General features: G+C 62.8%; 48 protein-coding genes and 1 tRNA gene (2 of these 49 cut by a window edge). 26 read left to right on the top strand and 23 right to left on the bottom strand.

The features are described 5' to 3' along the window. Positions 1-2638: the 3' portion of a molybdopterin-dependent oxidoreductase gene (locus tag ACIQTW_RS07150; RefSeq protein WP_402935359.1), read on the top strand. Its footprint begins 182 nt before the window's first position; only the last 2638 of its 2820 coding nucleotides appear in the window; the start codon falls outside the window, past its left edge; the stop codon is at positions 2636-2638. An 83-nt stretch (positions 2639-2721) separates the two neighbouring features. Here ACIQTW_RS07150 and ACIQTW_RS07145 read toward each other — a convergent pair whose 3' ends face one another. Together ACIQTW_RS07145 and nboR are read right to left on the bottom strand one after the other, a co-directional pair. Continuing rightward, positions 2722-3189, bottom strand: coding sequence for a GNAT family N-acetyltransferase (locus ACIQTW_RS07145; protein WP_402935356.1), 468 nt, complete (start codon positions 3187-3189; stop codon positions 2722-2724). 39 nt (positions 3190-3228) lie between these two features. Next, positions 3229-3867, bottom strand: a complete 639-nt coding sequence (gene nboR / locus ACIQTW_RS07140; protein WP_402935353.1) for a nicotine blue oxidoreductase — start codon at positions 3865-3867, stop codon at positions 3229-3231. A gap of 161 nt (positions 3868-4028) precedes the next feature. Between nboR and ACIQTW_RS07135 the strand changes: the two genes are divergently transcribed. Further along, on the top strand, positions 4029-4220 hold the full coding sequence (locus ACIQTW_RS07135) for a DUF1508 domain-containing protein (RefSeq protein ID WP_044569301.1): 192 nt from the start codon (positions 4029-4031) through the stop codon (positions 4218-4220). An 82-nt stretch (positions 4221-4302) separates the two neighbouring features. On the opposite strand, the gene aceE is transcribed toward ACIQTW_RS07135, so the two are convergent. Continuing rightward, positions 4303-7077: a pyruvate dehydrogenase (acetyl-transferring), homodimeric type gene (aceE, locus tag ACIQTW_RS07130; protein WP_402935349.1), complete on the bottom strand. Its 2775-nt coding sequence runs from the start codon at positions 7075-7077 to the stop codon at positions 4303-4305. 290 nt (positions 7078-7367) lie between these two features. On the opposite strand from aceE, the gene ACIQTW_RS07125 reads away from it, so the two are divergent. The 4 genes from ACIQTW_RS07125 to ACIQTW_RS07110 all read left to right on the top strand — a co-directional run bounded on the left by ACIQTW_RS07125 (position 7368) and on the right by ACIQTW_RS07110 (position 12268). Beyond that, complete coding sequence (locus ACIQTW_RS07125; RefSeq protein WP_402935346.1) at positions 7368-8933, top strand: NCS1 family nucleobase:cation symporter-1; 1566 nt, start codon at positions 7368-7370, stop codon at positions 8931-8933. A gap of 14 nt (positions 8934-8947) precedes the next feature. Next, the gene (locus tag ACIQTW_RS07120; RefSeq protein ID WP_402935343.1) at positions 8948-9712 is read left to right on the top strand and encodes an aspartate/glutamate racemase family protein; all 765 of its coding nucleotides are present in this window, start codon (positions 8948-8950) and stop codon (positions 9710-9712) included. Positions 9713-9746: 34 nt separating this feature from the next. Then, a complete protein-coding gene (locus ACIQTW_RS07115) occupies positions 9747-10514 on the top strand; it encodes an SDR family oxidoreductase (protein ID WP_402935340.1) in 768 nt (255 codons plus the stop codon). Between the two features lie 266 nt (positions 10515-10780). Then, the gene (locus ACIQTW_RS07110; RefSeq protein WP_402935337.1) at positions 10781-12268 is read left to right on the top strand and encodes a cation:dicarboxylate symporter family transporter; all 1488 of its coding nucleotides are present in this window, start codon (positions 10781-10783) and stop codon (positions 12266-12268) included. 64 nt (positions 12269-12332) lie between these two features. Here ACIQTW_RS07110 and ACIQTW_RS07105 read toward each other — a convergent pair whose 3' ends face one another. Then, on the bottom strand, positions 12333-12737 hold the full coding sequence (locus tag ACIQTW_RS07105; protein WP_402935334.1) for a sterol carrier family protein: 405 nt from the start codon (positions 12735-12737) through the stop codon (positions 12333-12335). Between the two features lie 21 nt (positions 12738-12758). Beyond that, entirely contained in the window at positions 12759-13775 is a 1017-nt protein-coding gene (locus ACIQTW_RS07100) for an asparaginase (protein ID WP_402935331.1), read from the bottom strand. 111 nt (positions 13776-13886) lie between these two features. On the opposite strand from ACIQTW_RS07100, the gene purD reads away from it, so the two are divergent. Together purD and ACIQTW_RS07090 are read left to right on the top strand one after the other, a co-directional pair. Beyond that, positions 13887-15245 (top strand): phosphoribosylamine--glycine ligase, encoded by a 1359-nt coding sequence (gene purD / locus ACIQTW_RS07095; RefSeq protein WP_402935328.1) that lies wholly within the window; start codon positions 13887-13889, stop codon positions 15243-15245. A gap of 2 nt (positions 15246-15247) precedes the next feature. Then, on the top strand, positions 15248-16186 hold the full coding sequence (locus ACIQTW_RS07090) for a phosphoribosylaminoimidazolesuccinocarboxamide synthase (RefSeq protein ID WP_402935326.1): 939 nt from the start codon (positions 15248-15250) through the stop codon (positions 16184-16186). A gap of 75 nt (positions 16187-16261) precedes the next feature. On the opposite strand, the gene ACIQTW_RS07085 is transcribed toward ACIQTW_RS07090, so the two are convergent. Beyond that, the gene (locus tag ACIQTW_RS07085) at positions 16262-17527 is read right to left on the bottom strand and encodes a helix-turn-helix transcriptional regulator (RefSeq protein WP_011776003.1); all 1266 of its coding nucleotides are present in this window, start codon (positions 17525-17527) and stop codon (positions 16262-16264) included. Positions 17528-17653: 126 nt separating this feature from the next. Here ACIQTW_RS07085 and ACIQTW_RS07080 point away from each other — a divergent pair, with 126 nt between their 5' ends. After that, complete coding sequence (locus ACIQTW_RS07080; protein WP_179017078.1) at positions 17654-17878, top strand: hypothetical protein; 225 nt, start codon at positions 17654-17656, stop codon at positions 17876-17878. Positions 17879-18023: 145 nt separating this feature from the next. Here the strand turns inward: ACIQTW_RS07080 and ACIQTW_RS07075 are convergent. From ACIQTW_RS07075 to ACIQTW_RS07055, 5 genes are all read right to left on the bottom strand, one after another. Next, positions 18024-18100: transfer RNA gene (locus ACIQTW_RS07075), tRNA-Pro, on the bottom strand. A 99-nt stretch (positions 18101-18199) separates the two neighbouring features. Continuing rightward, positions 18200-20032, bottom strand: coding sequence for an ABC transporter ATP-binding protein (locus ACIQTW_RS07070; protein WP_402935321.1), 1833 nt, complete (start codon positions 20030-20032; stop codon positions 18200-18202). After that, positions 20029-21828 (bottom strand): ABC transporter ATP-binding protein, encoded by a 1800-nt coding sequence (locus tag ACIQTW_RS07065; RefSeq protein WP_402935318.1) that lies wholly within the window; start codon positions 21826-21828, stop codon positions 20029-20031. Before ACIQTW_RS07065 ends, ACIQTW_RS07070 begins: the two co-directional genes overlap by 4 nt. Before the next feature lie 171 nt (positions 21829-21999). Continuing rightward, positions 22000-22947: a metallophosphoesterase gene (locus ACIQTW_RS07060; protein WP_402935315.1), complete on the bottom strand. Its 948-nt coding sequence runs from the start codon at positions 22945-22947 to the stop codon at positions 22000-22002. Between the two features lie 2 nt (positions 22948-22949). Further along, on the bottom strand, positions 22950-25283 hold the full coding sequence (locus ACIQTW_RS07055) for a transglycosylase domain-containing protein (protein WP_402935313.1): 2334 nt from the start codon (positions 25281-25283) through the stop codon (positions 22950-22952). Here ACIQTW_RS07055 and ACIQTW_RS07050 point away from each other — a divergent pair. Genes ACIQTW_RS07050 through ACIQTW_RS07040 form a run of 3 tightly spaced genes read left to right on the top strand, consistent with a single transcriptional unit; the run spans position 25282 to position 26905 of the window. Beyond that, entirely contained in the window at positions 25282-25437 is a 156-nt protein-coding gene (locus ACIQTW_RS07050; protein WP_011775990.1) for a DUF4177 domain-containing protein, read from the top strand. The two genes, ACIQTW_RS07055 and ACIQTW_RS07050, sit on opposite strands and share 2 nt — an antisense overlap. 2 nt (positions 25438-25439) lie before the next feature. Continuing rightward, the gene (locus tag ACIQTW_RS07045) at positions 25440-25976 is read left to right on the top strand and encodes a RidA family protein (protein ID WP_091470391.1); all 537 of its coding nucleotides are present in this window, start codon (positions 25440-25442) and stop codon (positions 25974-25976) included. Between the two features lie 17 nt (positions 25977-25993). Continuing rightward, positions 25994-26905 (top strand): NUDIX hydrolase, encoded by a 912-nt coding sequence (locus ACIQTW_RS07040; protein WP_402935309.1) that lies wholly within the window; start codon positions 25994-25996, stop codon positions 26903-26905. Positions 26906-27026: 121 nt separating this feature from the next. On the opposite strand, the gene aroQ is transcribed toward ACIQTW_RS07040, so the two are convergent. Together aroQ and ACIQTW_RS07030 are read right to left on the bottom strand one after the other, a co-directional pair. Further along, positions 27027-27491 (bottom strand): type II 3-dehydroquinate dehydratase, encoded by a 465-nt coding sequence (aroQ, locus tag ACIQTW_RS07035; protein WP_011775985.1) that lies wholly within the window; start codon positions 27489-27491, stop codon positions 27027-27029. A gap of 113 nt (positions 27492-27604) precedes the next feature. Continuing rightward, positions 27605-28789, bottom strand: a complete 1185-nt coding sequence (locus ACIQTW_RS07030; protein WP_402935305.1) for a MarP family serine protease — start codon at positions 28787-28789, stop codon at positions 27605-27607. Between the two features lie 234 nt (positions 28790-29023). Here ACIQTW_RS07030 and ACIQTW_RS07025 point away from each other — a divergent pair, with 234 nt between their 5' ends. Continuing rightward, entirely contained in the window at positions 29024-29701 is a 678-nt protein-coding gene (locus ACIQTW_RS07025; RefSeq protein WP_011775987.1) for a Crp/Fnr family transcriptional regulator, read from the top strand. Between the two features lie 158 nt (positions 29702-29859). Here ACIQTW_RS07025 and ACIQTW_RS07020 read toward each other — a convergent pair whose 3' ends face one another. The 4 genes from ACIQTW_RS07020 to ACIQTW_RS07005 all read right to left on the bottom strand — a co-directional run bounded on the left by ACIQTW_RS07020 (position 29860) and on the right by ACIQTW_RS07005 (position 35462). Continuing rightward, entirely contained in the window at positions 29860-32031 is a 2172-nt protein-coding gene (locus tag ACIQTW_RS07020) for an alpha-galactosidase (protein ID WP_402935301.1), read from the bottom strand. Between the two features lie 106 nt (positions 32032-32137). After that, positions 32138-33493: an ABC transporter substrate-binding protein gene (locus ACIQTW_RS07015; RefSeq protein ID WP_402935298.1), complete on the bottom strand. Its 1356-nt coding sequence runs from the start codon at positions 33491-33493 to the stop codon at positions 32138-32140. Positions 33494-33566: 73 nt separating this feature from the next. Further along, the gene (locus ACIQTW_RS07010) at positions 33567-34493 is read right to left on the bottom strand and encodes a carbohydrate ABC transporter permease (RefSeq protein ID WP_402935295.1); all 927 of its coding nucleotides are present in this window, start codon (positions 34491-34493) and stop codon (positions 33567-33569) included. Between the two features lie 9 nt (positions 34494-34502). Further along, positions 34503-35462 (bottom strand): carbohydrate ABC transporter permease, encoded by a 960-nt coding sequence (locus ACIQTW_RS07005; protein WP_402935292.1) that lies wholly within the window; start codon positions 35460-35462, stop codon positions 34503-34505. A gap of 212 nt (positions 35463-35674) precedes the next feature. On the opposite strand from ACIQTW_RS07005, the gene ACIQTW_RS07000 reads away from it, so the two are divergent. Then, entirely contained in the window at positions 35675-36874 is a 1200-nt protein-coding gene (locus ACIQTW_RS07000; RefSeq protein ID WP_402935289.1) for a Gfo/Idh/MocA family protein, read from the top strand. Positions 36875-36888: 14 nt separating this feature from the next. Beyond that, a complete protein-coding gene (locus ACIQTW_RS06995) occupies positions 36889-37908 on the top strand; it encodes a LacI family DNA-binding transcriptional regulator (protein ID WP_402935286.1) in 1020 nt (339 codons plus the stop codon). Between the two features lie 109 nt (positions 37909-38017). Here the strand turns inward: ACIQTW_RS06995 and ACIQTW_RS06990 are convergent, their stop codons facing one another. Beyond that, positions 38018-39373, bottom strand: coding sequence for an FtsX-like permease family protein (locus ACIQTW_RS06990; RefSeq protein ID WP_402936258.1), 1356 nt, complete (start codon positions 39371-39373; stop codon positions 38018-38020). A gap of 7 nt (positions 39374-39380) precedes the next feature. Beyond that, complete coding sequence (locus ACIQTW_RS06985; protein WP_402935283.1) at positions 39381-40130, bottom strand: ABC transporter ATP-binding protein; 750 nt, start codon at positions 40128-40130, stop codon at positions 39381-39383. Positions 40131-40353: 223 nt separating this feature from the next. Between ACIQTW_RS06985 and ACIQTW_RS06980 the strand changes: the two genes are divergently transcribed. The 5 genes from ACIQTW_RS06980 to ACIQTW_RS06960 are packed head-to-tail and all read left to right on the top strand — an operon-like array spanning position 40354 to position 45831. Further along, a complete protein-coding gene (locus ACIQTW_RS06980; protein ID WP_402935280.1) occupies positions 40354-40758 on the top strand; it encodes a hypothetical protein in 405 nt (134 codons plus the stop codon). Next, the gene (locus ACIQTW_RS06975) at positions 40758-42410 is read left to right on the top strand and encodes a sensor histidine kinase (protein WP_402935277.1); all 1653 of its coding nucleotides are present in this window, start codon (positions 40758-40760) and stop codon (positions 42408-42410) included. Before ACIQTW_RS06980 ends, ACIQTW_RS06975 begins: the two co-directional genes overlap by 1 nt. Further along, on the top strand, positions 42407-43066 hold the full coding sequence (locus tag ACIQTW_RS06970; protein WP_402935274.1) for a response regulator transcription factor: 660 nt from the start codon (positions 42407-42409) through the stop codon (positions 43064-43066). The genes ACIQTW_RS06975 and ACIQTW_RS06970 overlap by 4 nt, the downstream gene beginning before the upstream one ends. Next, complete coding sequence (locus ACIQTW_RS06965; RefSeq protein WP_402935271.1) at positions 43063-44583, top strand: SLC13 family permease; 1521 nt, start codon at positions 43063-43065, stop codon at positions 44581-44583. Before ACIQTW_RS06970 ends, ACIQTW_RS06965 begins: the two co-directional genes overlap by 4 nt. 42 nt (positions 44584-44625) lie before the next feature. After that, complete coding sequence (locus ACIQTW_RS06960) at positions 44626-45831, top strand: glycerate kinase (protein WP_402935268.1); 1206 nt, start codon at positions 44626-44628, stop codon at positions 45829-45831. Positions 45832-45835: 4 nt separating this feature from the next. On the opposite strand, the gene ACIQTW_RS06955 is transcribed toward ACIQTW_RS06960, so the two are convergent. Both ACIQTW_RS06955 and acs read right to left on the bottom strand, forming a co-directional pair. Then, complete coding sequence (locus tag ACIQTW_RS06955; RefSeq protein WP_402935265.1) at positions 45836-46624, bottom strand: DeoR/GlpR family DNA-binding transcription regulator; 789 nt, start codon at positions 46622-46624, stop codon at positions 45836-45838. A 192-nt stretch (positions 46625-46816) separates the two neighbouring features. Further along, positions 46817-48862, bottom strand: a complete 2046-nt coding sequence (gene acs, locus ACIQTW_RS06950) for an acetate--CoA ligase (protein ID WP_402936256.1) — start codon at positions 48860-48862, stop codon at positions 46817-46819. Between the two features lie 470 nt (positions 48863-49332). On the opposite strand from acs, the gene ACIQTW_RS06945 reads away from it, so the two are divergent. Genes ACIQTW_RS06945 through ACIQTW_RS06935 form a run of 3 tightly spaced genes read left to right on the top strand, consistent with a single transcriptional unit; the run spans position 49333 to position 52294 of the window. After that, a complete protein-coding gene (locus ACIQTW_RS06945) occupies positions 49333-50814 on the top strand; it encodes a hypothetical protein (protein ID WP_402935262.1) in 1482 nt (493 codons plus the stop codon). 11 nt (positions 50815-50825) lie between these two features. Beyond that, positions 50826-51620: an endonuclease III gene (nth, locus tag ACIQTW_RS06940; RefSeq protein ID WP_402935259.1), complete on the top strand. Its 795-nt coding sequence runs from the start codon at positions 50826-50828 to the stop codon at positions 51618-51620. After that, positions 51617-52294 carry an NUDIX hydrolase gene (locus tag ACIQTW_RS06935; RefSeq protein WP_402935256.1) on the top strand — a complete coding sequence of 226 codons (678 nt, stop codon included), beginning with the start codon at positions 51617-51619 and terminating at the stop codon, positions 52292-52294. Before nth ends, ACIQTW_RS06935 begins: the two co-directional genes overlap by 4 nt. A 37-nt stretch (positions 52295-52331) precedes the next feature. Here the strand turns inward: ACIQTW_RS06935 and ACIQTW_RS06930 are convergent, their stop codons facing one another. After that, positions 52332-52532 (bottom strand): YegP family protein, encoded by a 201-nt coding sequence (locus tag ACIQTW_RS06930; RefSeq protein WP_402935253.1) that lies wholly within the window; start codon positions 52530-52532, stop codon positions 52332-52334. Between the two features lie 187 nt (positions 52533-52719). Next, positions 52720-54411, bottom strand: coding sequence for a bifunctional 3'-5' exonuclease/DNA polymerase (locus ACIQTW_RS06925; protein WP_402935250.1), 1692 nt, complete (start codon positions 54409-54411; stop codon positions 52720-52722). A gap of 137 nt (positions 54412-54548) precedes the next feature. Here ACIQTW_RS06925 and ssd point away from each other — a divergent pair, with 137 nt between their 5' ends. The 3 genes in view from ssd to ACIQTW_RS06910 are tightly spaced (each overlapping or abutting the next) and all read left to right on the top strand, a layout consistent with a single transcriptional unit that may run on beyond the window. Then, positions 54549-55706: a septum site-determining protein Ssd gene (gene ssd, locus ACIQTW_RS06920; RefSeq protein ID WP_402935247.1), complete on the top strand. Its 1158-nt coding sequence runs from the start codon at positions 54549-54551 to the stop codon at positions 55704-55706. After that, the gene (locus ACIQTW_RS06915; protein WP_402935244.1) at positions 55703-56950 is read left to right on the top strand and encodes a TadA family conjugal transfer-associated ATPase; all 1248 of its coding nucleotides are present in this window, start codon (positions 55703-55705) and stop codon (positions 56948-56950) included. Before ssd ends, ACIQTW_RS06915 begins: the two co-directional genes overlap by 4 nt. Then, on the top strand, positions 56947-57077 hold the 5' portion of the coding sequence (locus tag ACIQTW_RS06910) for a hypothetical protein (RefSeq protein ID WP_402935241.1). 664 nt of this gene lie beyond the right edge of the window; only the first 131 of its 795 coding nucleotides appear in the window; it begins with the start codon at positions 56947-56949; its stop codon lies beyond the right edge, outside the window. The genes ACIQTW_RS06915 and ACIQTW_RS06910 overlap by 4 nt, the downstream gene beginning before the upstream one ends.

The following is a 57077-nucleotide window of genomic DNA, read 5'->3' as shown; positions in this document are numbered from 1 at the left end:
CCGCGCCGAAGGCAAAGCGGTGACCACCATCGAGGGCCTGTCCAAGGACGGCGAACTACACCCTGTGCAGGAGCAGTTCCTCGAGGCCCAGGGCTTCCAATGCGGCTTCTGTACCGCGGGCATGATGATGACGGCCGCGACGTTCGACGACGAGCAACGCGCCAACCTGCCCCGCAACCTCAAGGGCAACCTTTGCCGCTGCACCGGCTACCGCTCCATCGCGGACGCGGTCTGCGGTCACAGCAACGGCCACGCTGGTGAACACCAGCACGACGCCGGAGCTGACGTTTCGGGGGCGCAGACTCCCGCCGCTGTCCCAGCCACACCCGGCCAGCTCGGGGACAACGTTCCCGCCCCCGCCGGTCAAGCCGTGGTGACAGGAACCGCCCGGTACGCCTTGGATGTGCCGGCTGAACAACTTCAAGGCCTGCTGCACATGAAGCTCCTGCGTTCCCCGTATCCGCATGCCCGGATCGTGTCCATCGACAAAGCTCCGGCTTTGGCTGTTCCTGGCGTCGTCGCGGTTTTCACCCACGAAGACGCACCACAGCTGCTGTTTTCCAGTGCCCAACACGAGAACTACACCGACGACCCGGACGATTCACGCGTTCTGGACAACGTTGTGCGGTTCATTGGGCAGCGGGTTGCCGCTGTCGTTGCCGAATCCGTGGGTGCAGCCGAGGCCGGTGCCCGGGCATTGGCCGTGCAGTACGAACTCCTGGAGCCGGTGTTCACTCCGCAGGAGGCCATCCTCCCCGGAGCCCCGGCCATTCATGGGGAAAAGGACGGCATCTTCTCGCGGATTTCCCGCCCGCTCCAGAACGTGGTGGCAGAGGTCCATGCCGAACTGGGCAGCGTGGCTGACGGCTTTGCGGCTGCTGACTTCATTCACGAGCACACGTACAAGACGCAGCGCGTGCAGCACGTGGCGATGGAAACCCACGCGTCCATTGCCTGGCTGGATGACGACGGCCGCTTGATGATCCGTTCCTCCACGCAGGTGCCATTCCTGGTGAAGCGGACGCTGAGCCGGGTATTCAACCTGCCTCCTGAGACTATCCGGGTAGTGGCCGGACGGGTTGGCGGTGGCTTCGGCGGAAAGCAGGAAGTCCTCACTGAAGACCTGGTTGCCCTCGCGGCCCTTGCACTGCGGAAGCCCGTGCAGCTGGAATTCACCCGCACCGAGCAGTTCACGGCAACTACCACCCGGCACCCCTTCACCATCCATCTCAAGGCCGGAGCCAGCCGCGATGGTTCGCTCACCGCGCTGCAGTTGAACGTCCTCACCAACACCGGCGCCTACGGAAATCACGCTCCCGGCGTCATGTTCCACGGTTGCGGAGAATCGTTGGCCGTCTACAAGTGCGTGAACAAGAAAGTGGACGCCCACGCCGTCTACACCAACACGGTCCCCGCGGGTGCTTTCCGGGGTTATGGGCTGAGCCAGATGATCTTCGCAATCGAGTCGGCCATTGACGAACTCGCCATCGGGATAGGCATGGATCCGCTTGAGTTCCGGCTCAAGAACATGGTCCGGCCCGGCGATCACATGCTTTCCACAACACCGGAGCCCGAAGAAGACGTCCACTACGGAAGCTACGGCCTGGACCAGTGCGTGTCCTTGGTGCGGGACGCTCTGGACCGCGGCAAGGAACGCTACCGGGCAGCCGGCTTGGATGACTTGGGTCCGGATTGGGTGGTCGGGGAAGGCTCAGCCCTTTCCATGATCGACACCGTCCCGCCCCGCGGCCACTTCGCCCACACCCGGGTGAGCCTGGAAGCGAACGGAAGGTTCGCCGTCGACGTCGGTACTGCGGAATTCGGGAACGGCACCACAACCGTCCATGCACAGTTGGCTGCCACGGCCTTGGCTACCACGGCGTCCAAAGTGACGGTGCGGCAGTCCGATACCGACCTCTTGGAGCACGACACCGGCGCGTTCGGTTCGGCCGGAACCGTGGTGGCCGGCAAGGCGACATTGGGTGCCGCGCTGGAACTGGCCACGCGGATTCAAACGGTTGCCGCTTCGCTCAGAGGTGTTCCGTTGGGAGATTGCCGCTTGGTGGACGGCGCCGTTGAGTGCGGTGACCGTACGGTGCCCTTAACGGAAATCGTCGACGCCGCCCGGCTGCAAGGCGTTCGGCTCGCCACGGATGGCAACTGGGGCGGGACGCCGCGGTCGGTCGCGTTCAACGTTCACGGTTTCAGGGTTGCTGTTAATACGGGAACCGGTGAGCTGCGGATCCTGCAGAGTGTCCAGGCCGCCGATGCCGGTGTGGTGGTGAACCCGCGGCAGTGTCGCGGTCAGATCGAGGGCGGCATTGCGCAGGCCCTGGGTGCGGTGCTTTACGAGGAAGTGAAAGTGGACGACGCCGGGCGCGTCACCACGGACATCCTGCGGCAGTACCACATTCCTTCGTTCGCGGACGTGCCACGGAGCGAGGTCTATTTCGCCACTACCAACGACTCCACAGGACCTCTCGGCGCCAAGTCCATGAGCGAGAGCCCGTTCAACCCCGTGGCTCCCGCCTTGGCCAACGCGATCCGCAATGCCACCGGGATCCGCTTCGGCGAGCTGCCCATCGCGCGGGACAGGATCTACCTGGCCCTCCGCGACCGCACCACTGCCCCCGTCTAACCCAACTAACCCCTGTCCCGTGCCAACCCAACTAGGTGACAGCAAACGTCGGTATGAGCCCTCATTGAGACGTTTGCTGCTACCTACTTGGGGGAGACGGCGAGCTCCATGAACACACTGTTCGGGTCCAGGGTGTAATCCCCGAACGGCGGGCACTCCGTGAATCCGTGCCGGGCATACAAACGACGCGCGGGGGCGAAGTAGTCCTCGGTTCCCGTTTCCAGGCTCACGCGCTTGTAACCCAATCGGGCAGCTTCAGCCACGATGTGTTCCAGCATCCGGGTGGCCACTCCACGTCCACGGGCAATGGAAGTGGTGCGCATTGACTTGATCTCGGCGTGCCCGGGGGACAGCTCTTTCAGCGCTCCGCACCCCAGCAGCGCGCCGTCCTCCCGGGCTGTCCAGAACGTAATCGACTCATGCTTCAGCGCCGAGTGGTCCAGCGCATGAACACTTTCCGCAGGAGAAGTGGCGAACATATCGGCCAGGTGCTCGCTGAGGAGCAGGTGGACATCGGGGCGTGCGGGATCATCAGTCGCGATGCGGATCATGCACCTAAATTTACCCGCCGCTACCAGTCCAACCCGCCGCTACCCGTCCAACAGATGCAGCTGGTCCTTCGTGTCCAGGTCCTCACCGGAGCAGAGGTCGCTGCAATCCACCAAGTCCACGAGCCCAGGATGCGCCTTCAGGAATGAACGCGCACCCGTGTCGCCATTAGCAGCCGCGGCCGCTTCGGAGCGGAGTCCGACGTCGAAAATCACCGGGTGCCGACGCTTCAGGTGGCCGGACTCGTCCGGGTAGGCGGCTGCGGTGACCCTGCCGGGACGGTGACTACCCAGCAACCTGCTCACCGCCGTCGGCGTTAGTCCTGGCTGGTCCACCAGCGCCACCATGATGCTGTTCCCCGCCGCAGCCGCATCAATGCCGGCTCGGAATGATCCGGCCATTCCCTTGGCCCAATTCTCGTTCTCGACCACCACGTGCGTGCCAAGATCGGTGCTGCGCCGGACAAGATCGGCCTCAGCGCCGAGCACCACCACAACCTCGCGGCACCCGCCGTCGAACAGTGTGTCCGCGAGTACCTCCACCAAAGTCCTGCCTCGGAAGGGGAGCAGCGCCTTGGGGCCGCGACCAAGTCGCGTTCCTGCCCCTGCAGCGAGGAGCACGCCCGTGGTGGGGGCCGTGCCGGTGTCAGTCATATCCTCACGATACGCGCGGGGCTGCATGCGGTCTCTAGCTCCTTGGGTTCTTTCCAAGAGATCTACCAATATCGGTTGTAAATTACCGATCAGTAGGGCTTTTGGCGGTCTGAAATGGCCGATATGGTCGATGAGGGAGTTATGAAGTCAGCTCGGATACGCAACGTCGCGTGAAAGAACAGGGGAAAATGGCTGGCAGTTTTGAAATTCTCAAAGCAGGAACCAACTCATTCCGGTTCCGGCTAACCGCGGAGGATGGAACCGTTGTGGCAGTGTCGCCACAGTTTCCGAATCTGAAGGCGGTAGTGGCTGGTATCAACGCCGTTCGCGAGAATGCGGCAACCGGCTTCGTGGTCGATAGAAGGAACCTGGGCACCTAGGCCCGGTTCAACCAAACTCGCAAAAACGACAATGGCGGCAGCGTTCTTCACGAACGCTGCCGCCATTTTGTCATGCGGGTTGTTAGGCGTCGCCGCCTGCTCCGCCTGTGGTGCCGGCGTTTACATCCAGCAGTTTGTAGCGGTCAATGGCGTACGACGGCGCGCCCTCCTCTACTTCGCCCTTTGCGGCGAGGAGTTGGAGGGTTTTGGCGACGATGGAGTGGGTGTCGTTTTTGAAGTAGCGGCGTGCGGCTTGGCGGGTGTCGGAGAAGCCGAAGCCGTCTGCTCCGAGGGAGGCGAAGTCGTTGGGGATGAATTGGCGGATTTGGTCGGGGACGGCTTTCATGTAGTCGGACACGGCGATGACGGGTCCGGTGGTGCCGGCGAGTTGTTCGGTGATGAACGGGGTGCGGGCGGGTTGGCCGGGGTTGAGGAAGGCGTGTTCTTCGGCGGCGAGTCCGTCGCGTCGGAGTTCGTTCCAGGAGGTTACGGAGTAGATGTCGGCGGCGGCGTTCCAGTCTTGGGCGAGGATCCGTTGGGCTTCGAGGGCCCAGGGTACGGAGACGCCGGAGGCGAGGATGGTCGCGGTGGGCCGGTTCCCGGTGGTGCTGTCCGCTTCGGGGGCGGGGGCGAGGCGGTAGATGCCTTTGAGGAGTCCGTCGATGTCGAGGTTTTCGGGTTCGGCGGGTTGGGTGATGGGTTCGTTGTAGACGGTGAGGTAGTACATGACGTTACGGTCTTCACCGGTGCCGTCGGTGTTGTTGTCGCCGTACATTTCTTCGAGGCCGTGGCGGATGATGTGGCCGATTTCGTAGCCGTAGGCGGGGTCGTAGGTTTTCACGGCGGGGTTGGTGGAGGCCAGGATGGGGGAGTGCCCGTCGGCGTGTTGGAGTCCTTCGCCGGTGAGGGTGGTTCGTCCTGCGGTGGCGCCGATGATGAAGCCGCGGGTCATTTGGTCCGCGGCGGCCCAGAAGGAATCTCCGGTGCGTTGGAAGCCGAACATGGAGTAGAACACGTAGATCGGGACCAGGGGTTCGCCGTGGGTGGCGTAGGCGGTGCCGGCGGCGGTGAACGCTGCGACGGCGCCGGCTTCGTTGATGCCGGGGTGGATGAGTTGGCCGGCGGGTGATTCTTTGTAGGCCAGGACGAGGTCGCGGTCCACGGAGAGGTAGTTCTGGCCTTTGGGGTTGTAGATTTTCGCGGTCGGGAAGAACGCGTCCATGCCGAAGGTCCGGGATTCGTCGGGGACGACGGGCACGAACCGGGCCCCGAAGTTCTTATCCCGCATGAGGTCCTTCAACAACCTCACGAAGGCCATGGTGGTGGCGGCTTGTTGTTTCCCGGACCCGCGTTTGGCTACTTCGTAGGATTTCGCCTCGGGCAGGGTGACGGGGGTGTGGGTGCGGCGGCGTTCGGGAACGAACCCGCCGAGTTCGGCGCGGCGTTCCATCAGGTATTTGATTTCCGGGGCGTCCATGCCGGGGTGGTAGTACGGGGGCCGGTAGAGGTCCGCGTCGAGTTGGTCATCGCTGATGGGGATGCGGAGGTGGTCACGGAAGGCTTTGAGGTCTTCCATGGTCAGTTTCTTCATCTGGTGGGTGGCGTTGCGGCCTTCGAAGTGCGGGCCCAGGCCGTAGCCCTTGACCGTTTTGGCCAGGATCACGGTGGGTTTGCCCTTGAACTCGGTAGCTGCCTTGTACGCAGCGTAAACCTTGCGGTAGTCGTGACCGCCGCGTTTGAGGCCCCAGATCTGTTCGTCGTCCAGGTCCGCGACCATGTCCTTGGTCTGCGGGGACTTACCGAAGAAGTGTTCCCTCACGAACCCGCCGGACTCGGCCTTGTAGGTTTGGTAGTCACCATCGGGGGTTTCGTTCATGATCTTCACCAACGCCCCGTCCTTATCGGCTTCCAGGAGTGAGTCCCACTCCCGGCCCCAGACGACCTTGATCACGTTCCAGCCCGCACCGCGGAAGAACGCCTCGAGTTCCTGCATGATCTTGCCGTTACCGCGGACCGGTCCGTCCAGGCGCTGGAGGTTGCAGTTGATCACGAAGTTCAGGTTGTCCAGGTTCTCGTTCGCGGCGAGCTGGAGCAGGCCACGGGACTCGGGCTCGTCCATTTCCCCGTCGCCCAGGAACGCCCAGACCTGCTGCTCGGAGGTGTCCTTGATGCCACGGTTCTGCAGGTACCGGTTGGACTGGGCCTGGTAGATCGCGTTCATCGGGCCGATACCCATCGACACGGTCGGGAACTCCCAGAAATCCGGCATCAGGCGCGGGTGCGGGTACGAGGACAGGGCATGACCGGCCTTGGACTTTTCCTGACGGAACCCGTCCAGATCCTCTTCCGTGAGACGGCCTTCCATGAACGCCCTCGCGTACATGCCCGGCGAAGCGTGGCCCTGGAAGAACACCTGATCCCCGCCCGAAGGGTGGTCCTTGCCGCGGAAGAAGTGGTTGAAACCCACCTCATACAACGTCGCAGCACCGGCATAGGTGGAAATGTGCCCGCCGACACCAATATCGGAACGCTGCGCACGGTGGACCATCACCGCGGCATTCCACCGCATGTACGCCCGGTACCGGCGCTCGAACTCCTCGTTCCCCGGGAACTCAGCCTCCTGGTCCACCGGGATCGTGTTCACATAATCAGTGGTCGTCACCATCGGCACACCCACCGACCGGGCACCAGCACGCTGCAACAACGAACGCATAATGTACTGGGCACGCTCAGTACCCTGCTCCGCGATCAACGCATCAAGGGACTCAATCCACTCCGCGGTCTCTTCCGGATCACGATCAGGCAGCTGGGCAGTCAACCCGCTGAGGATGTGTGAGGTCTCTTCTCCTGCAGCCACGTCCAACCTCTCTTCATTGAATGTCTGGGCGCTTGCTCTGTGGGGGCGCTCAAGGAATTTCGTATTGTGAGAATAAAATTCTGCAATTCGAGATTACGTCTGCTGGTTGGGCAGCGTCAACACGGATTGCGTAACCGAAACAGTCAACTGGGAAACTCTCCACCAAGCAACCGAATGTGACCCTGCATACATGGGGAACCTTGACGTTACGTGACCTGAGTCATAGAGTGCTTTCACTATTCAATAACTAGATTCCGTATTGTGGAATCAGTACGAAGTGGAGATCCACGATGCAGACGACTTCATCAGTCGGCGTCACTGGGGCTCCGGGAGACGCAAACGCAGGTGGCCCCAACCATCCGGTCGTGGGAAACACTGACCTGTGCGCCATTGCTTCCGAAGCCGCAGGCCGTACCATCAGTCCCAGCCTTTACAACATCGACCTCGCACCCACTAAGGCCAAGGGTCGGAAGTGGACCAGCTACAGCATCTTTACCCTCTGGGCCAACGACGTCCACAGCCTGGGTAACTATGCCTTCGCCATCGGCCTGTTCTCTCTCGGCTTGGGTGGTTGGCAGATCCTGGTAGCCCTGGGCATCGGCGCCATTCTCTTGTTCGCGCTCCTGAACTTTTCCGGGTTCATGGGTGAGAAGACGGGTGTTCCCTTCCCCGTCATGAGCCGCATCAGCTTCGGCATCCGGGGAGCGCAGATCGCCAGCCTGGTTCGCGGCGCTGTTGCCGTGGCTTGGTTCGGCATCCAGACGTACCTGGCATCCGTGGTCCTCCGGGTCATGCTCGTGGCCATGGCACCGGGGTTGAAAGATCTGGACAGCAACTCCATCCTTGGCCTTTCAACCCTGGGCTGGTTGTCGTTCGTGGCGCTCTGGATCGTCCAGTTGGTTATCGTCAGCTTCGGCATGGAGATGATTCGCAAGTACGAGGCCTTCGCTGGTCCCATCATCCTGGTAACCATGGCTGCGATCGCCGTGTGGGTCTTCATCGAAGCCGGCGGCGCCATCCAGTGGAGCGGCATCAAGGGCCTCGAGGGGACCGAAATGTGGCTCACCATCTTTGCCGGCGGTGCCCTGTGGGTTTCCATCTATGGAACGTTCGTCCTGAACTTCTGCGACTTCACCCGGTCTTCGGCTTCCAAGAAGTCCATCGTCAAGGGCAACTTCTGGGGCATCCCCATCAACATGCTCGTCTTCGGCGCCATCGTCGTCGTTATGGCTGGCGGCCAGTACAAGATCAATGGCACCGTCATCGAGAGCCCCTCGGACATTGTGGAGAGCATTCCCAATACGCTTCTGTTGGTCCTTGCTTGCCTGGCCCTGTTGATCCTGACCATCGCCGTGAACCTGATGGCCAACTTCGTAGCTCCCGTCTACGCCCTGACCAACCTCTTCCCGCGGCACCTGAACTTCCGCAAGGCGGCCTGGGTCAGCGGCACTATCGGCTTGATCATCCTGCCGTGGAACCTTTACAACAACCCGATCGTGATCGTGTACTTCCTGGGTGGCCTTGGCGCTTTGCTCGGGCCCCTGTTCGGTGTGGTTATGGCCGATTATTGGCTGGTCCGTCGAGGCAAGGTCAATGTCCCGGAGCTCTACACGGAGGATCCCGAGGGCGCCTACTTCTACAAGCGCGGCGTGAACCCGAAGGCCATCATCGCGATGCTCCCGGCGGCAGGACTCGCCATTGCCATCGCTTTCATCCCAGCGCTGGCCGCGGCTGCTCCGTTTGCTTGGTTCATCGGAGCCGGCGTCGCAGCCCTGACGTACTTCGCTGTCGCGGACAAGAAGCAGGTCCACGAGGACGTCTCCGGCGAGCCGATCGCCGTCGCCAGCACCCACTGACACTGAGGAAACCCATGCGCATCCTTGTCGCAAACGTAAACACCACCCAGTCCATGACGGACTCCATCGCAGCTCAGGCCCGTGCCGCAGCGGCCCCTGGCACCGAAATCATCGGCATCACGCCTCGTTTCGGCGCCGACTCCTGCGAGGGCAACTTCGAAAGCTACCTCGCCGCGATCGCCGTCATGGATGCAGTGGTGAACTATCCCGAATCCTTCGACGCCGTCATCCAGGCCGGCTATGGCGAGCACGGCCGCGAAGGCCTCCAGGAACTCCTCGACGTCCCCGTAGTTGATATCACCGAGGCAGCAGCCAGCACCGCAATGTTCCTGGGCCACAAGTATTCGGTGGTCACCACACTGGACCGCGCCGTCCCGCTGATCGAGGACCGGCTCAAGCTCGCCGGTTTGGAGGCGCGATGCGCTTCTGTCAGGGCCAGTGGCATGGCCGTGCTGGAGCTCGAGGAATACCCGGAGCGTGCTGTCGAAGCCATTGTGAGTCAGGCGGAGCAGGCGGTTCAGAACGACAAAGCCGAGGTTATTGTTCTCGGTTGCGGCGGCATGGCCGGATTCGATGAACAAATCCGCCAGCGCACCGGAGTCCCTGTGGTGGATGGAGTGGCGGCGGCGGTCACCATCGCCGAGTCGCTGGTCCGCCTCGGCCTGTCCACGTCCAAGGTCAGGACCTATGCCACTCCGCGCCCGAAGACTGTCATAGGCTGGCCGATAACAGCCTCCCAGCCGGCAGCAGCAGTCCAGCCAGCTGAAGCCGCACGCTGACGCTGCCACGAGCAATTCCCCGAAAGGCAACCACATGACTGACTCCAGCCCTCCCGCAAACCCCAGGGTCGCCGTCGTGACCGGGGCCGGTTCGGGTATCGGAAGGGCGGTCGCCAGGCTGATGCTCGCCGAGGGTTACCGTGTTGCGCTTGCCGGCCGCCGGGAGGCGCAGCTCTTGGAAACTGCCGACGACCATCCGGACGCGCTGGCGGTTCCCTGCGATGTAACGGCGCCCGACGACGTCGCGCGCCTTTTCGCGGAGGTCCGCCAACGCTGGGGTCGGGTTGATGTGCTGTTCAACAATGCCGGCATCTTTGGGCCGGCGGGCGACGTGGGCGACATCAGTGTGGACGAGTGGGAAGCAACGCTTCGCGTGAACGTCACGGGCTCCATGTTGTGCGCTGCGGAGGCTGTGCGAACCATGAAATCCCAAGAGCCGCAAGGTGGCCGAATCATCAACAACGGCTCCATTTCGGCGCACTCACCCAGGCCCAAATCCGTAGCCTATACAGTCACCAAGCATGCGATGACAGGACTGACCAAGAGCATCGAGCTCGACGGCAGGGAGTTCGGCATTACGTGCGGGCAGATCGACATCGGTAATACCCGTACCGAAATCATGGACACCATCGGCGTAGGCTCCGGCGCGCTGCAGGCTGACGGCAGTCGCAAAGTGGAGCCCATGTTCCCTGTGGATGACGCTGCGCGTGCCGTGCTGATGATGGCCAACATGCCGGCGTCGGCCAGTGTCGGATCCTTGGTGGTGACGGCTGCCGGCATGCCCTTCGTGGGCCGCGGCTAGCCTCAAAGCACCGCCCAAACCGTGGGCCCGTGCCGCGACCACCCACTTTGATTCCTGAATGCCCGTGACACGCCTGTAGAAGGGTGTGCCGCGGGCATTTCCGCGTCAAAGAAGGTGGTGGACGCACCAACGTCGATACTCCAAACCAAATGTGACTTTCCATAATATGGAAATGTTATTTCCCCTTGCGGAATGGTGTGAGCAGGCTTACATTTGAAAAACCCCCTCAAAATGTGGGGCCGTTCCCAAATGATTGGTTCAGATCAATGAAGATCCCAGACTCCGCGGCGCTGAAGGCGAGTTCGGCCCCGCAGAAGAAAAAGCGGCTGTACCAGTCGCTCTTTTTTCAAATCCTGATCGCCGTCGTCGCAGGTGTACTCATCGGTCATTTTTGGCCGACAATTGGGTCCGCCCTCCGGCCACTGGGCGATGGATTCATTCAACTCATCAAGATGATCATCGCCCCGCTGATTTTCCTCGTGATCGTCACAGGCATCTCGGCAGTGGGCGACGTCAAGGCGGTCGGGAGGGTCGGGGTCAAGGCGCTCCTGTACTTTACCGGCGCCACTCTCTTCGCCCTCGTCTTCGGGCTCATCGTCGGAAATATCGTTCAGCCTGGTGCTGGCCTTAATATCGACCCCGCTACGCTTTCCCAGGACGCGCTCAACGCCAAGACCGGCAACGCGCCTCCCAAGGACGCTGCAGCGTTCATCCTGGATGTCATTCCCGTCAGCGTGATCGGTGCTTTTGCCAACAACAGCCTGCTTCAGGTGTTGTTCTTCTCCGTCTTCTTCGGTGCAGCCATCGTGGTCATCGGCCGCGAACGTTGCCTTCCGGTCATCAGCCTCATGGAAACGGTCCTGGAACTGATCTTCAAGATCATGTCCTGGATCATGAAAGTGGCTCCCATCGGTGCGTTCGGTGCCATGGCCTTCATCATCGGCCAGTACGGACTTGGCACGCTCAGCACTTACGCCCTCTTGATTGCGGCCTGCTACGGAGCAGCGATCATCTTCATCGGCCTGCTGTTCCTGGTTGCCTGGGGCTTCGCCCGGGTTCCGCTGTGGGCGTTCCTGAAGTACACCCGTGAAGAATTCCTGCTGGCACTCGGCACCGCCTCCACTGAAGCAGTGATGCCGCGCATCATGACCAAGCTGACCAACGCCGGCTGCTCCCGTGCCACTACCGGCCTTGTGGTTCCCACGGGCTACTCTTTCAACCTTGACGGCGCCGCAATCTACTTGTCCATTTCGCTGCTGTTCCTGGCGCAGGCCTTCGGCCACAACCTTGACCTTGGCCAGCAGCTGGCGGCGTTGGGCGTCCTGCTCCTTACCTCCAAGGGCATGGCCGGCGTACCGGGTTCGTCCTTCCTGGCACTCTCCGCCACGGCAGCCGCGCTGGGCATCTTCCCGGTCGCCGGCGTCGCGCTTCTCCTCGGAGCCGACCGCCTCATGGACTCCATGCGCGTTGTGGTGAACCTGCTGGGCAACTGCGTGGCAACGTTCGTGGTGGCCAAATGGGAAGGCCAGTTTGACCGCAGCGTCATGCTCCGCGCCTTCAACGGCGAGATCACCAACCACGATTCCGCCATCATGCTCGGCAAGGAAGAAGTCTTCGAGGAGCAGGAACTCGAACGCATCAGCGGCGGCCAGGAGCCTTCGCCCAAGTTCCGTGGCGGCCCCGCTGCGGAGGACATCCCGCAGTTCGAAATGAGCAAACGGGGCCAACCAACCACCCCGGTCTGCCCGGACTAATACAGCCCAGAGCATGAGGCCCCTCAAGACGATTCTTGAGGGGCCTCAGCTGTGTAAGAACCCGCTAAAGGGGCAGCAGCTCCGAGAGGTCGGCACGTAAACCGGACGCAGTCAGCCTGTGTTCTGAAACAGCGTCCGCCCACGAAATCCTGCCCGTCACCAGCGAAAGCCAGGTGACGGCGTCGCACTCGATCACGTTCGGGGGAGTGCCGCGTGTGTGGCGGGGCCCCTCCACGCACTGCGTCACACCGAACGGCGGCACGCGGACTTCCACGGAGTTGCCGGGGGCGCGGGCGGTGACTTCCTCCAGGGAGTAGCGGACCGCCGTCGCAATTAAAGAGCGCGACGGCGGTGTCCCGGCTACGCCTCCCGGCTCACCTGAACTCCCGGAAGGCTCGACGGCGGCCTGCCAGGCTGCCAGGGCGGCCCGGCCTTCCTCTAAATTGACCCGGCGTCGTGCAACAGCCATCTGTTCTTCTCCTCAGAAGTACTAGTCCAGCAGGGCGGAGACAGCGTGACCCAACCGGATCTTGCCCACTTCGTGGCCGCCGCCGAGCACGGGCTCCACCACGCGCTCCAGAACGCTGGAAACTGCAGGGATGTCCACGGCACCGCTCACGGCCAGGAGCGTCAGTCCTACCAAGGACGTAGCGCGAAGGTTCCCGTCCAGCATCTTCACGGCCACCGTGGCGCCTGTGGGAGTCGCCAGGACCAGGACACCCTCGGCCCCGATCTTGGCCAGGACATCCAGTTCCTCCATGACGATCGTGTTGGACTCACCCTTGCCTTGGACGGCCCAGGGGTAGTCCAGCATGGACGTGGCGATGGTGGCGGCACGTGCGTTGGACGACTTATCGCCCGGGGATTTGGCCAAGCGGGAGTAGGCACGGGCCAGGCCGGTCAGCGAGATGGCGGCAACAGGTGCGCCACAGCCGTCGATGCCCAAGTGGGAGATGGTTTCGCCACTGTATTCCTCAATCACGGAGCGAACGCGCTGCTGCAATGGGTGGTTGGGTTCGAGGTAGCTGCGCAGGTCCCAGCCGTTTTCGGTGCAAGCCCACAGGAATGCTGCGTGTTTGCCGGAGCAGTTGAAGGCCAGCTTGGATTGTCCTCGTTCGGAGCGGACCAGCCAGTTGCGGGCCGTTTCGTCCTGGGGCCAGGCGGTGGGGCACTGGAGGTTTTCTTCTTTAACACCCGCTGCTTTGAGCATCCCTTCAACAACATCCATATGATCCAGGGAACCAGTGTGGCTGCCACAAGCGACAGCAACTTGCGCGCCACGCAGGGGCACACCGGATTGCATTGAAGCCAGGGCCTGGAAGGGTTTGAGGGTGGAGCGGGCGAGGACGGGAGCGTCGATGTCACCAAGACGGGTGACCACCGAGCCATCACCGGCAAGAACCACGGCCGCGCCGATGTGCCGGGACTCAATAAAGCCACTTCGTTCGATCACTGCCAGTTCCACCGCGGACTCAACGTTGAACGTTTCATGCGAACTTATGGGCATGAAGCAAGTCTAGGGGCGCTGCAGGGTGGTTCCCCGGTCATACGCGCGCCCGCGCGCGTGATCCCCTGCACGTGAGCCGTACACGGTGGGCCGTATCCACAGGTCCGGTGAATGACACAGCTTAGGCCCCGCGCCCTTCACAAAGTACCCTTGAGGACTGTGAAGGTACTCGTCATTGGCCCAGGCGGCCGCGAACACGCCATTGTCCGCTCTCTGCTTGAAGATCCCAACGTTTCCGAGGTCCACGCGGCCCCGGGCAACGCGGGCATCAGCAAACTCGTTCCCACCCATGCGATTGACGGGAACAACCCGGAAGCCGTGTCCGCCCTCGCCACCAAGCTGGGCGTGGACCTGGTTGTCGTAGGACCCGAGGCGCCTTTGGCTGCCGGTGTGTCCGACGCCGTCCGCGAAGCCGGTATCCCGGTGTTCGGTCCCAGCAAGGAAGCAGCCCAGCTGGAGGCTTCGAAGGCGTTCGCCAAGCAGATCATGGCTGAAGCCAACGTTCCCACTGCTATGGCACGCGTTGCCACCAACGCTGACGAAGCTGCTGACGCCTTGGACACCTTTGGTGCCCCGTATGTAGTCAAGGACGACGGCCTGGCCGCCGGTAAGGGCGTGGTGGTCACCAAGGACCGCGCCGAGGCCTTGGCACATGCACAGGCGTGCTTCGACGCCGGTGGAACGGTGGTCATCGAGGAATTCCTTGATGGCCCCGAAGTTTCCCTGTTCGTCCTCTGCGACGGCCGCACCACCGTCCCCTTGTCCCCGGCGCAGGATTTCAAGCGCATCTTCGATAACGACGAAGGTCCCAACACCGGCGGCATGGGCGCGTACACGCCGCTTGAATGGGCTCCCCAGGGCCTGGTTCAGGAAGTCATCGACCGCGTTGCCCAGCCAACCGTGGACGAGATGGCCCGCCGTGGCACCCCTTTCGTTGGTGTGCTGTACTGCGGCCTGGCCCTGACTTCCCGAGGCATGCGCGTCATCGAGTTCAACGTACGCTTCGGCGACCCCGAAACGCAGGCCGTCCTCGCACGGCTCAAGACCCCTCTCGGCGCGCTGCTGCTGGCAGCTGCCAAGGGCGAACTGGACACGGCAGAAGAGCTGCGCTGGTCCAAGGACACGGCAGTCGCCGTCGTCGTTGCTGCCGAAAACTACCCGGATGCACCTCGCACAGGCGATCGCATCCGTGGCCTGAAGAAGGTGGACGAACTGGACGGTGTCCACGTAGTCCACGCCGGCACCACGCTGGATGAAGAGGGCAAAGTGGTCTCGGCCGGCGGCCGTGTCCTTGCTGTTGTCGCACTCGGTTCAGATCTGGTTGAGGCCCGTGAAAAGGCGTACGACGGCGTTGAACTGGTTCAGCTTGAAGGCTCACAGTTCCGTACGGACATCGGAGGCAAAGCCGCCCGCGGCGAAATCCGCGTTCCGTACACGGCTACAGGAACCATCCCGAAAGTGCAGGCCTGAGCATGACTGAAGGCATCCCTACGGGCGGCTTCGAAACCGAAACGCTGGAACTTCCGGGCTGGACGCACGTCTACTCCGGCAAGGTCCGCGATCTCTACGTCCCGGCAGATGAAGCAATCACTGAAAGGATCGGCCAGGAATGCGTGCTGGTTGTCGCCAGCGACCGCATCAGCGCCTACGATCACGTGCTGAGCAGCGAAATCCCGGACAAGGGCCGCGTCCTGACGCAGCTGAGCTTGTGGTGGTTCGATCAGTTGGATGTTGAGCACCACGTGCTGGCGTCCACGGTTGAGGGGGGCGTTCCTGCCGCGGTCGAGGGCCGCGCCATGATCTGCAAGAAGCTGGACATGTTCCCTGTGGAGTGCATCGCGCGCGGTTACCTCACCGGCTCCGGCCTGGCTGAGTACAAGGAATCCCGCACGGTCTGCAGCATTCCGCTGCCCGAGGGCCTGGTTGACGGTTCACGCTTGGAAAAGGCGCTCTTCACTCCCTCTGCCAAGGCCGAAGTTGGCGAGCACGACGTCAACATCACGTATGACGATGTAGTGGCCATGGTGGGCGATGACATCGCTGCCCGCCTCAGCGAACTCACGCTGAAGATCTACACCCGCGCTGAGGAGATCGCCCGCGAACGCGGCATCATCCTGGCCGACACCAAGGTGGAGTTCGGCATCGACGCGGCAACCGGCATCATCACCCTGGGCGACGAAGTCCTTACCCCGGACTCTTCACGGTTCTGGGATGCGTCCACCTACGCGCCGGGACAGTCGCAGCCTTCGTACGACAAGCAGTATGTCCGTGACTGGCTGACTTCCGCCGAGTCCGGCTGGGACAAGTCCTCCGACACTCCGCCGCCGGCACTGCCTGCCGATGTTGTGGAGCGCACCCGTGCCCGCTATGTGGAGGCTTTCGAGAAGCTCACGGGGCGCACCTTCGCCTAGAAGCACCCAGCTGAGTCGCAGTTCAGGCCGTTCTGAGCTCTCACAACGGCCTGAACTGCGACTTACTTGGGTAAATCAGGCTTCCGAGTGTTCTTTCGCGGCACGGCGCTCGGCGAGGCGGATCTCCAGCACTGCGTCCATGGCCTGCTGAACCCGGTCCGACGCTCCTGCCGCACTGAAGTCGTGCTGCGCCTCTTCCAGGAACTGGAGCGCTTCAGCAGCTTCCCCTGCGGCTTTCAAGGACTTGCCCAGCAGCAGCGAAACTTCACCGGCCGTGTGCCTGGCCAATACCTTGCGGTCTGCGTAGATTTCGCGGAGCTTCTCGACGGCGGCAGGGATGTCCCCGGTCAGGTACAGCCAGCGGGCGCGGATGAAGGCGACTTCGAGCTGGTCTGTCTTGTTTCCGCCCACAATGGACAGTGCGAGTTCTGCACGCTCAATGGCGGACAACGTTTCCGGTTCCACAATCCCCGAGGACAACCGAACGGCTGCGGATGCCTTGTTGAAACGGGCCCACAGCTCAATGTCGTTGGCGGGGGAGAGGAGTTTGGCTGCACGCTCGTGGTGCTTGATGCCCTCTACATAGTCGTGGCGCATGAAGGCGACGTTGCCAACCACCCAAGCGACTTCGCCGGCCAATTGCGACATGGAGTGCTCGTCCATGTGCTCGATCATGGCCAGGCAGTACTGCCAAGCTTCGTCCAGCTTGCCGCTCTCGGCCAGGGCACCAATCAGCGCGCGGTGCGCACCGATGATGAGCGTGGATCCCTTGGGCAGCTGCTCGCTGAGCTTTACGGCTTGCTTGGCATGCTCGACGGCGGTGGCCAGCTGGCCTTGTCCGTGACACACCGCGGCAAGCATCTGCCAGGCGCGGACTCCAAGGCCAGCGGATTCGGTGGCCATGGGGTGTTCCAGGAGGTGCTCAACGATTTGCTGGCATTCCTTCAACTGGCCTTGCTTCATCACGCACTCGGCCTGCATATAGGTCATGTTCCACCAGGCGCTGTTGTTCTTGGCCTCGAGGGCAATCTGCGCGGCTGTGGCAGCGTGGCTGGCGGCGAGCTGGTAGTCCCGGAGGTCCCAGGCCTGCCGGGCGTAAAGACCGGCGAGGACATACTCGGCATCACTCACGGAAACCGGCTGGCTCCAAGCTTCCAAGGCCTTCGGTGCAAGTTCAAGCCTGCGGGCCAGCTCCTCGATGACTTCGGCCGTCGGCTCACGCCGTCCTGTCTCGAGCAGCGAAATATAGCTCGGGGAATACAGGTTTTTGCCCAGCTCTGCCTGCGTCAACCCACGTTCGAGCCGTTCGGCACGTAGCTTCTCGCCGAATCCGTTTCCCACGGGCCCTCCTACAGGTGTCTTTTGACCAAAACCTTGACAGTCTCTGTGGAAAACATTTTACAATGTATGTCAACAGGGACCGTGCAATTTCCGTAACGAATCCGACTCGCATTGGGGTACAACATCATGTTCAAGAAAATCATCGCTTCAGTGGCCGTGGCGGGCGCACTGACGTTCGCGGTTGCGGCTCCCGGGGTTGTCTCCGCTGCTCCTGCAGCAGATACCAGCACAGTAAGCGCCATTGGTAACTGGCCGGACCCGATGCGGTCCACCACCACAACTCCCAAGAAGGACAAGACCGAAACGACAGTTACCACGATGTCCATTGGCAACTGGCCTGACCCTATGTAAAACAAGTGTAGTAAAGAAACCCCTGGAGCGTGACGAGCGATGCTTCGGGGGGTTTCTTTTTGCCCTTATGCGGGTGGTGCGCGTCTTGGTTGGGGGAATGGGGAAACAAAAAATGGCGCCGATTTCTCGACGCCATTTTCGTGTTTGGTCGGGATGACAGGATTTGAACCTGCGACCTCTTCGTCCCGAACGAAGCGCGCTACCAAGCTGCGCTACATCCCGATCCGCTGCGAAAGCAACTGTTCAAGAATAGCCGAAACGTCCCGTGATGCGAAATCGAGCAGTAGGTGCCCCTCGTCACTGCCTGGACCCACCGAAAGGCTAGACCAAGGAGTCGCGCCAAGCCCCGTGCAGCTGGGCAAACAGTCCGCCACCGCTAATCAACTCGGCCGGCGTCCCGTCCTCCACAATGCGTCCGTCGTGGACCACCAGAACCCGGTCAGCAGTCTCCACCGTTGAGAGGCGGTGGGCGATGATGATTGCCGTCCGGGCTCCCTGGCCACCGGCTACTCCCTCCAACAGATTGGACAATCCTTGCTGGACCATACGCTCAGAAGGAATGTCCAGGGAGGACGTTGCCTCATCCAGTATCAGCACGGCCGGTGCAGCCAGGAACGCCCGGGCAAAGCCGATGAGCTGGCGTTGACCGGATGACACCCGACCACCCCGCTTGTTGACGTCCGTGTCGTATCCCTCCGGGAGGCTCATGATGAACTCGTGAGCACCCACCGCTGCAGCAGCTGCCTCGATTTCTGAACGGGAAGCCTCGGGCCTACCCAAGGCAATATTCTCTGCCACGGAGCCGCTGAAGAGGAAGGCCTCCTGCGTCACCATCACCACCGCACGGCGGAGGTCTGTGGTGGACAGGTCACGGAGATCAACGCCATCCAGGGTGATGGCGCCTGACGTGACGTCGTAGAAGCGTGCCACGAGCTTAGCCAACGTCGACTTTCCCGCACCCGTCTGACCCACCAGGGCAACTGTCTGGCCAGCCGGGATGTGAAGGTCGAGCTTTGGGACTACAACCTTGCCGTCACTGTAGCCGAACTCCACACCCTTGAAGTCGATCTCGCCGCGTGAGCTCTTGAGCGGTACCGGGTTCTTTGGTGGACGGACGGTGGGCACTTCTTCGAGGAGCCCGGACACCTTTTCCAAGGCAGCCTGTGCACTCTGGAAGGAGTTGTAGAACATAGCCATCTGGTCCACGGGCTGGAAGAAGCGTTTGGTGGACAGAATCAGTGCCAGCAGGACGCCAACGGCCAGGTCTCCACTTAGAACGCGGAAGCCGCCAAACAGCAGGACCACAGCTACACAAACGTTGCCGATCAGCACCAAACCAGGCTGGAAGATGCCGTTCAAGTTGATGGAGCGGACGGTGTTCTTGCGGTAGTCCTCAGCCAGCTCGCCGTATCGGGAGGCATTCTCGCGCTCCTTGCGGAAGGCTTTCACGGCACGGATCCCGGTCATCGTTTCCACGAAGTGGACGATCAGCCGGGCAGATACCACGCGAGACTCACGGAACGCGATCTGCGAGTGCTTCTGGTACCAACGGGCGAGGAAGAACATGGGAACGCCGGCCGCGAGGACTATCAAACCGCTGCGCCAGTCGAGTGCAAAGATCGTGAACGCGGTGAACACCATGAACAACATGCCGGACGCGAGGGAGCTCACCCCGGAATCCAAGAGTTCGCGCAGCGCTTCGAGGTCCGAGGTCTGCCGGGCAATGATGCGGCCCGAGGTGTATTTCTCGTGGAACTCAAGGCTCAATCGCTGGGTGTGCCGGAAGACCCGAAGGCGCAGATCCAACAGCATGGCCTGGCTCAGCCGGGCAGTGGAGGTCACGTACAGCGCCGTCATCCCGGCCGTGGCAATCGCAGCCGCCAAGTAGAGGGAACCGGCCAGTACCAAGGGCCCGTTGTTGCCCGCTTGCAGTGCAGGAAGGGCGTTGTCGATCCCGAACGCGATCAACGCCGGTCCCGCAACACGGGTGAGCTGCGAGACCACCACCATCACGATCGTCAGCCAGAAACGCAAGCGCACAGGGCGGATGAGGGAGGCAAGTAAGGTGAGCGACCGGCGTCGTACGGCCTTGCTGTCTGCTTTGGTGAGGAGTGTGTTGTCCTCGTTGGCGGTTCCAAACGTTGCGGCACTCACCGGCGGGCCTCCTCAGCTTCTTCGAGCTCGTCCAGTTCGGTGTCCAGGTCTTTCGGACCGGCGTCCAGGCTGGCGATGACGTAGCGGTAGTGATCATTCTCGGCCAGCAGTTCCGTATGGGTCCCGACGGCGGTGATGGTTCCGTTTTCGAGCAGGGCAACCCGGTCCGCCAAGGCCACGGTGGAGGGGCGGTGCGCGACGATCAGGGTGGTGGTCTCGCGCAGGACCTCGCGCAAACGGGCCTCCACGCGCTCCTCAGTGTTCACGTCGAGTGCGGACAGGGGATCGTCAAGGACCAAAACCTTGGGTTTGGCGGCGATGGCACGGGCCAACGCAATGCGCTGCCGTTGACCGCCGGATAGGCTCAGCCCTTCCTCGCCGATCAACGTGTCCACGCCGTCCGGCAACGAGTAGGCGAACTGGGCCTGTGCCACATCCAGGGCCTCGTCCAAGGCGGCGTCGCTGGGATCGGGGGCTCCGAGCAGTACGTTGTCCCGGACCGAACTGGAGAACAGCGTGGTGTCCTCGAACGCCACGGCGACGATCTTTCGGAGTTCGTCGATGTCGTAGTCGCGAACGTCCACCCCGTCGATGGTCACGGCGCCCTCAGTGACGTCATAGAGGCGGGGGACCAGCTGGAGCAGGGCACTCTTGCCGCTCCCCGTGATGCCCACAAGGGCCATTGTTTCCCCAGGGCGTATATCCAGGGTGACGTCGTGCAGGAGGGTACCACCGTCGTCGAACCCGAAACCTGCGTGCTCAAAGCGCAGGGCGCCCTTCACGCTTTCCGGAACAGCGGGTTGAGCCGGCGAGGTGATGGTGTTCTCCGTATCCATCACCTCGAAGTGGCGGTCCAAGGCGGTCTTGGCCGTCAGCGCCATGGCCAGGAGCATGCCGGAAAATTCCACCGGAGTGGCTACCACGGCCGCTGTTGCGAAGAACGCCACCAACGCGCCGATGCTGAGTTCTCCGCTCGCGGCGAGCATGATGCCCACCACCAGGCCGACGCCCAACGCCAACTCCGGCAGCAGCGTAACTACCAGCGTGAAGCCAGCCTGCTGCTTGGCCTTGGCGATCTCGGTCTGGCGCAGTTCTTCTGCCTGGCCGTTGAAGTTCTCCAGCGCTTCACGGCTACGCCCGAAGGCCTTCAGGACACGGATGCCGTGGACTGATTCCTCCACGGTGGTGGCGAGGTCGCCGGCTTGGTCCTGGCTGAGGCGGGTAACCAAACTGAAGCGGCGGCGGAATCGGAACGAGTTGATCATGATCGGTACGGCCGCTCCGAGGAAGATCAGTGCCAACTGCCAGCTCATGGAGAACATGACGCCTACGCCGATGATCACAGTAAGCGTCGTGACCACCAGCATGATCGCGCCAAACGCCATCCAGCGGCGCAGGAAACTCAGGTCCGTCATGGCGCGCGACAGAAGTTGTCCCGAACCCCAGCGATCATGGAACGCCACGGTGAGTTGTTGCAGGTGGCCGTACAGGGTTACCCGCATCCGGGTTTCCACCGTGGTGGCCGGGTTGATGACGAACTGCCTGCGCAAGGCCACCAGCCCGGCTTCAGCGATACCCAAGGCAAGAATCACGACGGCGGCAATCCAGACGGCGTCCGTGGAACCACCTGGCTGTAGGGAGTTGTTGACAAGAACCCGCAGGACTTGCGGGATGGTCAGCGCCACGATGCTGGCCAAGAGGGCGCAGATCAGGCCCATGAATAGTCGGGGCAGGATGGGCCGCACGTGAGGGTACAGGCGGCCGACGGAGGTGAAGAATGACGTTTGCTTGGACATGCCCGCTTCTCAACAGCTGGATCTTCAGATGGTGCGGAGGTAGTTTCCCGTAGCAACTACCCTATGCCATGGCGTGATTCGTTTCACAGGACCACGCAATGAAGGTGAAATGTTTGACCCAGTTATTGGAGATCGTAATGATCCCACAGACTCTCGCTGGTGAACGGGGCTCTAACTGCGTGGCGTGAGCGTCAGCAGGACTGCTTCCGGACGGCATGCGATGCGGACCGGTGCAAAGCGTGACGTGCCGATGCCGCCGGAGACGTTCACCGGCGTCGTGTAGCTATCGCTTTCCCAGTCGTGGAGGCCCTTGGCGCGCCAGTTGGGGAGATCGCAGTTGGCAACGAGAGCACCGTAACCGGGGATGCAGATTTGGCCGCCGTGCGTGTGGCCAGCCAGGATCAAGTCCGCCGCGGCCTCCGTGAAGTGGTCCAGCACCCGCTGGTACGGGGCGTGGATGACGGCCACCTTCAGATGCGGGCGGGCATCCTGGTTGACCGTTCCGCGGGGCCAGCCGGCATAGCGTTCGCGGTTCAGGTGCGGGTCATCCACTCCGGAGAAGTCGAAGCGCAGCCCGTTCAGCACCACTGACTGGGCACGGTTGGTGAGGTCGATCCAGCCTCCCATGCCGAAGGCCGAGCGGAGCTTCGGCCAGTCCAAGGCAATCGGGTCGGTTCGCATCCGGGAAGGACCACGGAAGTACCCCACCGGGTTCTTGATCCGCGGGGCGTAGTAGTCGTTGGAACCCGGGACGAAAACGCCCGGGAACTCCAGCAGGGGCCGCAGTGCCTGGATCAGGGGATCGATGGCTTTGGCGTGGCTGAGATTGTCGCCCGTGTTGACCACGAGGTCAGGCTTCAGATCCGCCAGAGACTGCAGCCACTGCGCCTTCTTGTCCTGCCCCGGGACGAAGTGGATGTCACTCAGGTGCAGGACACGGAGCGGGGCTGAACCGGCAGGGAGGATGGGCAAGGTTTCGTGGCGGACCTCGAACTGGTCCTTCTCCCACCATCCGTAGGCGGCCGCCGCTGCGCCTGCTGCTGCCCCAACGGCAGCAGTGACGGCGAAACCGCGCCCGACAGTGCGGACGCGGTTTGCCAGGGAATCACTGAAGGACATGCTTAGTCCTTGTTGCCGTTGCCATTGCCGTTTCCGTTGTTGCCGTTCCCAGTGGACGGCGGGTTGGGCGCGGTGGACGGGGTGGTATTGGACGGAGTGTTGTTCCGCTGCGGTGGCGTCGCTCCACCGAGCAAGTTCGACGGCGGCTGCTGGAACGGATTGGTGCCGTAAGCGGGTGCAACCGCCAGCATGTAGTTGGTGAACTGAGGGCCAGCGATCATGTAGCCGTCGATTGCGGGGTAGAACTTGCCGTTGACTGTGAGATTGCGACCCGGACGAAGCTGGTCACCCAGGGGGTCACCGAACCAGGATGCTGTCGCCAAACCGCTGGTGTAACCGACAACCCAAGTAGAACCGTTGGAGTCGTTGGTGCCGGTCTTGGCAGCTACCGGGAAGTTTTTGGAGTTAAGGGCCGGGCGGATCAAGGAACCTGAACCCTCGTCGAGCACCTTACCCATGGCGTACGCAACGCCTCGGGCTACTTCAGGCTTTACAGCATCACGGCAGCTGGAAGACTGCGCGGGAAGCTCGGCTCCGGACTGATCCTTCACCGAAGTGATAGCGATCGGTTCGCAGTATTTGCCGTCAGCCGCGAAGCTGGCAAACGAAGCAGCCATGGTCAGCGGTGCGGTCTGCGTAGCGCCGATCAGGTTGGACAACGTGGTCATCGTGACCTTGGGGTTTGGATCGGTGATCTTGCCGGTGTCGTCGCGGGCAGGGAGACCGCCGTGAATGCCTGTGGCGTCAACAATTCCCTGAATTCCGCAGAGATCCACCTGGGCTGCGGAAGCAAATGTAGCAGTGTTGATGGAGTTCTGGAGGCCGTAGAGAACGGTCATGTTCCGGTAGTAGCCCTCGTCGGAGTTCTGGAGGTCGAAACTGCCAGGGACGCTCTTGTCGTAGAAACCGTTGACCGGGGTGGGGCACGTGTTCCGCCAAGGGAAATTCTGCTGATAGGTCCGGCGGGAAGCGTTGACGTTCGTGAGCATCGACTTGCCCTCGTTCAGCCACTGGGCGAAGGTGAAGGGCTTCATAGTGGAACCGGGCTGGAATCCACCAATGCCGTTGAGGTCATTGCCGTTGGCGTCCAGGACGTCCACGTTGAAGTTCTGCGTCTGATCGAACTTGCCCTCTTGCGGCAGCCAAACCGTGTTCTGGGCCATGCTCACGATCTGGCCGGTGCCGGGCTGGACGGACACGATCGAGGCGCCCCACTTGTCCGGGTTGGCGCCAGCCGTTGCGTCCACCTGCTGCTGTGCAACGTTCTGGGCGGTCGGATCGAGCGTGGTCTGGATGGTGAGGCCACCACGCATGACCCGCTTTTCGCGATCATCCGGGGTGTCACCGTAGGCCGGGTTGTTCAGCAGCAAGTGCAACACATAATCACAGAAGTACGGCGCCATGGTGGCATAAGCGCAGCCTTGGCGGGCCGGGGTGACCTTGGTGGTGACAGGGGTAGCGATGGCTTCTTGGTACTGGGCCTGCGTGATCTTGCCTTGGTTGACCATGGAGTTCAGCACGAGGTCGCGGCGCTTCTGGGCGTTTTCCGGATTAGCGATGGGATCGAAGGCCGACGGGCTGTTGACCAAGCCGGCCAAAAGGGCGGCCTGCGGAAGCGTGAGGTCTTTGGCGGAGACACTGAAGAAGAACTTGGACGCGGCTTCGATGCCGTAGGCGTCACGGTTGAAGAACACGATGTTGAGGTAGCCCTCAAGGATCTGCTCCTTGGAGAACTTCTTCTCCAGCGCGATGGCGAGCTTCATTTCCCGGAGCTTGTCACCCACGCCTTTGCCGCCACCGTTGAGCTTGACGTCCTCTTCGCGGTCAGCCGCGACGAGGGATTCGTTAATGACGTTGTTCACGTACTGCTGCGTAATGGTGGACGCACCCTGCTTGTTGCCGCGGGCGGTGCTGACGATGGCTCGCATGATGCCGGTGGTGTCAATGCCGCCGTGCTCATAAAAACGGCTGTCCTCGATAGCGATGACAGCGTCCTTAATGAACGGGCTCATTTGATCCAGGGGGATCTTGGTCCGGTTCTCTGCGTAGATCGACGCGATCGGCGAACCGTCCTTGGCCAGAATCGTGGTGTTCTGGGCTGGCGGGTCCACCTGCAGCTCGGCCGGAAGAGTGTCAAAGAACTGAATTGAACCACTTGCGGCACTGCCCGAAACGGCGGCTGCGGGGACCAGAAGGCCCGCCACCAGGACGCCACAAATCGCGCTCACACCAAGGAAGCCCAGAATCTTTCCGAGGGTGGTGGCAGTGTCGAATAGTGGGTTCTTGCGAGTCACCATGTTTTCCACTTTACCGGCAAGGGCTAGGCTTTCTGTCATGACCAAATGGGAGTACGCCACGATTCCGCTCATTATTCACGCTACGAAGCAGATCCTGGACCAGTGGGGCGAGGACGGCTGGGAGCTCGTCCAGGTCGTCGGTGGACCCGATGGCAAAGGCCTTGTTGCATACCTGAAGAGGGAGAAGCAGTAATCATGACCACCCCCGCAGAAACCACGTCTGCCGCGGAATCCGGCGCCCCCACGTCTGCTGTTGAGCAGCGTCTGGCCGAGCTCGGATTGACCCTCCCCGAGGTCGCCGCGCCCGTCGCCGATTACGTACCTGCCATCGTCTCCGGCAACTACGTTTACACCTCCGGGCAGCTGCCGTTTATTAACGGCAAACTCGAAGCTACGGGCAAGGTTTCCCTCGGCGAGTTGGGAGCGTCAGACGAGCCCACCGTTGATCCGGAAGACGCCAAGCGTTACGCAGCACTGTGTGCCATCAACGCGCTGGCTGCAGTCAAGAGCGTCATCGGCGACCTTGACCGCGTCACGCGCATCGTCAAGGTTGTGGGCTTCGTATCCTCCGAGCCCACCTTCACCGGTCAGCCCGGCGTAATCAACGGCGCCTCGGAACTCCTCGGACAGGTTTTCGGTGACGCCGGCAAGCACGCACGCTCCGCCGTGGGCGTCTCTGTCCTGCCGCTCGACTCTCCCGTTGAAGTCGAGCTCATCGCTGAATTCAGCTAAGGAACCGGTTCACCCAATTGCCGCAGCTTGCCCGCCGTCTGTTCGTACTGCCCCCGGAACTCGAAGGGGCAGCACGAAACTGGCTTGAGCTTGGCGAACGGACCCCCAGGGCCGCCCGCTACGCCTCCTCAGTTGTGCTGTTACGCGACTCGCCCACCGGTTTGGAAACCTGGCTTGGATACAGGCCAGGTTCCTCGCCGTTGGGCGTTGTCGCTTTTCCGGGCGGATCCTTGGACCCATCCGACGACGACCCCGTGGGTTGGCTGGGCCCCTCACCCCAGCATTGGGCTGAGCAGATGGGAACGGAGGACGTCGGACTCGCCCGCCGCCATGTGGTGGGCGCCATTCGCGAACTCTTCGAAGAAACCGGGGTCCTGCTCGCAGGACCTGATGCTTCCTCCACGGTCGAGGCGAACTCCACCGTCGACTGGATGCGTGCCCGTGAAGCCGTGGCCGCCCAGGAGAAGTCCTTCACGGAGATGCTCTCCAAGCGCGGGCTCTCCCTCCGCACCGACCTCCTGAAGCCACTGGTGAACTGGCTCAGCCCGGACTTTGCGCACACGCGTTTCAACACCAGGTACTTCGCCGCTACCGTCCCTGTGAACCAGCAACCCAGCATTCTGGGCAGTAAGGGAGTCTGGGGCCGCTGGGTCACCGCCGCCGAAGCCATCGCCCTGCGGGACACTTCAGCGCTCGGTGACGAGGTTGGCCAGGAAAATACCGTTGGCCTCAAGCTTGGTCAGCTCCTGGTGCCCGGCTCCGAGATCATGCTCGAAAAGATGGCCAACGCCAACGGTTGCATCGCTTACCTGAGCTACAAACGCAAAGCCCACGTGTACCAGGCAAAACTGGTGGACGAGGGCGGAATCCTGATGCTCGAGGTCGAAGCCGCCCGCACCGTGGCAGGGGAGCCCCAGCGCGAACGCTAAGACGCTCTCTCACGTCCGGCGGGTTTGAGCGGGTCGCTCTCTCACGTCCGGCGGGTTTGAGCGGGTCGCTCTCTCACGTCCCGCGGGTTTGAGCGGGTCGCTCTCTCACGTCCGGCGCACACTAGACCGCGTCTGCCAGGTACTCGATAGCCAACTTGTAGCCGAGAACACCCGCGCCCACGATGATCGCGTTGCACACCCCCGACAGGTACGAGTGGTGGCGAAACTCTTCCCGTTGGTGCACGTTGGTGATGTGGACCTCGACGGCGGGCAGCTGCACAGCCGCCAGGGCGTCACGAAGGGCCACGGACGTATGAGTGTACGCTCCGGCGTTGATGACAATCCCGACGGCGGTGCCCCGGGCAGCGTGAATGGCGTCCAGGAGGTCGCCCTCATGATTGGACTGAACACAGTCAACAGTGAAGCCGTGGGCGGCCGCCGCGGTCATGGCCAGTTGCTCTACATCGGCAAGGGTGGATGTCCCGTACTTCTCCGGTTCGCGGGTGCCCAGGAGGTTCAGGTTGGGGCCGTTAATCACGAGGATGGTGCCGCGACCGGTTTCGGTGGCAGGAGTGGCTTCAGTCATGGCTCCCAATCTATAGCGGTCCGTGAACGTGCGGGAATTGTGCCCGCTCAGTGAGCAGGAGGCGACCTATAACACCCACGATGCGGGAGACGCCCTATTTATGGGTGCACAAGCTACTTACGGGTGCACTGACCGGCGGAGACGGGGTCGCTGAGGCCGGGAGCCTGCGCGGCCACCGGTTCGAGGTCCTGCATGGTGAGGACGAAGCCGAGGGCGGCATCCGTGGTGGTTTTGGCGAAGATCAGCCCCGCCACCTGACCCTGCATTGTCAGCAGGGGACCGCCCGAGTTACCCGGCTGGACGTCGCCCGCCAGCCTGTAGACCAGCTCCGGCGAAGGATTGTTGCCGTAAATATCGGGAACCAGAATGGTTGAAATGCCTTGCACCGTAGCTGGCTTGGATTGGAACGGACCACCGTGCGGGTACCCCGCAAAAGCTGCGGGACTGCCCGCCGCCAAATCGGCACTCAAGGGCAGCGGATTGGACTGAAGACCATCCACGGCCAGGACCGCGATGTCCCGCTGGGAGTCGAAGTACACCACCCGACCCGGCAACGCACCGCCGTCGGGAACTTCCACAACGGGCTGCGACACGCCCGCCACCACATGCGCATTGGTGACGACGCGCCCGGGCGAGACAACGAATCCGGAACCGGTCTGGTTCTGCCCGCATTCGAATGCGGTACCGGCGATCTTGAGGACCGAGTCGGCGGCCTGGTTGAGGGCTGGGGTGTCGGTCGACTCGTTGGGAACGGGCACGGGCGTCACTGGTCCGACGCCCTCAATGAGCTTGGGAATTCCGTCGCCGATCACAGTGGACCGCAGCTGTGCCATGGTGCTTTTGACGGGGTTGGGAGTCGCGTTGTCGATGTAACGAATGACGCGGGACTCGGCCAATTGCTGCGAAACGAACGGTACGCCGAGAGAGCTGATGCTGAACGCGAGCATGGACATCACCAGCGCCGCCACGACAACGCTCACCACACCACCGATCAGCCGGTCCACGGCATGCAGCGGCTTGATCCGCACAGCATGGCGGACTTTACGCCCGATCATGGTGCCCAGCCCGTGCCCCAAAGCGATAAGCACGACGGCGGCACCCACTGTGGCTGTCAGCCTCCAACCGCTGTCGGTCACCCAGCCGCTGACGAGCGGAACGGCCATGAAGGCCGCAATGGCGCCGACGACGAATCCTGCGATTCCACCCAGCGTGACCATAAAGCCGTTCCGCAGGCCATAGATCAGGTAGGACAGCAGCATCAAGATCAATGCCAAATCCAATATCGTCAAGCCAAACACCAATGCTCCTCATAGCCGGGGTAGCGCCAATTCTAGGTGGCCACCCTGACAACCAACCGTTAGTCCGGTCACGATATGGGCGGCTTATACCCCTCTGAGGGGCGTCAGGAGGGGCTGGATGCCCCGAAACCCGCGCCATTTCAGCGTTTCACGTGCCAAGTACGTCACAGAAGCTTAAAAATTCTGAAACAATGGCCTGAGCGCCACGACCGAAACTTATATTCAGGAGATTTCATGGACATCGAGGTATTGCGCCGCGCACCCCTCTTCGCCACCCTTGACGACGACGCATTCCGCTTGCTGACGGACGAACTCACCGAGGTGGACCTTTCACGTGGAGCTTCGGTGTTCCGCGAAGGCGACCAGGGTGACCAGCTCTACTTCATCGTTTCCGGCAAGGTAAAGCTCGGCCGCACTTCCCCCGATGGCCGCGAGTCGCTCCTGGCCATCCTCGGCCCGGGTGAGCTCTTCGGCGAAATGGCGTTGTTCGACCCCAGCCCGCGTACCGCAACGGCCACTGCCGTCTCGGAAACCCGCCTGGCCGGCCTAAAGAACGAGAGCCTCAACGCCCTGCTCCGCACGCGTCCTGAGGTTTCCGCGCAGCTGCTGCAGGCCCTGGCCCGCCGTCTCCGTCGGACCAATGATTCCCTCTCCGACCTCGTCTTCTCCGACGTCCCGGGCCGTGTAGCCAAGGCACTCCTGGATCTGGCAGATCGCTTCGGCCGCCCCGCCACCGACGGCGTTCTGGTAGCGCACGAGCTCACCCAGGAAGAACTTGCCCAGCTGGTGGGCGCTTCCCGCGAAACGGTGAACAAGGCACTTGCCGAGTTCGTTCAGCGCGGCTGGCTCCGTCTGGAAGCCCGCGCCGTCGTGATCCTGGACATGCAGCGCCTCCGCCAGCGCTCACGCTAAACAGCGACGAAAAGCCGCCCTGGTTCTGAACCAGGGCGGCTTTTTAGTGTCAAACGTGACCGAGCGTTCGGCTCAAGCCCGTGGGATGTGAGCGAGCGTTCGGCTCAAGCCCGTGGGATGTGAGCGAGCGTGCGGCTCAATCCCGTGGGATGTGAGCGTCAGAGGGCCGTGAAACGCAGCAGGATGGCATGCTCCGGGTTCAGGACCGGCATGGGAAGACCCACCTCAGCCAGGAACCGTCCCGAAGCCTCAGCTCCGGACGCCAGCCACGGCGCCGGCTTTGCCTCAGTGAACGTGTGCCCGTAGTCGGCATCCCCGGGTGCAGGGAAAATCGCCTCCACCCGGTAGGTCCGGGACGGATCCAACCCAGGAATGGTCACTCGTCCGGGTAGTTCGCTAAAGCCTGTCCGGGTCTTCACCACGGCGAAAAGAGCAGCCGTGGCACCGGACGTTGGGGCATCCGCAACCACACCGTGCACCATCAGGGACTCGTCCGGCACATCAGCCCGCACCATTCGGCCACTGTGGACGAGGCCACGGTGTTCCTTGTAGAGCCCGATGAAGCGCTTGAGTTCCTCGCGCTCCTCCCCGGTGACGGAACGGACATCCCACTCCATGCCGAAGTGTCCGAACAACGCCGTGATAGCGCGGAACGAGAGGTCGTGCGTCCGCCCGGTGGTGTGCGAGGTGGTGGGGCCAATGTGCCCACCCACCAGTTCCGGGGGGACCACCATTCCGGTCCATCGTTGGATGGTTTGCCGCTCCAGGGCGTCGTTGCAGTCTGAAGCCCAGATCCGGCCGGTCCGTTCCAGGATCCCAAGGTCCACGCGGGCTCCGCCGGAGGAGCAGCTTTCGATTTCAACCCCTGGGTGGGCTGCATGGAGCGCATCGAACAACCGGTACGCCGCGAGGGTTTGCTCGTGCACCGAAGTCCGGCCTGCATGCCCGTGCTCCAGAAGGTCGCGGTTCTGGTCCCACTTGAGGTAGCTGATGTTGTTCTCACTCAGGAGCGCGTCAATACGGTCGTAAATGTACTGCCACGCGTCCGGGTTCACGAGGTCGATCACATGCTGCTGCCGCCACCCGAGGGGCAGGCGGCCGCCGTCTTTGTATGAAACTGCTGAGGGGCCCACGATCCATTCGGGATGAGCCCTGGCGATGTCGGAGTCCAGGTTGACCATTTCCGGCTCAACCCAAAGACCGAATTCCATGCCCCGGCTGGTCACGGCATCAATCAACGGTGTCAGGCCGTTTGGCCAGAGGGTCTCGTCGACGTACCAGTCGCCCAGCCCCGCGTGGTCGCCGCGTCGCCCACGGAACCAGCCGTCGTCGAGCACGAAACGCTCAACTCCAAGATCGGCAGCCGACTCCGCCAGCTCGATCAGGGTGTCCAGTTTGTGGTCGAAATACACCGCTTCCCACGTGTTGAGGACTACTGGGCGGGCTTTCCCTGAAGCTGCACCCACATGGTGCGGCCGCGAACGGAACCAGGAGTAGAAAGCCTCGGAAATTCCGTCCAGTCCCCGGTCGGAGTAGGCCGCAAACAGTGCGGGAGTCGTGTAACTTTCGCCGGGCTGCAGGACCACTTCTGCGGGTCCCAACAGCTCGGAGCCACCCACCATGGTGCGGCCATCGGCAACATTGTCCGCAAACTGCTCATGGTTGCCGCTCCACGCCAGGTGCGTGGCCCACACTTTGCCGTGTCGGTTGCCGAAGCCGGCGGTTCCGGCCGCCAGCAGGAGCGAGGAGTCATGTCCAGTCCGTCCGTGGCGACCTGTGCGGACCCAGGTTCCCTGCTGGATGGCTCTGCGCTGGGGGTGGCGCTCACGGCACCAGCGGCCGGTCAGGTCCAGAAGTTCGACGGCGTCAGGTGCCACCGGGAGCATTGTCGCCAACTCATCCACCTGGAAAGGCGACGTGCCGTCGTTCGTCACCGAGTGCCGCAGTTCGAGAAGGCCGCCCGGGTGCAAGGTGAGGTTAGTGGTCACGGTGATGCCGGCGTCGGGATCTGCTTGAACAATCACCGCGGAGTTGCCATCGGAAGTCGCGCTCACCAGCCGAAGGCGGACGGAGAAATCGAAGCCGGGAACGCCATCAGTGTAACGGTGCCCACGAAGGCCCGGCCTGCCCTGCCACGACGACGAAGCCTGGGGGAGGAGCCCAGCGGGGACGTTGGCGTCAATGGACGAAGGCGGGATGGGCTCGTTGAGGATGGTCGGATCCGGCAGGGTGTCGCCCAAATCGGCTCCCCAGTGGGTTATTTCAGCCTCTCCGTGGTGGGTGCTGATCACCAAGCTGGTACCTACGGAACGGAGATGGAGCGGGTGCATGTATGGAGTCGCTTTCAGATCGGGTCGTATGGGGTGTTGCGGGGCCCGCTCTGCGCACTTCGCGAAGGAAATGACGCGCAGAGCGGGCCTCACAACGAGAGGGTTGTTACTTCGCGAAGAGTGCGTTGACTTGTTCGTTGGCGGCCGTCAGTGAACTGGCGGGGGACTTGCCGGCGATCACCGCGTCCATTGCCGGCTTCATGATTCCAGAAACCTTGGAAGCGTTGTCAGTGATCGGGAGCATGAAGGTGGTCTTGTCCTTCACGTGCTGGGTGAAGGCGCTGACGTCCACGTTCTTGGCCTTGAATGCGTCAGCGGCCTTCTCGGAGGAGGTGGTGATGGCCGGGAACACGACGGCCTTGGAGGCAACGACGTCCTGGCACGCTGCGGAGCCGAGGTATTCGACCCACTTGATGGCGGCGTCTTTCTTCTTGGTGCCGGCCCAAACGGAATCGGCCAGGCCATTGAACATGGAGGCGCGCTTGCCTTCGGGGCCCTGAGGGGTGGGGGCGATGCCGACGTCGATGCCCTTGTAGCCGGTGTACTGGCCGATCATCCAGGAGCCATTGCTGTTGATGGCGGCCTTGCCGGCGCCGAAGCTGTCGGCTGCATTGGCGCCAACGGTGGTTTCAAGCTTGGGCATGTAGCCCTTCACCGCGAGCGAGGCCCACCAGTCGATGGTGTCCTGGAGCTTTTTGTCGTCGTAATTGAAGTGGGTGCCCCAGGGGTTCTTGTCCGTGGTGGTCCAGCCCGTGGTGGCGGACAGGTAGCTCCACTGCGTCTGGCCGGCGTTCTCTGCATCGGAGCCGGGCAGGCCCAGCCCGTAGACGGCAACGTTGTTCTTGTCGAAGCCTGCTTCGTCGCCGCGTTTGCCGTTCTTGTCCACAGTGAGTCGGGCGATTGCCTTCTCGTACGTTCCGCCGTCCTCCGGGTTCCAGGTCAGGGAGCCCATTTGTTCAGGGGTGATGCCGGCGTCGGTGGCCATCTTCTGGTTGTAGAACAGGGCAATGGTGTCCCAGTCCTTGGGCAGGCCGTAGCGCTTCCCATCCTGGCCCACCCAGAGGTCTGCGAGGCCTTCGTTGTACTGGGAAAGGTCAACCTTGACACTGTCGTCAAGGGCCACCAGCTGCTTGGTCTTGAGGAAGTCGGGGTACTTGGACAGGTGGTCCGTAAAGACGTCCGGTGCGGTGCCGGAGGCCATGCCGTTGGTGAGCTTGGACCAGTAGTCGTCCCAACCGGTCTGCGTGATCTTGACGGTGATGTCCGGGTTGGCCTTGGTGAAGTCAGTGGCACACTGCTGGTAGGCAGGGAGCTGATTGGCGTCCCAGAGCCAGTAGCTGATCTCGCCCTTGGCAGCGTCTCCTCCGGAACTCCCTCCGGAGCTTCCGCCCGAGCAGGCCGACAGCGCGAGGACAGCAGCTGCTGCGACGGCGACGGCGCCTAATGCCTTCTTGTTCATCATGGTTGGTCCTTTCAGGACGGGATGGGGTGCGTGCCGGCACATGCCGGTTTCCGCGGTAGGGAGGTGGAGAAAGCTACTTGGTGCCGTTGAAGCCGATGGAGTTGACGATTCGTTTGCCGAAGATGGCGAAGAGGATCAGCACCGGCGTGGCGGACACAAGTGTTGCGGCCATGAGCCCGGACCAGTCCGGTGCCCCTTGCGGGGACTGGGATTTGAAGACTCCCAGTCCCACGGTGAGCACCCGGGATTCTTCAGAGGTGCCTACGAGCAGAGGCCAGAAGTATTCGTTCCACTGACCCATGAAGGTCAGCAGGGCCAAGGTCGCGATCGGGGCAGCGGCGTTGGGCATGATGATTTGGAAGAAGATCCGCCAGTGTTTGGCGCCGTCCAGCATTGCAGCTTCTTCAACTTCCCTGGACATGTTCAGGAAGAACTGGCGCATGAAGAAGATCGCGAACGGGGTCATGAAAAGGTAAGGCAGCACGAGTCCGAGCATGGAATTCAGCAGGCCCAGGTTCTTGATGAGCAGGAAATTGGGCAGGGCGGTGAAGATCGGCGGGACCAGCATGGTGGCAAGGAACAGGGAGAAGACCGCGTCGCGGCCCTTCCACCGCAGCCGGGAGAATGCATAGGCGGCCATTGAGCTGAAGAACACTGCGCAGGCTGTAGTGATGCCGGAGAAGAGCAGCGAGTTCCAAAGGTACTGCCAGAAGTTGATCGAAGCGCCCGAGCCTCCTTCTGCGATGGCTTCCGAGGCACTCTGGAGGCCGAAGACACGCTTGAATGCGCCCAGGTTGAAGTCGGCCGGCAGCAGATTGGCGGAGTTCGCGGCGAGGGAGCCGTTGGAGGACAGGGCAGTCCGCAGCACCCAGTAGAAGGGCAGGATGCTCACAGCGACGGCCAGGGTGAGGAGGGTCAGGGCGATGGCTCGGCGCCAGTTGAAGGGACGGCTGAGCGGGCGACGGCGGTTGCCGTTCTTGGGCGATGCAAGAGTGGTCATGGCGTGTCCTTAGTCCAGGTCCGACTGGTTGCCGCGGAGGAATTTCATCTGGATGAAAGCGACGATGGCGAGGATGAGGAAGAGGATGACCGCCAGGGCGGATCCATAGCCGAAATCCTGTTCATTGAAGGCTCGCTGGTAGATGTAGAACTGCAGAACGCGGGTCGCGTTGACAGGTCCGCCGGCTGTGGTGACGGCAACGGTGTCAAAGACCTGGAAGGAACCGATCACGGTCACTACGAGGACCAGAACCAAGACCGGTCGCAGCAGCGGTAGGGTGATCCGCCAGAAAGTGCTCACGGCCTTGGAACCGTCGATGCTGGCGGCCTCGTAGACGCTGTTCGGGATGGCCTGGAGCCCGGCGAAGATCAGGAGCGCTGTGTAGCCCATGTGCCGCCAAGTGTTGATGAGCGCCTGGGTGGGAATGGCCCATTGCTCGCTGCCGAAGAAGGCAACCCGGGGCAGGCCGGTCCATTCGATGATCTGGTTGATGACGCCGATCTGGTAGTCAAGCATCCAGAACCACAGCAGGGCCGCGATGACGTTTGCCATCAGGTAGGGCATCAGGAGCGCACCGCGGATGAGGGTCGACTTTGCGACCCGGTGCATCAGGATTGCCAGGCCCAGGGCCAACGCCGTCTGAAGGACAATGTTGATCACCACGTATTCCGACGTGACGCCCAAGGCGTTCCAGAACAGCGGATCCTTGGCTATGCGTTCGTAGTTCCGTGCACCAATCCATTCCGGTTCACCCAGGATGCTGTACTCGGTGAAGCTGAGATAAATGCCCCGGATGGTCGGAATGAGGTAGAAGAGGATCAAACCGACCATCGCCGGAGCGATAAAGAAGAGAGCGACCTTCAGGTCCCCGATGCCGCGGAACCCGTCGGATGGTTTTCCCCGCTTCCGTGACTTCCGCGGCGCCTTGGCGGAGAGCCCCGGATCTGGTTGCTTGGTTAGCGTGGTCATCATCGACCCTTTCCTGACTGTGATGTGCCTAACAACTGGATGCGAATCTACACGAGTAGATCGAAGCTTTGCAAGGGATGACGCAAACTTTTGGTGATAAATGTTCAAATATGTTGCTTCTGTTGACTCGAGTAGATGGCGGTGCAAGACTCAACGGGAAATCACATAAGGACACAGCGGAGGCTGCTTCGGCAGCCCAGGGAAGGTAAACAATGACGTTTTCGATCGGTGTTGTGGGTGCCGGGCAGTTCGGCAGCCAATTCGCCCATTTGTTCAAGCTCCACCCGGGCGTCAGTGCGGTCTACGCAATCGACGAACTTCCCGAGCGTGCTACTGCTGCGCAGCAACGCTGGGGGTTGGATGGCGTGATGGGCAGCTTTGAGGAGCTGCTGGAATCCGACGTCGATGCTGTTGCCATCTTCACGCAGCGGTGGACACACGGGCCGCTGGTCGAGCGGGCGTTGCGTGCTGGAAAGCACGTCTACTCAGCCGTGCCCATGGCCATTTCAGAAGAGGAAATTGAACGGATCATCGAGGCCGTGCGTGAGACCAAGTTGGTCTACGCGATGGGCGAGACCAGCTACTACAACCCCGCAACGGTCTTCGCCCGGCAGCAACATGCAGCCGGCAAGTTTGGCCGCATCTTCTACACCGAGGGCGACTACGTCCACGACATGGATCTCGGGTTCTATGAGGCTTACCAGTACAGCGGCGGAGAGCGGTGGAAGGAAACCGCCAGCTACCCGCCCATGCTCTACCCCACCCACGCGATCGGCGGTGTCCTGGGTGCAGTCCCCGGACATGCGGTCAGCGTCAGCTGCATTGGTGTGAAGGACCAGCGTGGCGATGGCGTCTTCGACAAGGACGTCAGCATGTTCGCCAACGACTTCTCGAACGCCACGGCGCTGTTTGAAATGAACGACGGCGGCGCGATGCGCACCAATGAGATGCGCCGCGTAGGGTACCCGTCGCATATTCGTGAGTCCCGTTTCCGCTTCTTCGGCACCGATGCCAGCTTCGAGCAACTCGCCACCACCACCGTGTGGCAGGACAAGTCCACCGTGGAAGACGTGTCCCTGCAGGTGGAAACCAAACCGACCATGTCCTTGGATGATCCCTCCCTGGCAGACGTGGCCCCTGAGCTGCGGGATGCCTTCATCTCGGGGCTGGCTCCAGTGCATGACCAGTCCAGGCTTCCCCAGGAGTTCCTCGGAGCGCCCAACGGGCATGAGGGAAGCCATCAATTCCTGGTGGATGACTTCGTCACGGCCGTGAATAGCCGCAGCCTTCCTCCGGTGAACGCCTGGGTGGCGGCCCGGTTCACCTTGCCGGGAATCGTCGCCCACGAGTCTGCGCTTCGTGGCGGGGAGCGCCTTCCCATCCGCGACTTCGGTGATGCTCCCGTGGAGTAGCTAGCATTTACCTCATGACAACTTCGGCGGTACAAACCTCGCGCGGCCCGGTTACACGCAAAGACGTGGCCCGGTACGCCGGGGTGAGTACCGCCGTCGTGAGTTATGTGGTGAATGGTGGACCCAAGAACGTGGCCCCGGCGACGGAAGCCAAGGTTCGCGACGCCATCCGTGTCCTCGGGTACCGGCCAAACGCCGCCGCCCGGGCCCTGAAGCTGGGATCCAGCGAGACCATTGGCGTGGTGGTTCCGGACAACACCAACCCGTTTTTCACGCAACTGGCCCACGCTGTGGAAGACGCCGCAGCGGAACTGGGTTTCGGCATGGTACTCACCAACTCGGACGGAAGCCTGACGCGCGAACGCAAGAACATCCGCACGTTGGCCGCCCGCCAGGTGGACGGTGTATTTCTGGCGAGCTGTGTGTTCGATCCCGATGTCACGGAACTGGAGGCTTCGGAGATTCCGTCGGTGCTCCTGAACAATGCAGGGTCGCCGCCGGGACTTAGTAGCGTGGGTGTTGACCTCCAAGCCGGAGCGCGTGCTGCCGTGGAACATCTCATTGGTCACGGGCACACGAATATTGGCTTGGCAATCGGAACCAATACCGGCAACCAGCTGGATGGGCGCGAGGTGGGCTGGCTGGCCACCTTGCGCGACGCCGGGCTGCCGGACGGGCCTATGCTGCACGGTCCCTTTAGTCGTCCGGGCGGCTACGAGGTAGGCAAACGCTTCCTCGCCATGGCCAACCGCCCCACCGCGATCTTCGCGAGCAATGACATGCAGGCGATCGGCATCCTCCGGGCGCTGCATGAGGCAGGCGTTCGTGTGCCCGAGGACCTTGCGCTGGTGTCCTTCGACGGATCCCTTGACGCCGAATACTGCTGGCCAGCGCTGACGACTGTTGCCCAGCCCGTCCAAGCGATGGCCGAAGCCGCCGTACAGGCATTGATAGGCAAGGGCCGCGGCGATGAACTGCAACACCAGATCCTGCCCACTGAGCTGATCATCCGACAGTCCTGCGGCTGCAAATAGGCCGCCGAGACGGCAATTAATGCCAATGTTTGTGGGAAACACTGGCATTAAATGCCACCTCGGGCGGTATGCGGGGCTTCTGGGGCGGGTACGACGGCGGCTGGCAGGGTTACGAGTCCATGCTCGCGTAGCGGTCGGGGCGGGCCAGCACCTGGCCGATCTGCGCTGTGCCCGCGGCCACGGCCAGCCGGACCAGCAGGAAGCCGGCAGCGAACACACCGCCGATAGTCAGGATCACCACGGGCCGGGTCAGCAGCGCAGCGCCCGTCAGCGGCAGGACCAGGACGGCAGCTGCGGCAGCTGAAATGCCCGCCACCAGGAACAGCGGCGACATCACGGCTTTGACCCGCGCCGCCACCATGAGCTTCTGCGGCATCCCAACCCGGTCCAGTGCCACCAAGGTCGATGCCCGGTCCAGCACGGCGGCGGCTTGGTTCACGCCCGCGGAACATGCAACCATCAGGAACGAGCCCAGCAGGGTGATCATCACTCCGGTGTTGATGTCCCGGACCAGGAGCATCGCTTCTGCGTCACCGCCGGTGCCCATGGTGTCAGCCACAGCCATGCCGACACCCACGAATACGCCCACAAAACTGGTCATCGCGATGCCCCCGACTTGCCGCCACGATTCTTTGGGGCTCTCCAACACGGTCCGCGCTGCCAGCAGTTGCTCGGGCCGTTTGGCGCGCTTGAGCTGGGACGACGCCCGCAATCGCAGGATCCACGGTCCCATGAGGTTCAAGGCCAGCAGTGCCAGTCCGAAGCAACCGCCCATCACGGCAATGATCACAATAAACGTACCGAAGCTGCTGAGCATCCCCATCGCCACCACTCCCACGATCACCACGACAGCCGCGACGAGTCCGCGAACCCAATGCGCGCCGTCGGCCGTTTGTCGCGTCCGGACACCAAGCGGTGTCACCACGACTTTCCGGAGCCCCAACGCGGCGCTCGCCGCAGCAAGGACACAGACGGCCAGAACGCAGCCGAGGATGGACGGCACTGACAGCCAGGCGTGGCTCCCGATTGCCTGACCCCGGAATTGGATCAGCCCCAGGAACGGCGCCATGCAGGCATAGAGTCCCGCACCCGCCAGCGCTCCCACGGCAGCGAGGACGGTGGACTCCATGACGGTCATCCACACCACCGTCGCGCTGTTGGCGCCAAGTAACCGCAGGGAGGCCAAACGGTCATCACGACGACGGGCGGCGAGCCGGGCGGCCGAGGCCCCGAGCGTCAACAAGGGGATAATGAGCAACACCATGGCGACGACGGCCAAGGCCTGGTAGGTGCCTGCGATGTCGTCGGACCAGGACCAGAAAACCTGTGAACCTCCGGCCACGGTGAGCAGCAAGGCTGTGACTGTCCCAAAGGCCAGGACAGGGAGCCCGGCATCGCGAAGACCGGTTTCCCGGAAGCTGCTCCCGTTGCTTCGGGCGAGGTACGGGGTGAGGCGCAGGGCCATGGAGAGACTAGACATTGAAGGCACCCTTGAAGTTGGCGGTGGCCGACGCACTCTGCGTGGGAGCCGGAACGGTGCTGCCGCTGTCTGCCACGATCCTGCCGTCGCGCAACTCCACAACGCGCTGGCAACGGGCAGCAACATTGGGATCGTGGGTGACCACCAGAAGCGTCCGGCCATTGGCAGCTACTGAATGGAGGAGCACGTCCAGGACTTCCTTGGACGTTGCCGAGTCCAAAGCGCCGGTGGGCTCGTCCGCGAAAACAACACGGGCGCCCGTGACCTGGGCACGGGCGATAGCCACGCGTTGCACCTGTCCACCGGAAAGCTCGCCTAATCGGCGTTGTTCCATCCCGGCAAGGCCCAAAGCACCAAGCCATTCGCCGGCCCTGGCCTCTGAAGTGTTGCGGTCCGTGCCGTTGAGCATCAGGGCCAAAGCGACGTTCTCCAAGGCAGTGAGCTCCGGCAGCAGCATGCCCTGCTGGAACACAAAGCCGAACTCCTCGCGCCGCAGGCGGGACAGCGCAGCATCTCCCAAGGTGTCCAGCCGCAGAGGCGAGGACGGAGTGTTCAAGGTGATGGCACCGGCGTCGGGCCTCAAAATTCCTGCGAGGCAGTGCAAAAGGGTGGTCTTACCCGAACCTGAGGGTCCAATGATCGCAATGGACTCGCCGGCGTTTGCCGTGAAGTCAACGTGGTCCAAGGCGATGCTGCCGGGGTAGTGCTTGGTGAGCTGCTGGGCGTGGAGGATGGCGTTCATATATCCAGCATCCCTGCGGCCGCTGTCCTGGGTCGTCAGTCCCGCGGCTGAACTCTGCGGGCCGGTCTCCACCCGGGGTATGAGACCCAACTAAGTAGCAGATGACGTCGTTTTGAGCTCCCAGAACGACGTTATCTGTCACCTACTTGGGGTGGGGCCCCGGATGAAGACTTCTTCATCCCCGTTTCATGAAGGCCTCATGGAGGCCTGTAACGATGAATACATGCAAACGATGCGACGAGTTCTCCTGTTGGGGGCGATGCTCCTTGTTCCGGTCCTCCTGGCCGTGGCGGGAACCTTGCTCGCGGCTCCCTCGGGACCGCCCGAGGTGGATGCGAATCCGATCGAGTTGGGGCCGGGCCCGGATGGACGTCCCGCACCGGGTTTGGAACCTACTCCGGGTCCCAGCCAACCAAGCCCGTCGCCTTCCGTTCCTCCGCAACCAACACCGGCGCCGCCTACAACGCCCGCGCCGCCTACAACGCCCGCGCCGCCTACAACGCCCGCGCCGCCCGTTGCCCCACCCGCAGCCCCGCCCGTTGTTCCCGCTCCGCCGGCGGCCCCGGTGCCGGTGGTGCCTCCAGTGGTCATAGACGAGGACGACGACGCTGGCGAGGTGGAGGACTGATGACGGTGACAGAGAGGCGCACGGGCCGGGCAACAATGCCCGACCTACCGGACCGGCACCCCAGAACCAAAGGTCCCCGAGCCAGGCTTGGATCAAGAGTTCCCGCCCGGTGGCGCATCGCCGCCTGGATTCTGCTCACCACTGCCCTGACGTTGCTGGCGGTCATGCTCACCATGCGCTCGCTGCTGCTGAATGGTGCCCAGACCCAAGCCCATCAGGACATCAACCAGGAATTGCAGGAGTTCCGTGCCTTCGCCGCTGAAGGCGTGGACCCCACCACGGCCAAGCCTTTCAGTTCCATTGAGAAGATGCTGGAGATCTTCCTCAGCCGGCAATCGGCCGCCCAAGGTGAAGTAATCGTGGGAACTGTCGGCCAGCGAACCCTGTACACCCCTACTGGTGCCTTGAGTTCGCAGACCGCTGGCCATGACCTGCCCCGGGATCAGGCATTGATGGACTCCATCCGAAGCGGGAATGCTTCGTCCGGGATCGCACATACCAGTGAAGGCGAGATGCATTGGGTGCGCTTGCCGGTGGTCTCGGGAAACGAAACCGGACACCTCATAGTGGGTACTTACATGGGCCCTCGTGAGGATCAAGTGGCCGGCACAGTGCTGACGATCTTCTTCGTCTCCTTGGGCGGTCTAATAGTGACCGCAGGTATTGCCTGGCTGGTGGCCGGCCAGATCCTGTCTCCTGTCAGGGAGGTACGCCGGGTGGCGGAGGACATTTCCGAAAATGACCTGACAGCGCGTGTCCCTGTTCGGGGTAATGACGACATTTCGGCGCTGGCTGTCACTTTCAACACCATGCTGGACCGGCTCGAGTCGGCTTATCGCACGCAGCGGGCCTTCGTGGATGACGCATCGCATGAACTGCGCACCCCCATCACAGTGATCCGCGGCCACCTTGAGCTCATGGAAGACGACGAAGCTGACAGAGCCCGCACACTCACCTTGGTGGATGACGAACTCGCACGGATGGGCCGCATAGTTTCGGACCTGCTGCTGCTGGCGAAAGTGGACCGGCCCGGTTTCGCGCAACCACGGCGTACCGACGCCGCCACCCTGCTGCTTGATATCGAGGCAAAAGCACAGGTTCTTGGACCAAGGGGGTGGCCCATCCTGGAAATCGCCGAGGGAAGCATCAATGTGGACGCCCAACGCATCACCCAAGCGGTACTGCAATTGGCTACCAATGCTTGCCAGTACTCGCCGGAGGGCAGCACGGTCAGTCTCGGCTCGCGTTTCGAGGGGGAAGGCGGCGCCCGTCGCTTTACCCTCTGGGTTTCCGACCGCGGCAGGGGAGTGGACGAGGACGAGGCCGCCCGCATCTTCGGCCGCTTCCATCGTGGCCAGGCAGCTCAGGACACTGATCGGGCCCGGCCTGGTGCCGGACTGGGTCTGGCCATTGTCCGCAGTATCGCCGAGGCCCATCACGGTACTGCCTGGGTCCGCAGCACCCAGGGAAATGGCGCCACGTTCGGCATAACGGTGCCGTCACCGGCGTATGACGCCGGCCCCGTCTCGGACGGCGTCATCACCCTCGACGACGGCGCTGACGCCCGTACCACGCTCGACGCCGCCCCCGCCTCCGCCGCGGACGGCAACGTCACCGAACGCCTGGATCAAGTGAAGGAGCACCAAAAGTGAGCAGGATCCTGATTGCCGAGGATGATCGGCGGATATCCGATTTCATTGAGAAGGGCCTGAGGGCGGCGGGCTACACGTGCCTGACTGTGGACGACGGAGCCAGTGCGCTGCTGCTGGCCCGGTCCGGCGAGTTCGGCATGATCATCCTTGACATTGGCCTTCCAATGCTCAGCGGCTTCGAAGTGTTGGAGCGGCTCCGCAGTGAGGGTTCCAAGACGCCCGTGATCGTACTGACCGCCAGCGATTCCGTGGCGGACACCGTGTACGGTTTGGAGAGCGGCGCCAATGACTACATGACCAAGCCGTTCCAGTTTGCCGAACTCCTGGCGCGGATACGTCTGCGCTTGAATGATGAATCGGACACCGCTCCGGTCCTGACCCTCGCCCATGACGATATGATCTTGGACCTACGGAGCCGCAGAGTCCGTGTGGGCGATGCCGGAGCCGATCTCACTTCCCGGGAGTTCTCGCTCCTTGAGGTATTCCTCCGCCACCCCGGCCAGGTCTTGAGCAGGGAGCAGCTGATCTCCCACGCCTGGAACATGGACTTCGACCCCGCATCGAATGTGGTGGACGTTTACGTCCGGGCACTCCGCGCCAAGATCGGCGCAGAGCGGCTGGAGACCATCCGTGGTGCGGGATACCGGCTGACATGAGTCAGGTCTATTACAGCTCCGCGCCACAGAGTCCGGAGCACTTGCCTGAACCGGATGGAGCACGGAAAGTCCTCGGAGTCCGCCGTCCTTCGGCTGCCATTGCCTTGCTTGTTGCAGTGGCCATCATGGCGGCGCTGACCGTCAATTCAGTCAATGGATGGGGCCTGGACGGCCACGCGGCCGTGACGCTCTGCGTCTTTGTCGCCGCCATCTGGTTCTGGATCTTCTCCACAGTGGAGGACACCTACGTAGCCCTTGGCGCCGCCGTCGCGCTTGTCATCAGCGGGACTCTCCCTACGGAGAGCCTCTTTGCGGCGCTGGGTGAGGACTCCATTTGGCTGCTGATGGCCGCGTTCGTCATTGCCAGTGCCGTGGCGTCAACCGGCTTGGCGGCCAGGGGTGCCGCATTCATCATCTCCGGTGCCCGTTCCGTGAGGCAGTTGGCGCACTTATCCTGCCTTGGACTGGTGGTAACCGCCTTCGCAATTCCGGCAACCTCCGGACGTGCAGCGTTGGTGCTGCCCATCTTCCTGACCCTGCGGAAGGTCTTCAAGGACCGACCTGCGGTGGTGAAGATGCTCGCCGTGTTGTTCCCCACCGTCATACTTCTCTCCGCAGTAGGGTCCTTCCTCGGAGCCGGCGCACATCTGATCACTAGCCAAATCCTCCAGTCGGCCGGCCACCCGGGCTTCGACTTTGCTTCGTGGCTGCTGTTGGGCCTTCCGCTGGCCTTGGCGTCCTCCTTCATGGCCACGGAGCTGGTGGTCAGGCTCTTCACGTCGCCAAATGACCGGGCGGAACCTTTGGCAGTGCGGCTCAAAGAGTTGCAGGAAGACAACAAACAGCGCATTACCGGCCCGTTGGACCTGGATGAGCAGCGTTCGCTGCTGTTGCTGGCGGCCGTGGTGGCGCTTTGGTGCACCGAGCCGATCCACGGCTTGGACCCGGCTTTGGTGGCGCTGATGGGAGCCTTGGTAGTCTCCCTGCCCTCCTACGGATCCATCACGCTGGCAGCTGCCCTCAAGAAAGTCCCATGGTCCATGTTGATCTTCATGGCTGCCACCTTGGCCCTTGGATCCAGCCTTGTGACCACCGGAGCAGCGGACTGGCTGGCCACGTCCATGCTGGGACCGGTTGCCGTCTTTGGGGCAGCTAAACCATACGTGTTCGTGGTGCTTGTGGTGCTGGCTTCAACAGCCGCCCATCTGGTGATCCAGTCGCGGTCGGCCCGCTCTGCCGTGCTCATTCCCATGGTGGTGGCCTCGGCAGCGCCTATGGGAGTGGACGCCATGGCGGTCGCCTTCGCGTCCACTGCAGCAGCCGGCTTCTGCCACACCCTCACCAGCTCGGCCAAACCGGTGGCCATCTTCGCAGAAACGGACGGGAGGCCCAACTACGAGCCCGCCGACCTCCTCAGGCTTTCGGCCTGGTTGGCGCCGTTGAGCGCCGTCCTGGTCCTTTTGTTCAGCTTTTTCCTCTGGCCGCTGCTCGGCCTGCCTCTCTTTACCGCCCCTTAAGACACAGAATTCGCCATAAACCCACTAGAAACAGGTGTCCTCATGGTCATGTCCATCCCGCAACGGATTTTGGTAGCTCCTTCCGGTTTCAAGGAAAGCCTTGATGCCGTGGAAGTGGCAGCGGCTATCTCCGCCGGCATCCGGCGCGTTATTCCTGGAGTAAGCATCAGCGCAGTACCTCTGGCCGATGGCGGCGAGGGCACTGCGGCTGCGCTCGCAAGCGCCACCGCCGGGAAGATCATCCGCGCGCGGGTCACCGGGCCGGTTGGAGACATAGTGGATTCACACTTCGCTGTTCTCGGTAAGGTGGACCGGCCCACGGCAGTGGTCGAGATGGCAGCAGCGGCAGGCCTCCGCCTGGTTCCCGGGACCATGCGCAATCCAGGGAAGACCACCACCCGCGGTGTAGGTGAATTGATCCTTGCTGCGCTGGATCAGGGTGTGGAACGGATCGTGGTGGGGTGCGGTGATTCGGGGACGTCCGACGGCGGTGCGGGCGCCTTGCGTGCCTTGGGCGTCAGAATCCTGGACGCGCACGGCCAGGAACTTCCTGAGGGTGGCGCTGCACTGTGCAGCGCGGCCAGAGTGGACTTTTCAGGCCTGGATCCCCGACTGGCCTCATGCCAGCTGGAGTTGGCACTGAACCCGTTCAATGTCCTGTGCGGACCGCAGGGAGTGGCTCGGGTTTTCGGTCCGCAAAAGGGCGCAACGCCGGACCAGGTGGAAGAACTGTCCAAGGGCTTGGATCATTGGGCCGGTTTGCTGGCAGAGGCTACTGGTACGCCTGAGGAGTTCCTGAGGAACGGAGCGGGAACCGGTGCCTCGGGTGGACTCGGTGCTGGTCTCGCAGCCGTAGGTGCACGGCTGGTGCCCAGGTTCGAGCTCCTCCTTGATTCCGGGCTCGCCGGGATAGACCTCGACGCCCACATTGCCAAGGCGGACCTGGTGGTTACGGCCGAGGGCGCCATAGATTTCCAAACGCCCCGCGGCAAGGTTCCGGCGGAAGTCGCCCGGCGTGCACAGCGGGCCGGAGTACCGGTGCTGGCCTTTGCCGGCTCCATTGGCAAGGATGCAGCCGACGTTCACGCCGCCGGAATCGACGCCATTGCCGGAATCATCCCCATTCCCATGGACTTGAACCGTGCTGTCGCTGAGGGAGCCATGCTCCTCCAGGAAGCCACTGAGCGCACGTTCCGTGTGCTGCTGCTGGGGTCGGCTATCTCGTCCAGGGTGGCGGCAGCAGCCTAGCTTCCTAGGCCTCGGCGATCCGAAGTTTTGCAACGTTCTCGGCCAGTACGCGCCGGGCGTCTTCACCAAGCAGCGAGTCCGTGATCAGTTCGTCAGCCTCTTCCAGTTGGGCGATCGAGGCAATGCCCACCACGCCCCACTTGCTGTGGTCCGCCAGGACAACGGTGCTGCGGGCGGACGCCATGAAAGCGCGGTCGGTTTCCGCTTCCAGGAGGTTGGGCGTGGTGAAACCGGCGTGGGCGTCCATGCCGTGGACACCCAGGAAAAGAACATCCAGGTGGAGCTGCTTCAGCGAGGATGTGGCTATCGGGCCTACCAGGGCGTCCGACGGCGTCCGCTCGCCGCCGATCAGGATCACTGTGGACCCGAAGCGTGCCGGGCCGGATGAGGAACCGTGGTGGAACAGATCTGCGATGCGCACCGAGTTGGTGACCACGGTGATGCGGGGGCCGTTAACGAGCTCCTTTGCCAAGGCCCAGGTGGTGGTGCCGGCGCCGAGGCCGATCGCCATGCCTTCCTGGACAAGGGACGCAGCCTCCACGGCGATGGCGTGTTTCTCCGCGGGCAGCTGCGTGGATTTGAGCTCGAAGCCGGGCTCGTGGGTGCTCGCATCGCCTGGAAGTTTGGCTCCGCCATGGATGCGCTCAACGCGGCCGGCTTCCTCAAGGGCTTCGATGTCGCGCCGCACAGTCATGGGGGACACTCCCAGCAATTGCGCGAGGTCCGAGACCCGCACCACGCGTTCCCGCTGGACTGCGTCGATGATGGCGGAGTGGCGTGCTGCCTGGAGCATCAGGGCCTTTCTGGGGAACCTCGTCAAACATGGGGCTGAATCTGGCTCCAGTCTAGGGTGGGAGGCTTCCAGAGCCCGGCAGGCCCAGCGCGGCGGCGCCACGCCTGCGTCACGCAAGTCCTTCGCGGAGGACGGCTTAACGCACGACGGCGCCGTTCGCCTCGAGAGGTGAGCGGCGCCGTCGTGAACTACTTACTTACGGAGGGACTCCGCGATCTGGGTCATGATGCCGGGGTCAGCCAGGGTGGTGGCGTCGCCGGTGTCGCGGCCTTCCGCGATGTCCTTCAGGAGGCGGCGGACGATCTTACCGGAACGGGTCTTGGGCAGTTCGGGAACGATCAGCAGCTGCTTGGGCTTGGCGATCGGGCCGATTTCCTTGCCCACATGGTTGCGGAGTTCAAGGACGGTTTCGTCGCCCTTGTTCACGGCGTCACCGCGGAGAATGACGAACGCGACCACGGCCTGGCCGGTGGTCTCGTCAGCGGCACCCACCACGGCCGCTTCAGCGACGGACGGGTGGCTGACGAGGGCGGACTCGATCTCCGTGGTGGAGAGGCGGTGGCCGGAGACGTTCATGACGTCGTCCACGCGGCCCAGGAGCCAGACGTCGCCGTCTTCGTCCTTCTTGGCCCCGTCACCGGCGAAGTACATGGCTTCGAACCTGGACCAGTAGGTGTCCTTGAAACGCTCGGGGTCGCCCCAGATGCCACGGAGCATGGAGGGCCACGGCTCGCGGACCACCAGGTAGCCGCCTTCGCCGTTGGCCACGGACTGGCCGTTTTCGTCCACGACGTCCACGGCGATGCCGGGCAGCGGAACTTGCGCGGAGCCGGGCTTGGTGGCTGTGACGCCGGGCAGCGGGGCGATCATCTGTGCGCCGGTTTCTGTCTGCCACCAGGTGTCCACGATGGGGGCGGGGTGTTCCTTCTTTTCACCGTTCTTGCCAGCGTTGGCACCGATGACGTCGCGGTACCACATCCACGCTTCGGGGTTGATTGATTCGCCCACGGAGCCCAGGACGCGGATGGAGGAGAGATCGTACTTGTCCGGGATATCCCGGCCCCACTTCATGAACGTCCGGATCGCGGTAGGCGCGGTGTAGAGGATGGAGACTTTGTACTTCTCCACGATTTCCCACCAGCGGCCCTGGTGGGGGGAGTCCGGGGTGCCTTCGTAAATGACCTGCGTGGCGCCGTTGATCAGCGGAGCGTAGGTGACGTAGGAGTGGCCGGTGACCCATCCGACGTCGGCCGTGCACCAGTAAACGTCCGTTTCGGGGTGGAGATCGAACACGGCCTTGTGCGTGTACGCGGCCTGCGTAAGGTAGCCGCCGGTGGTGTGCAGGATGCCCTTGGGCTTGCCCGTGGTGCCGGAGGTGTAGAGGATGAACAGCGGGTGCTCGGAGTCATGCCCGACGGCGGTGTGCTCGGTTGAGGCCTTATCTACGGTTTCGCTCCACCCGAGGTCGCGTCCTTCTACCCAGTTGACGTCCTCGCCGTTGCGCTTGACCACAACCACGTTCTGAACCGTATGACCTTCTTTGGACAGGGCTTCGTCCACGGCCGGCTTCAGCGCGCTCGGCTTGCCGCGGCGGTAGGTGCCATCGGCGGTGACCACGAGCTTGGCTTCGGCGTCTTCGATCCGGGAGCGCAGGGCGTCAGCGGAGAATCCGCCAAAGACTACGGAGTGCACGGCACCGATCCTGGCGCAGGCAAGGAGCGTGATGACGGCCTCGGGAATCATGGGCAGATACACGGCCACGCGATCACCCTTGGCCACACCGAGGGACTCGAAGGCGTTGGCAGCCTTCTTGACCTCTTCGGTCAGTTCCGCGTACGTGTAAGTGCGGGTGTCGCCGGGCTCGCCTTCGAAGTAGATGGCAACGCGGTCGCCCAAGCCGTTCTCCACATGGCGATCCAACGCGTTGTACGCGGCGTTGACTTCGCCGCCGACGAACCACTTGGCAAACGGCGGGTTGGACCAGTCCAGCGCCTCGGTGAAGTCCTTGTCCCAGCTCAACAGCTCGCGGGCCTGCTTGGCCCAGAACGCGGGACGGTCCGCTTCTGCCTCTTTGTAGACGTCAGCGCTAGTGACGGCGTTAGCAGCGAACTCTGCCGACGGCGCGAACTTGCGGTTCTCGTGGAGGAGGTTTTCAAGCGCCTCAACGTGTGCGGCGGGACCGTTCTGCGCAGTTGAAGCTGCAGCGGTGGCCGTGGATCCGGTGGTGTCCTGGGACATGGTGAACCTCATCATTCATCGATCTTTGCTGCGCGGATCCTGCCGTGAGGTCCCCGCCCGGGCCGTCGTCGGCGTCGAGCGCGGCCCTCAAGGGTCCGCAGAGTGCTGTCCGGCATCAACACTATCGCTTTGGGAAGTCCTACGTGTGCGTCGTCACAAATGCGGCAGCGAGCGGCGCGGATTTAGCGACGAATGGCGGCTTGGGCAGTGAGTAACCGCTTACATGACGACGGCGGCTGGCCTGGGCTGCCGCTGTTGACGGGGTAAACGTGGGCCGCACTCTGTAAGGAACCTTGGAGTTTGCTGTGGGCGAAGCTGTATGGCCGTTTTCAGCTAGAACCCTGTCAGTGGGGTGGCATAGGCTGAAGAAGTCTTGGGACGCACTTCTGGTGTGTCCGGTTCTCCGCGGAATCCCCGCGGAGGTTGCCGGGCCGGACTGTCCAAGGCGCCGCCGTACGAAGGAGAAATAGATGAACCAGCTGAGCCCAGGACCGCACGACTCACAGCCGACGGGACCGGACACCACGGCTGGAACGGCCACCGCTGCAGGTGGCAACGCTGCTGCCAAAGACGACGCACGCAAGAACGACGCTGCTGCTAAGAATGACGCTGCCAAGTATGACGCAGTCGCCGGCCCATTCACCATCCGGGACCTTACCGTTTTCGGCTTCACGCTCCTGATGTTCGTGGCGTCACTCCTGCCAATGTTCGGGGCGCGCTACAACCTTTGGAACCTCGGAAACCTGTTCTTCCTGCTGCTGGGCATCATCCTGCCGCTGGTTGTGGTGGCGCTCTTCGTGGCCCGCAGGCTGCAGCCGGGCACCATCGTCCGCGTTGGCTCCCTGTCCGTCGACCAGTTCGCTTCCGTCACGGCCTCGTTCGCCTTTCCCTTGTTCTTCCTCACCATTGCCAACTCGTTCAATGGCAGCGTCCTGCTGGGTTTGGTCGGTTCTGTAGGCCTGCTGGCTGCCACGGTCCTGGCTCCCCACCTTCCGTGGCTTTCCGCTGATTTCAAGGGCCGTGCTGAAACGCCGGCGCACGTTGTTGCCCGCGAGTCAGCTGTGCCCAGCCGCAAGCCGGCTGCCCCCAAAGAGCCGAAGGCCCCTAAAACGCCGAAGCCGTCCGAGACCGTCAGATCAACCCCTGGATTCCAGGGATCGACGCCCGGTTACCAAGCTCCGGTAGCCCATGCTTCTGGTACCGCGGCCGCCGCAGCCTCCACTGGTGCTCCCGGCGCGGGGGCTCCTGGTACAGGTGCCACCACAGGCTCCAGCCCCTTCGCTCCGCCGGCCAGCTACGGAACAACGCCGTCCCCCGCAACCGAAACCCCCGCCGTCGTGCATGCGGCTGACGCCAAGCCCGCAGACATTACTGGCCCTGCAACCACCAGCCCTGCAGTCGGTGCCCCTGCGACTTCTCCCGCTGTTGCTCCTGCGCCGTCCGGTGCAGGCGCTTCTCCAGCCATGTCTTCGCCTGAGAGTGCAGAGCCTGCTGGAGAGTCGGGCGCGAAGGACGCCCCGGTGACGGCTCCGGACTCGACTCCCGAGCCAGCCACCACCCAGCACGCTGCGCAGCCAGCCACCACCCAGCACGCTGCGCAGCCAGCCACCACCCAGCACGCTGCGCAACCGGCGGGGCAGCAGCCATGGGCTGCCACTATGGCCACGCCCATAGTCTCCGGTGACACGCGAAGGGTCAGCGACTCGATTGGCGCCACCGTGGATCCGGCCAGCCGTCCGGAGGAATCCGATGCGCCACAGTACGAGGCCTTCTGGTTCGCCGTCGCCCAGCCACGGACTGCTTACGACGAACACACGGGCGCTCCGGCGTTCACCATCGAACCAGGTGGATGGGTCCTGGCGCTGGAGGACCGCGGCCATGAATTCCTGGTCCAGGACACTGACGGCAAGGTTGGGGTTCTTCGGGAGCTCAGCAACATCGAACGCGGCTAAGCAGGGACACCGTGGCCATCGCTGAAGCTGGTTCGCTGCTCGCGCTCAAACGCCGGGCACGCAAGATCAACAGGGTCCTCGCCGACAAGTATCCCTACGCGCATGCGGAGTTGGATTTCAGGAACCCCTTTGAGCTGGTGGTGGCCACGGTCCTCTCGGCCCAAACCACAGATGTGGCGGTTAACCAGGTCACCAAAATCCTGTTTGCCCGGTATCCGGATGCCCGCGCCATGGCTGAAGCGGATCCCGTAGAGCTGGAGACAATACTCCAGCCGACGGGCTTCTTCAGGGCCAAAGCGCGGAACGTGCTGGCGCTCAGCACACGGCTTGTGGATGAGTACGACGGCGTGGTCCCGGGACGTCTTGAAGATTTGGTGACGCTCCCGGGCGTCGGGCGCAAGACCGCGAACGTCGTTTTGGGCAATGCGTTCGGTATTCCCGGGATAACGGTGGATACACACTTCGGTCGTCTGGCCCGCCGGTTCGGGTGGACGGCCTCGGACGATCCTGTGAAGATCGAGTTTGATGTCGCCGAATTGTTTGAACCCCGGGACTGGACCATGCTCTCGCATCGAGTGGTGTTCCATGGACGCAGGGTCTGCCATTCCAGGAAGCCGGCTTGCGGTGCCTGCCCGGTCGCGAGTCTCTGCCCGAGCTACGGCGAGGGCGAAACGGACCCGGTTAAGGCAGCCAAGCTCCTGAAGTATGAGCTTGCGCCGGGCAACGAGGCTTTGCTGGAGAAGCTATTGGCCGAGACGCACAGGGCCGCGGAGATCCGCATGGAGTCGCAAAGGAGGCCCGGGTGACCGCTCTTGAGGAACTGTCCGCGTTGGTCACCCGCTTTGCAGACGGCCAGCAGCAGCACTCGGCCCTCTGGGAGAAGCTTCCCGTCACCCCCGAAACCAACCGGGCCGCGGCAGTCCTGATGCTTTTCGGCGTGCTGGACAACATTCCTGCCGAATCCGGGCGGCCCCTCGCACCGGCCGATCTCGATGTCCTCTTGCTGGAACGGGCGCACACCCTTGATGACCATCCGGGCCAAGTGGCGTTCCCGGGCGGCAGCGTGGACCCGGAAGACGAGTCGGTTGTGGCTGCAGCCCTTCGCGAAGCTGTTGAAGAAACCGGATTGGATGCAAGTGGTGTCCGGGTTCTCGGGGTCATCCCGGAGCTTGGGCTCATCCGGAGCAACTTCCGGGTGACGCCCGTCCTGGCATGGTGGGATGCGCCATCGCCGGTTCGCGTAGTGGACTACGCCGAATCTTCCCAGGTCTTCAGGGTGCCGGTGCGCGACCTTTTGGATCCCGTCAACCGCGTCACAGCCACCATCTCCCGGTTCGGCCGGACTTACACCAGCCCTGGTTTCACCGTAAACGGTGTGCTGGTGTGGGGTTTCACCGGGATGGTCCTCAGTGGCCTCTTTGACGAACTGGGCTGGACCGTTCCCTGGGACAAGGACAAGCTGCACGACATCGACCTCTAACGGACCCTTGCCTGACTGGTCCTGCGCTGGTGCCTGTCTAGGCAGCCTTGCGGGCCGTCGTCGATCGGTCCACGATCAGTCCCGTTGCGGCGTTTTCCCGCACGGCGTTGATGCCGGCAACTACACCCTCGAGATGCGTGAACGCTGGTGATACGGCCACGACGGTTCCATCGGCCGCAGTCAGGCGGAACCGGTAACCGTCGTTGTTGTCCTTGAGAATTTCAAACCTGCCAGCCATCGAAATGCTTCCCCCTTTGATGCTTCCTTGCACACATATGTGGACCAGCAAAACTATCCACATAGTGAAAGTATCCAGAACCGCGGACGAACTAAAGTTACTTTGCAGTACGGCTAACTGACGGGTCATCCCGGCTCATACAGCGAGATGTGACTGGATAGTCCCACGGCTTCCCGCTATGGTCCGTCTATTTCGCTTTGTCGTAGGAATCGACGACGGCGATACTCACTGGAAATTCCACGGGTATCCGCCCGAACATGAGTTCCTTTGCCGCTGTAGCCGCTTCTTCAATGGCCTGGATGGAGGCGTCCACCGCGTGGTCGGGTGCGTGAACCATGACTTCGTCGTGCAGGAAGAATACGAGTTCGCCAATAGGTGAGCCTTCTGCGCGCGAAGCCCGCAGCCGCCGTCGTAATTCCGCGAGCCAGCACGCCGCCCACTCAGCAGCCGAGCCTTGGACCACGAAGTTGCGGGTGAAGCGGCCCCTGGACCTGGCCAGGTTGTCAGCGCGGCGCTGTTCGTCAGCGGTGGTGGACTGTTGGCTCCGCAACCAACCGGCCGACGGCGGTGGGCTGCTCCTGCCCAGCCGCGTGGTGACTGTCCGGCCCGCTTCGCCCTCACGAGCCGCCTGCTCCACGAATCCGACGGCGCGGGGATAGGTTCGCGTGAGCTGCGGCATGAGCCTGCCCGACTCGCCCGTGGTTGCGCCGTAGATGGCTCCCAATAGCGCAATCTTTGCTTTGGCGCGGTCACCGCCAAAGCCTTGAGCTGCGATGCCTGCGTAGAGGTCCTTGTCACGGGCTGCCTCTGCCATTTTCGTGTCTTGCGCCAGTGCCACGAGGACTCTCGGCTCCAATTGCGAGGCGTCGGCGACGATGAGTTTGTGGCCCGGGTCCGCATGGACCGCTGCCCGGATGTTACGCGGGATCTGGAGCGCACCACCACCGCGTGAAGCCCAGCGGCCGGACACTACCCCGCCCACCACGTACTCCGGGTGGAACCGCCCGTCACGTACCCATGCGTCCAGCCAGGACCAGCCGTTGGCGGTGTGCAGGCGGGAAAGTTTCTTGTAGGCGAGCAGGGGCTGGATGGCGGGGTGTTTCGATTCCTGAAGCTCCCATTGACGGGTGCTTTTAACCTCGATTCCGTTCCGGTGCAAGGCACGCATGAGGTCCTGCGGGGAGTCCGGATTCAGGCTGGGGGAGTTGAGGATACTCCGAAGCTCGGCGCAGAGAGCCTCGAGTGCCGGAGGCCGCTGCCCGAGCGGCGGCCTGGGCCCAAGAACATCGGCAAGGATCTGTTGGTGCAGTTCTTCTCGCCACGGGACACCGGCGTGCTGCATCTCGATGGCGATTATGGCGCACGCAGACTCCGCGGCCAGCAGCAACTGCAGGCGTTGTTTCTGCTGGTGGTCCGCAGGGACCTGAGAGATGGCGTGCTGCTGGGCAGCGAACTCCTCCCTGAGTTCAGCCAACCCCGCTTTGGGGTTGGACGGTGACAGGTCTTCGAAGAGTGCGCCTTGGTCCACGGGCGGTGGCGGGGGCTGCAGAGCCCGTGGTGGTGTTGAGTCGTCGTCCTGAGTGAGCTTGACCGCATGCTTGGCGTAGTCCGTATGCGCCGTGAATTCAGAGTGGGCAAGAATGGCTCCGCAAAGCGCCAGGTCGTGGCAACGCTCCAGTTCCAGGCCATGGGTCAGCAGTTCCGGATACCAATCCTGGGCTCGATGCCACACCCAGCGGGGCCGTTGCCTTTCAAATTCACGCACGACGCCGGGCAACTCACCACGGGTGACCACACGCGCGTCGGCAGTTGCCTTTCCGGTGGGGGAGATCCGTTGTATGGCTGCGCCTTCCTGGTGGGCGGCGAGCAGCAAATACATGGTGTCCATTCTGCCCTGTGCGGAGTGGTGCTGTGGTGGTGAGTGGCTGTTCCTCCACAGTTGCGACCGTCCCCGGTTGTGCACATAAGGGAATAAAGACCTTATGAGTCCCGGCCGATTCAACCAGTGTGGATGCCATGAGCAAGAGAATTCGTCGGCACAGGGAAACCAGCAAGCACCACGGGCATAGCAGCACCCAGGCAGCGCAGGGGGACGCGGACGGATCCTGGGTGCCTCGCGACGCCGTCGGGATACTGCTCGTTTCGGGCGACCCTTACCTTCAGGAAGAGGCCAAACGGATAGTCGCGGCGGCAGGCGGAAGCCTGAGAACGGCCATTGACGTGGCGGACGCCGTCCATGGTTGGGACAACGCCGACGTCGTTTTGGTGGGTAGTGATATCCGCGAACTTCCGCCGCGGCGAAGGGCTCCCACAGTGTTGCTCGGCAAAACCTCTGAAGGTGACGGGCTATGGCGTCTAGCTGCTGCGCTGGGGGCTGAACGGGTAGCCGTCCTTCCTGAGGCTGCTGCCTGGCTCGCTGAACACCTCAGCATGTCCGGCTCTCCAGATCCAGGGGGCACGGTCATGGGTATCATCGGCGGCAGTGGCGGGGCGGGAGCTACAACCACCGCCATTTGGCTGGCCCAAGCTGCGGCAGGACATGGCATCAGCACGTTGCTCATCGATGGTGACCGCTGGGGTGGAGGCCTTGAACTGGCGGTAACGGCTGATGAGATTCCAGGCCTGCGGTGGCCCGACTTCACCGAAACCCGCGGCAGCATCGATCCTTCGCAGTTCCGGGACTCACTGCCCGTGGCCGGTGGGTTCGCCTATTTGTCATGGCCCGGGACCCGGGAACCGGTCCATATTCCCGCGGCCGGTGCTGTAGCTGCGGTGGTTGACGCCGCACGCCGAAGCTTCGAACTCGTCCTGGTGGACATCGGGCGCAGCCGGGAAGGGTTGGGGACTCTCGCGTGGGACTGCGACAGGATCCTGCTGCTGAGCAAACCTCATCTCAAATGTGCCGTGGCGGCTGCACGTGTCCTCGACGATCTACCACCCGTCGACGTCGGACTTCTGGTCCGTGGAACCGGTGCCGCCTCCGTGGACGCTTCGCTGATTTCCGAGTCTTTGGGATTGCCCCTGGTGGGTATCCTTCCCGAGATACGCGGCGTGACGGCAGGCACTGAACGAGGACGGTTGCTGGAATTCGGACGCCGAAAACCGATCAGCCGTTTCGCCGGTTCTGTGCTGGAGTTCAACTCTGTGCTGGAGTCGAACGGCGCCATCCAATGAGCCGCTTCGCCGAGGAAACCCGACGTCGGCAGGGCCGCAGGCTGGATGCCGTCCTTCTTGAGACGGTGCGGGAATCAGTGCTCGCAGGGAACGGACCCGTCACACCGTCTACGGTGGCAGCAGCTGTGCAGGCGAGCGGCAGATTGCTGGGTACTGCCGGGGCGTTGGAAGCTGCGGAATCCATCAATGCCGAACTGAACGGGTTGGGACCCCTCCAACACCTCGCCCAGGATCCGGCCGTCACTGACATCTTCGTCAACGGACCCGATTCAGTCTGGTTGGACCGTGGGAACGGTCTGGAACGTTCAGGGGTCCACTTCGACACTGAACAACAGATCAAGTCACTGGCCACGCGCTTGGTTTCAGCCGGGGGCAGGAGACTGGATGACGGTTCTCCCTGCGTGGACGTCCGACTCAAGGGCGGATACCGGGTGCATGCGGTCCTCGCGCCGATATCAACGGCGGGCACCTTGCTGTCCATCCGCATCCGCCGGGAAGAGGTGTTCACCCTGACCGAGTTGAGGGAAAGCGGAATGTTCTCTGCGCACGGCGAGTCGGTTCTGCGTGCCATCATGGCGCACAAACTGAGTTTCCTCATCAGCGGTGCAACGGGCTCAGGAAAGACAACGCTGCTCTCCACAATGCTCGGGTTGAGCCATCCGGCAGAGCGTTTGGTGCTCATCGAGGACGCCGCCGAGCTCAACCCCGTCCACCCACATGTAGTGACGCTCGAGTCGCGCCATGGAAACCTTGAGGGTGGAGGAGCCCTGGACCTCGGAGAGCTGGTCCGCCAAGCACTACGCATGCGGCCGGACAGGCTGATTGTAGGAGAATGCCGAGGCGCCGAAGTCCGTGAACTGCTGACTGCGCTTAACACCGGCCACACCGGCGGCGGCGGCACGATTCACGCCAACACTGCCGAGGCTGTGCCAGCACGATTGGTGGCCCTCGGCGCCCTGGCTGGTTTGAACGCCGAAGCCGTCCGATTGCAGGTCTCCAGTGCCTTGGACGTCGTGATTCACGTAGACAGATCTTCATCGGGGCGGAAAGTGGCATCCATTGGCGTAGTGGCCGATACACAGGCGGGCCAGAAGGTGGTGCCGGCCTTGTGCTGGGGTCCGTCAGGCATGACATACGGGCCAGCGTGGCCAGAACTCGGCGTCAGGCTCTCCCTGGCGCCGCTTGGAGTGAACGATTACTCGACACCAGATGATTTTGTGCCACAAAGCGGGGACGGCCCATGATTGGGGCATTCGTTTTCGTTGCTGCACTTGCGGCATGGCTGCAGCTCAGGGGCCATGGTGCCGGCAGCCGACGAATTCGGACGAGCCTGGAGGGCCCGACAGTCCGGAATGGGAGTACCAAGGCTCA

Origin of the sequence: Paenarthrobacter sp. NPDC090517, assembly GCF_044769165.1 — a bacterium.
Taxonomy (GTDB): Bacteria; Actinomycetota; Actinomycetes; order Actinomycetales; family Micrococcaceae; genus Arthrobacter.
Note: the sequence above shows the minus strand (reverse complement) of the source record. Positions and strands in the feature narration are given on the sequence as shown.

Bases quoted from the DNA above. Each gene is read 5' to 3' on its own strand.
- ACIQTW_RS07145 (WP_402935356.1), bottom strand. From the start codon at position 3,189: ATGATCCGCATCGCGACTGATGATCCCGCACGCCCCGATGTCCACCTG.
- nboR (WP_402935353.1), bottom strand. From the start codon at position 3,867: ATGCAGCCCCGCGCGTATCGTGAGGATATGACTGACACCGGCACGGCC.
- ACIQTW_RS07135 (WP_044569301.1), top strand. From the start codon at position 4,029: ATGGCTGGCAGTTTTGAAATTCTCAAAGCAGGAACCAACTCATTCCGG.
- ACIQTW_RS07125 (WP_402935346.1), top strand. From the start codon at position 7,368: ATGCAGACGACTTCATCAGTCGGCGTCACTGGGGCTCCGGGAGACGCA.
- ACIQTW_RS07120 (WP_402935343.1), top strand. From the start codon at position 8,948: ATGCGCATCCTTGTCGCAAACGTAAACACCACCCAGTCCATGACGGAC.
- ACIQTW_RS07115 (WP_402935340.1), top strand. From the start codon at position 9,747: ATGACTGACTCCAGCCCTCCCGCAAACCCCAGGGTCGCCGTCGTGACC.
- ACIQTW_RS07110 (WP_402935337.1), top strand. From the start codon at position 10,781: ATGAAGATCCCAGACTCCGCGGCGCTGAAGGCGAGTTCGGCCCCGCAG.
- ACIQTW_RS07105 (WP_402935334.1), bottom strand. From the start codon at position 12,737: ATGGCTGTTGCACGACGCCGGGTCAATTTAGAGGAAGGCCGGGCCGCC.
- ACIQTW_RS07100 (WP_402935331.1), bottom strand. From the start codon at position 13,775: ATGCCCATAAGTTCGCATGAAACGTTCAACGTTGAGTCCGCGGTGGAA.
- purD (WP_402935328.1), top strand. From the start codon at position 13,887: ATGACACAGCTTAGGCCCCGCGCCCTTCACAAAGTACCCTTGAGGACT.
- ACIQTW_RS07090 (WP_402935326.1), top strand. From the start codon at position 15,248: ATGACTGAAGGCATCCCTACGGGCGGCTTCGAAACCGAAACGCTGGAA.
- ACIQTW_RS07080 (WP_179017078.1), top strand. From the start codon at position 17,654: ATGTTCAAGAAAATCATCGCTTCAGTGGCCGTGGCGGGCGCACTGACG.
- ACIQTW_RS07065 (WP_402935318.1), bottom strand. From the start codon at position 21,828: ATGTCCAAGCAAACGTCATTCTTCACCTCCGTCGGCCGCCTGTACCCT.
- ACIQTW_RS07060 (WP_402935315.1), bottom strand. From the start codon at position 22,947: ATGTCCTTCAGTGATTCCCTGGCAAACCGCGTCCGCACTGTCGGGCGC.
- ACIQTW_RS07050 (WP_011775990.1), top strand. From the start codon at position 25,282: ATGACCAAATGGGAGTACGCCACGATTCCGCTCATTATTCACGCTACG.
- ACIQTW_RS07055 (WP_402935313.1), bottom strand. From the start codon at position 25,283: ATGACAGAAAGCCTAGCCCTTGCCGGTAAAGTGGAAAACATGGTGACT.
- ACIQTW_RS07045 (WP_091470391.1), top strand. From the start codon at position 25,440: ATGACCACCCCCGCAGAAACCACGTCTGCCGCGGAATCCGGCGCCCCC.
- aroQ (WP_011775985.1), bottom strand. From the start codon at position 27,491: ATGACTGAAGCCACTCCTGCCACCGAAACCGGTCGCGGCACCATCCTC.
- ACIQTW_RS07025 (WP_011775987.1), top strand. From the start codon at position 29,024: ATGGACATCGAGGTATTGCGCCGCGCACCCCTCTTCGCCACCCTTGAC.
- ACIQTW_RS07020 (WP_402935301.1), bottom strand. From the start codon at position 32,031: ATGCACCCGCTCCATCTCCGTTCCGTAGGTACCAGCTTGGTGATCAGC.
- ACIQTW_RS07015 (WP_402935298.1), bottom strand. From the start codon at position 33,493: ATGATGAACAAGAAGGCATTAGGCGCCGTCGCCGTCGCAGCAGCTGCT.
- ACIQTW_RS07010 (WP_402935295.1), bottom strand. From the start codon at position 34,493: ATGACCACTCTTGCATCGCCCAAGAACGGCAACCGCCGTCGCCCGCTC.
- ACIQTW_RS07005 (WP_402935292.1), bottom strand. From the start codon at position 35,462: ATGACCACGCTAACCAAGCAACCAGATCCGGGGCTCTCCGCCAAGGCG.
- ACIQTW_RS07000 (WP_402935289.1), top strand. From the start codon at position 35,675: ATGACGTTTTCGATCGGTGTTGTGGGTGCCGGGCAGTTCGGCAGCCAA.
- ACIQTW_RS06995 (WP_402935286.1), top strand. From the start codon at position 36,889: ATGACAACTTCGGCGGTACAAACCTCGCGCGGCCCGGTTACACGCAAA.
- ACIQTW_RS06990 (WP_402936258.1), bottom strand. From the start codon at position 39,373: ATGGCCCTGCGCCTCACCCCGTACCTCGCCCGAAGCAACGGGAGCAGC.
- ACIQTW_RS06985 (WP_402935283.1), bottom strand. From the start codon at position 40,130: ATGAACGCCATCCTCCACGCCCAGCAGCTCACCAAGCACTACCCCGGC.
- ACIQTW_RS06980 (WP_402935280.1), top strand. From the start codon at position 40,354: ATGCAAACGATGCGACGAGTTCTCCTGTTGGGGGCGATGCTCCTTGTT.
- ACIQTW_RS06975 (WP_402935277.1), top strand. From the start codon at position 40,758: ATGACGGTGACAGAGAGGCGCACGGGCCGGGCAACAATGCCCGACCTA.
- ACIQTW_RS06965 (WP_402935271.1), top strand. From the start codon at position 43,063: ATGAGTCAGGTCTATTACAGCTCCGCGCCACAGAGTCCGGAGCACTTG.
- ACIQTW_RS06960 (WP_402935268.1), top strand. From the start codon at position 44,626: ATGGTCATGTCCATCCCGCAACGGATTTTGGTAGCTCCTTCCGGTTTC.
- ACIQTW_RS06955 (WP_402935265.1), bottom strand. From the start codon at position 46,624: ATGCTCCAGGCAGCACGCCACTCCGCCATCATCGACGCAGTCCAGCGG.
- acs (WP_402936256.1), bottom strand. From the start codon at position 48,862: ATGTCCCAGGACACCACCGGATCCACGGCCACCGCTGCAGCTTCAACT.
- ACIQTW_RS06945 (WP_402935262.1), top strand. From the start codon at position 49,333: ATGAACCAGCTGAGCCCAGGACCGCACGACTCACAGCCGACGGGACCG.
- ACIQTW_RS06930 (WP_402935253.1), bottom strand. From the start codon at position 52,532: ATGGCTGGCAGGTTTGAAATTCTCAAGGACAACAACGACGGTTACCGG.
- ACIQTW_RS06925 (WP_402935250.1), bottom strand. From the start codon at position 54,411: ATGTATTTGCTGCTCGCCGCCCACCAGGAAGGCGCAGCCATACAACGG.
- ssd (WP_402935247.1), top strand. From the start codon at position 54,549: ATGAGCAAGAGAATTCGTCGGCACAGGGAAACCAGCAAGCACCACGGG.
- ACIQTW_RS06915 (WP_402935244.1), top strand. From the start codon at position 55,703: ATGAGCCGCTTCGCCGAGGAAACCCGACGTCGGCAGGGCCGCAGGCTG.